We start from the raw sequence: 46,090 nt of genomic DNA, 5'->3' as shown, positions 1-46,090 counted from the left end.
CATTTAGGCAGAAAAAAGGTGCTAGTGAGTTATTTTAGTGAGCAATCTCTGTCTCACTTAAAATCCCTTTACCAACACCAAATATTATACAACCATGATTTTTAGCAAAAAACTAGTCCGTTTTATACATTTTCAAAAGCAATAAAAAAGCCTTGAAACATCGTTTTATCAACGTTTCTAAGGCTTTTTTTATACTTAATTCGTTTAGAATAAAATTAACGTGAGTACCATTCTACGATAAGTGCTTCGTTAATTTCAGCTGGTAATTCAGAACGTTCTGGTAGACGTGAATAAGTACCTTCTAGCTTATCAGCATCGAAAGTTACGTACTCAGGTACAAAAGCGTTAGCTTCAAGTGCATCCGCAATGATTGTAAGCTTTTGTGATTTTTCACGAACTGCGATAACTTGACCTGGTGTTACGCTGTATGAAGGAATGTCAACACGACTTCCATCAACAGTGATATGACCATGGTTTACTAATTGACGTGCTTGACGACGCGTACGAGCAAGACCTAAGCGGTAAACAAGGTTATCTAAACGTGATTCAAGAAGAATCATGAAGTTTTCACCGTGTACCCCTTGCATTTTTGCTGACTTTTCAAATAAAGTCGCGAATTGACGCTCGTTTACACCATACATGAAACGAAGCTTTTGCTTCTCTTGTAATTGTAAACCGTATTCAGATAATTTTTTACGTTGGTTTGGACCATGTTGTCCAGGTGCGTAAGGGCGTTTATCTAACTCCTTACCAGTACCAGTTAATGAAATGCCGAGACGACGAGACTTTTTCCATACAGGACCTGTATAGCGAGCCATAGTGCATTCTCTCCTTTATAATTAGATTTTGCATAAAACAAGATAATGTGTTCCGAAATCGTCTGCCATTTTATTTTCATGTACCATCGCTCCAGCAGCAGAGAGTTACACGATACACCTTGCTCTTCATCGACCAAGGAATAAAATGGACAACCGGTGGTTCACAAAGGCTACCTTTTTTTACACAAAGTCTATTATATGACGAAAGACGTCATCTGTCAATTGAAATCTAAGAAAATGATGCTTCTAAATGTATTTTTCTAGCGTTTGAACGAAGATTTCTAAATAACGTTGATCAATCTCATCAAATCGGTCAAGTGATGGGCTATCAATATCAAGTACACCAATCACTTGATCATCTTTCATCACCGGTACAACAATTTCAGATTTACTATTAGCATCGCAGGCGATGTGGCCTGGGAAGGCGTGGACATCCTCAATGCGTTGGGTCGATTTTAGAGAGACAGCTGTTCCGCAGACGCCGCTCCCTACTTTAATTCTGACACATGCAGGTAACCCTTGAAATGGACCAAGGACAAGTTCGTCTTCTTTCATTAAATAATAACCTACCCAATTGACGTCATCGAGGAATTGATTAAGTAACGCGCTACAATTTGAAAGATTAGCAATGAGATCTGGTTCATCTTCGATGAGTGCTTCTAACTGCTTAATTAATAATTGATAATTTTTTTCTTTTGATGCATGGTATGCTGTCGGTTCAAACATGATAAGCCCCCTTATTTAATCTTTTGTTATTGTGTGATTATATCGTGCTTAACTTGATTTCGCAACGAATTTGTCGATTCATGAAAAACCATCGTGAAAACTGAAATAATTTGATTTTTTTTAGCCAAATATAGGTTGTTCATGGTATGATAAGAATAACCATTGAAAAGGACATTTTAACAATCACACGATGTGTGATGTCATACATAATAGAAAGAAAAAACAACATGCTTGGATTGAAGGAGGATTTATATGGGGGACTTTACTTCCTACATAATTGGAGCGGTTTTAATCGCCATAACTATTATTATTATTGGCCTTATTTTAAGAAAACGTATTTATGATCGTGTCGATCAATTAGAATCATGGAAAATGGATGTGATGCACCGGCAAGTCAGTGCTGAATTGCAACGGGTGAAGGCATTGAATTTATCAGGTGAAACCCAAGATAAATTTGAACATTGGAAAGAGACGTGGGATCATATTTTAACCCGAGAATTACCTGACATTGAAGAGTACTTATTCGATGCCGAAGAAGCAGCTGATCGTTTCCGTATTAAGTATGCCAACAAGAATCTGGCGACGGTGGAATCGATTTTAACGAAAAATGAAGAGACGATTAAAACCATCCTGAAAGAATTAGAAGATTTATTAGATTCAGAGAAGCAAAGTCGTCAAGCGATTGAGACAGTCACGCCTATTCTGAAAGAATGGCGTCACGTCTTATTAGAAAATCAACATTTATATGGCTCAGCTGAAATACGATTTGAAAAAGCACTAGACGAAGAACAGCAAGCGATTGAAGAATTTTATGCGATGTGTGATGACGGTAATTATTTTGAAGCGCGTCAACATGTTGAAAAGATTAAAGTATCACTAGAGACCATTGGTCTTCGTATCGATGAGTTTCCACTGCTGTATAAAAAGATGACCCGTGATTTACCTGAACAAATTCAGGAATTGAAAAATGGTATTAAAGAGATGAAGCGAGAGGGCTATCGCATCAATGACGATGTGTTATTAACTGAACTGAGAGATATGGAGAAACAGTTAAAAACGTATATCAGTCAGATTGAACAAAAGGATGAACCAGCGGTTTATGATTGGTTACAAGCAGCAGAAGACCGGATTCAAGAGATTTATGTCATGCTTGAGAAGGAAGCAAAAGCTAAGCATTACTTAGAAAATCATATGGATCAGTTTACAGAAGACGTACAAGCAGCAAGTGAAGATTTCGTTCTAACCGACGAAGAAGTGAAAACATTGCAGCAAACGTATTTACTGGAAGGGTCTGATTTAGAACTATATGAAAATCTAGAAAAATGGATGCACCAACTTGAGAAAGATCATAACCAACTACTCAATAGCTTAGCTTCTGTTAATCAGACGTATTTAAGTTTAAAAGAACAATTAGAATTAAACCAAGGTGATTTGAAGAAGTTTAAGGAATCACATGTCGAGTTTAGAGATCAAGTCCGCTCTATCCGCAGTGATGAGCTCGAAGCAAAACAAGTAGTAGAAACAAAAAAGCGAGCGTTGTTTGATCTAGAAAAGCGTTTAGAGAAAAGTAATCTGCCTGGTATTCCTGATTATATTAAAAAGCAGTGTACAGATAATCATGTGCTTATCGAGACAATCCAAGGTTTACTGCATGAACAGCCGCTCAACATGGGGCAAGTGACTACAAAAATTAAAGAATTACACTCCAATGTCGATATATTAAATGAGAAGGTTCAACTTATGATTGAACAAGCTTACTTAACAGAGAGAGTAATTCAGTATGCGAATCGTTACCGAAGTCAATATCCGATGCTTCAAGCTAAGTTACTTGAAGCAGAGCAACTTTTCTATCAAGAACATTATGAAGAGGCGTTAGAATTATCGGCTCAAGCGCTTGAAGAAGTTGCACCAGGTGCGGTTCAACGATTAGAAGAACGCATAGAGTTACCTTACTGATTTAGCAGGAGGGACTTGGGATGAAAGTTTTTTCAATCATCAGTATGGTGATTTTTACTTTAACCATTTGGGGAGCGTTTGGTGTGATTTACGTAACTCAGCAAACACCAACATATAACTTTCGCGAGGTTGAAGCGCTTGTTGTACCAGAGTATACTGAATACGCCGCTTCAATGAAACGGTTTGAGATGATAGAACAAGCCGTTACCGATGAATCAACAAATGATGTAACGAATGAAGAGACAACGAATGAGACAGCTGATAATATTTATCAGCAGGCAAGTAGTCCAACCAATGACATCCTTTATTCTTTTGAAAAGGATCAGCCAGTGTCCGTTGATCAACTTCTAATTGCGCTAGGAATAAGTGAATAGCATACGTATATGCCTCAAACAATTACCAACGTTTGAGGCTGTTTTAATGAGAGAGTGAATGCGTAGAATGCGTTAAGCGCTTATTAAGACAGGAGTATGACTTGAATTTAACCAGGGAATATGGTTGAATGTCTAATGGTATGAATATAAAAAGAACTATATAGTGTATAACGACGCTAGAGAAAATACTGGTGTGGTTTATAAGTCTCTAAGGAAGAAAGGAGAGGCTACTCGATAGGTGTTTCGTGAAGCGTCTATCCATATTTTGAGTAGTAACCACTGATGATTTATTTTGATAATAGTGCTACGACCAAACCGCATGAAGAGGTTATTGAAAGTTATCAAACCGTGTCTGAAAATTATTACGGCAATCCATCAAGTCAACATCAACTTGGCTACGATGCCGATAAATTGTTGCGTAAAGCATATGAACAAGCAGCGAATATGCTCGGTGTCAGTAATCAAGAAATTATTTTCACATCAGGTGGAACAGAATCAAATAATTTAGCTATTAAGGGCATTGCCCTTCGTTACCAAAAACATGGCAAACATTTAGTCACAACAACGATTGAACACCCATCCGTCCTTGAGGCATTTAAAGCGCTTGAGACGCTTGGTTTTGAAGTAACTTATGTACCAGTCGATGCATCAGGTATTGTGAAATTAGAAGCGATCAAACGAGCGGTACGTGAAGATACAATTCTTGTATCGGTGATGCATATTAATAATGAACTCGGGACAATTCAACCGGTTCAAGCCATTGGTGAGTTTCTAGCACCGAAAAAATATACTTTCTTTCATGTCGATCACGTCCAAGGGTACGGGAAAGTTGAATTAGATATTACACGCGCCCGTATCGATATGTTGTCACTATCAGGTCATAAAATACACGGACTTAAAGGAACAGGGTTATTATATTTGAAAGAAAATGTTCAATTATTTCCCCTTTTTCATGGTGGTGGTCAACAAGGGAATTTGCGCTCAGGTACAGAGAATATTGCCGGTATTGTGTCATTAGTCAAAGCGATGCGGATGGTGAGTGAACAACAAATGCATCATCCAAACCATCTACATGAATTAAAAGCACATCTTATTTCTCGTTTATCTTCACTTAAACAAGTGGTTATTAATACACCGGAAGATGCTGCGCCGCATATTATTAACTTTTCTGTACCAGGCTATAAACCAGAAGTCATTGTACACGCTTTAGAAGAACGTCGGATTTTCGTCTCAACAAAGTCCGCTTGTGCATCTAAAAGTCCGGACGAGAGTGCTGTTTTAAAAGCGATTAACTTACCAGCTAATCGTACAAAGTCAGCTTTAAGAATTAGCTTTTCTTATCAGAATTCGGAAGGAGAAATCGAACTCTTTTACCGAGCGCTACAAAAAATACTAAGAGATCTTAGTCAAGTTATGGGGTAGAAACTATGCAATATGATCATATATTAATTCGCTACGGCGAGTTATCACTTAAAGGAAAAAATCGTAAAGTCTTTTATAATCGTCTACATGAAAATATTCGTCATCATTTAAAAGCTTATCCAGAAATCAAAATTAAAACAACAAGAGATCGTTTAAGTATCTATTTAAATGGGATAGATCCGGCACCACTCATTCCGATTTTACAACGGATCTTTGGGATTCAAACGATGAGTTTAGCGATTAAAGTGGATAACGAAGAAGAAGCGATTAAGGAAGCAGCACTGTTTGCTTTAACTGAAGCAGCCGATGTTAAAACATTTAAAGTCACAACGAAACGAGCAGACAAGACGTTCCCAATTGATTCGCAGCAAATGAATCAATTGTTGGGTGGGCATCTATTAAGAAATACGGATGGGATTACGGTCGACGTCCATCAACCGGATGTGGAAATACACGTTGATATTAGACCAGAGGCCACTTACGTGACATCAGAAAAGATTCCTGGACGTAAAGGATTGCCAGTGGGTACAGCCGGAAAAACATTGTTGCTACTGTCCGGTGGTTTTGATAGTCCGGTCGCTGGTTACTTAATGATGCAGCGCGGGGTAAGACTTGAAATGGTGCACTTTTTCTCGCCGCCTTATACGAGTGAAGGGGCGAAACAAAAAGTATTAGACTTAACGAAAGAATTAACAACTTATGGTGGGGAGATTAACGTTCATATCGTTCCCTTTACAGCCTTACAACAAAAATTACACCGTGAGATTCCACACGGTTATTCGATGACGGTGATGCGCCGCATGATGTTAAAGATTGCTGAACAAATCGCCGCGAAAAATGAAATTCTTTCTATCACGACAGGTGAAAGTTTAGGACAAGTTGCCAGTCAAACGATGGAAAGCATGCATGCGATTAATGCAATCACCAATTATCCGATTATGCGACCACTCGTTGCGATGGATAAAAGTGAGATCATGTCAATTGCTGAAGAGATTGGCACGTATCCGATTTCTATTCGTCCGTTTGATGACTGTTGTACCGTTTTTGTACCAAATGCACCAAAAACAAAACCGAAAAAAGATAAAGTCGAATACTTTGAAGGCTTACTTGATTTAACGGCAGATATTGAAGCATGTATCAATGATACTGAAGTCGTCACGATTAAACCGTTTGATAACGAAGAACCTGAAGTCGATGATTTATTTTAACATAAAGAATGTTGATAAACATGTTTAAAAAAATTAAAAGTTGGCAATAACTACTATTGTTTTTTCTGTATCGTTTCCCTCGGTCTGACACATATTAACGGTGTAGTAAAGAGGAGGTGAAACGACATGACAGGGAATTCAAATCGAAGCTCAAATCGTCTTGTTGTACCTGGTGTAAATCAAGCCCTTGATCAAATGAAATATGAAATTGCACAAGAGTTTGGTGTCAACCTTGGTCCAGATACAACAGCACGTCAAAACGGTTCTGTTGGTGGCGAAATTACTAAACGTTTAGTAAAAATGGCTGAACAACAAATGAGTAATCAAGCACCAGGTCAATCACAATCTAAATAAGCATTTAAAAAAGAGTAGCGCTAATAAAGCGCTACTCTTTTCTTTTCGCGTAGATTCTGCTATCGTTTAAGTAAAAATCAGACGGAGTGATTACACGTGCGAATACTGATGATAAACGGGACGTTTTATACGATGGTCGATTTTGAGGACACTGTCGAAGCCATTGTAATTGAATCGGGTAACATTTTATATGCAGGTAATAGACAAGAAGCGGAAAGTTACATAGAATCTACCGACAAAATTATTGATTTACAAGGGGCAACAGTATTTCCGGGTTTCGTTGATAACCATGTACATTTGGTCTGGTTAGGTGAAAAGCTCGATCGTCTTGACTTATCGGGGATTCAGTCACGCCAAGCTGTGCTTGAAGCAATCGAAAAGAAGGTTAAAACGCTGCAACCAGGGGAGTGGCTAATTGCTGAAGGGTTTAATGATAATCAGTGGGACGATACGCGCATCATTGACCGGTTAGAACTTGATGCGATTTCAACGAAACACCCGATCGTACTTACCCGGGTTTGTCGCCATGCCCTTGTCGCCAATCAGTTAGCCATCACCCTCGCAGGCATCACGCGTGAGACACCAACACCGATTGGTGGCTACATTGGAAAAGATGATAGTGGACGATTAACCGGTTATTTTAAAGATACGGCTCAAGAGCTCATTAAACGAAGTGAGCCCGAGAAAGATGTCGCTTATTTAAAGCGCATGATCGGTTTAAGTATTGATCATCTCGTCTCCAAAGGATTAGTTGGCGGTGATACCGAAGACCTTAGCTATTTTGGTCCAGAGAGTTATAAGAAAGTCACCGCAGCATTTAAAGCTCACATACAGGAAAATCGAACACCGTTTAAAACACATGCCCTTGTGCATCACGATGTCTTAACCGATTATTTATCAGATCCTTCAAAAAGCCAAGCTCTATCTTATTATACGTTTGGGGCGATGAAAATATTTGTAGACGGGGCGTTTGGTGGTCGTACGGCGTGGTTAAACGCACCCTATAGTGATGATGACACAACTTCGGGCTTGTATATCCATGAAGAAGCAGAATTAGAAGCGTTAATCAAGACGGCTCGAAAGCATCACTTAGCTCTTGCCGCGCATACCATTGGTGACAGGGCTATCGAAACGCTTGTAAAGTTATTAAAACAATACCCATCCACCAGTTCGTTACCGGACCGGGTGATTCACGCCTCACTTGTGAGTGATAAAGCAATAGGGCTTATGCAAGACGTCCCGATTGTGTTAGATGTTCAGCCGCTATTTGTAAGTTCAGATTTCCCGTGGATCATCGACCGCGTGGGAGAAAAACGCGCCCGACAGTTATACCGATTTAATACCTTAACACAATCCGGTATTCCTATATTAGGGAGTTCTGATGGACCGATTGAAGATGTGTCACCGCTCAAAGGCATTGCCGCGTTTGTGAATCGACGGCCGATCTATGACGAGAAAAGTTATACGAAAGAAGAGGCGCTCACCGTCTATCAAGCGATTGAGAGTTATACAAAGAAAAGTGCCATCGCAACGCATACAGAGGCGACAAGAGGACAAATAAAAACAGGTTATGCTGCAGATTTTACCATCCTAGCAGCTAACCCGTTTCATGTAAATACTGATGACCTTGCTGATATTGCGGTTGACATGACTATTATTGATGGGAATATTGTCTACCGTCATCCCGCCTTATAAAAATAAATGTTTTAATCGATGGATATAGGCATCATTTGTTTGAAACAATAACGTGACGTTACGATTCGATAATTCGACATGGATATGCTTTGTCGTATTGACTGGATAGGCTTCATTATCAATCCCGATAATAGGAAAATCGTTCCCGTCTTGAATCACTTCAAGCGTCACTTTCCTGTTTCTTGACAAACAAAGCGGGGCTTGAAATGTTTTATGTTCATTCGTATTGATTGGCGCGATTTTTGTCATCTGAAGCAAATCTAAATCTGGATCAATAACAGCCCCGCCAACAGAATGGTTATACCCGGTACTTCCTGTTGGTGTGGAAATAATAATACCATCACCAACAAAATGTTCAAAAGGTGTTTGATCAATCGACACATTAATGGCAATGGCTTTAATGATACTTGAACGCACGCTCACTTCGTTGATCGCATACAAGTCTTTACTATCATCAATCTGAACTTTAAGTAATTCATGCTCCGTCAACGTTGGGTGATCCGTAATGGTTTGAACGACTTCTTCTAACTGATGAATCCCATATGTTGTATAAAAGTTCGTTTCTTCTGTTTGAGAGATCCCAACGAAGACGACGTCTTCTCGAAACTTACATGTGCGTAAGGTGTGAAGGAAATGACCATCATCGCCTATGGAAAAAATATAGTCAGCTTCTTTCATCTTATCTGTGAGCGTCACATCATAACGCTCAATGATGGGGGCTAGCTTTTGAAGAACACCCTCTTCTTGACAACGGTGACTAAAATAAAGGTAAATAGTTAACATCATTATCTCATCCTCTACTTAAACAAGTTAGTAGAGTATATCCTTAAATGTGAAAAGTTAAACATACAAATAGTATAAGAATAAACAGAACCATCGCGTAAGTGTAAAAATAGTTCTCGGGGGGGTCCTGATTTAGTAGACAAAAATAGAGAGTGCCGTAATAACAATGTATACTACTAAATACACATTTGAAAAGGGGCGTGCTCTCATGAGACAATTGATATTAGATATTATTGAAATGTTAAGGGAAACGACGATTCAATTCAGGACGTGTGAAAATTCTACAAGAGCGATATATTTAAGTCTTTTAAGGACCTCATATGTAAAAGAAGCCATATGCCGACCTATTGGAACAATGGACGCTTCAAGGATTATTGGATGAACTTGATACGATTGAAGTATTTAAAGCGCTTGAACACAACCGAATACTTGGTAAGATGACAACAAAACAGAAAGAGATATACAAAGCTATGGATATCACTTTCCCCTTGTTATAAATTATCGGGGTTCCAGTTTTTTAATACCTATACTACGAGCAATAATTGTCATAGGATTAACCACCTGAAATTCTTTAATGTCTGGAGCGGAGTAGGATCGAATATGTTTGAAAAATATATAAATCTTCACTTTAACGCATAAAACAAACCTATTTTCTACATTTCCCAGATAAAGAATATAATATTCTAGTAATCTACACTACCTGAAAAGTCGAATTCTGCACATTTAATCGTTTGTTAGATACGAAAAAGAAGTCCCGCACGATAGCTCGCACAAGACTTCCACACAATAAAAATTGTTTGTATTAACGATGAACATTCGATGCTAGCCCACAGATCAACATTCATAAAAACTCCAACAAATTGAACACACGGTCGATAAAATGCTGCAAAAGGCGGGAGTTGTCAAGGAGCAAAGACTGGTCTTTGCTGATATTAAACTAATATGTAAAATACGCTTCTATTTGGACCACATTTTAATCAACTGTTGAATTCTCTCCAAGCCTTGTTGCGCTTTAACCGATTGAGCATATTCTTCATTCTTAATTACTATTTCTTGCCACTTCTCACCATTTTCTAAGGCATTATCTTCATAAACCTCGCTTCTAATATTCTCAAGATCTTTAATAATTGCTGAAATAATTTCACTTCCTTCATATGCTTCGTCTTTCAATGAGATCAAATACAGGTCTTCTCCATCATTAGCCTTAAAAGATTCGTGTTTATAATATTTAACTAGGCTGTTAAAAAATATTTCACTATCTTGAATAATTTCTTGTAGATAATTCCCTGCTTGATCATCTACACCATGCAACACACCGTAATATTGATGTAATTCTCGGTATGTAAAGAAGAATTTTTGAAGCTCTCTTTCAACAATACTTGAGCCGTTATGGTATATATTTAACTGCTTTTTTTGAGTAATGACATTAAAAGTTTCTTCTAAAGAATATGTATTATATTCACTCATTGTATTAGAAATAGCAACATCAAATAGAGCAGTTTCTACTTTTTTTAACTCACTACTCTGTTTTAAAAAAATGCTATAGTTAATACAAGTAAACAAAAGAGTATTATAGAAATATTTCGGTGTTTTTTCACAATAAAATTACTCCTTTATATAATCTATTAGACATAGTACAATCATTTTCCTTATGGGAATAATCATAGTATATGTTCAGCTGTTCTTTTTTTCACCATATCACAATGTGAATGCGTTTACAATATCTTGTGGGGTTTTTCATTTGCTTTTTATTCCATTATGCTTTGGTTTTTCGGCTACAATAAGTTGAGGCTTTTTAATGCGTTTGGCATGGATAGTAACTTGGTGGTGAAAGTCCACTACAGGATTGAAGATAGGAACTTTTAGCGAATGGCAAAGGTTTCTTCCGTGAGAAAGGATCTGAAGGAAGCCGGATGCAAACACTTGCACTGACGAACGGAAAATTCATATATATCAAACGTCCGTAGTGATATGAAACGGAAAGTTAAGAAGTCAGCAGACGTTATAGAAGCAACGTAAGTTAAAAAAATTGAAAAACAAGAAGGAAGGTGTATCTCCCACATCGAAGAAAACGCTGTGGTAAAGACCAAAAGGCGATTCACCTCTGAAGGGGTAACCTGGAAGTAAGGAATACGTGGGGTATGCGTTGGTGATACAATAAGGAGGCAGCAGAACAAAGTGGTATCAGTCTCATTCAACGAATAGTGACTATTGAAATAGCGTTATCTTATGTAATATTGATAAGAAAAACTCAGGCTATAAAAGACACTTGAACACTTTGTAATTAGCACCTGAACAAATCCCTGATATAATTGATGCTGTACTAACTTCAGGAATTGAAGCATCGTATGTTTTGATAAATTCTTGATTTACAACGCTGCTACTTGTTAATAATATTTAAGAACAAGGGTTTGATGTCTTATCTAGTTATATCAAGGCCTATCTGCCGATTTTGTAGTGCGAGAGTAGCGTTATTTAATAATCTTATCGAAAACAACTTGACGCAGACATTTTTCGCAAATCATTCGTCAGTAAGTGAAAGATATGATATACTGTGAAACTTGAGAAAGGACGTGTTTTCATGGAAACATTTGAAACATTATTTAATCGATTAGACGATTCAATCAATAAGCTAAAAGACCAAGAGGGGTTAACGTATTTAGATGCACTCGTTCATACGCTGAATTTATCCTTACTTGAAGAAGAAGAAAAGAATGACTTCACAGGTGAGAACCTGGATTTTATTGAGCAGTTGCAACAAATAGGCTTTAAGGAAGCTGATAAAGAAACGATCAGAAAAGTGATTCAATTTGCGGTATTAAAAAGTTTTAAAGGGGCAACGTATGATAAGTACATGGTCACACCTGATATGGTCGGCTTTTATGTCAGTTATTTAGTTGAAAAGCTCATGACTTCAAAAGAAACCATTCGCCTGTTTGATCCGGTCGTTGGAACAGCAAATATGTTAACAGCGGTGATGAATCAATTATCTAAACCGGTCCAGGCATATGGTGCCGAAGTAGACGAGACGATGTTAGATCTGAGTTTACTAAGTGCAGACTTGCAACAACACCGGATTGAGTTCTTCCACCAAGACAGCATTCAACCATTATTATTAGACCCGGTTGATGTGGTGATTGCCGACTTACCGATTGGGTATTATCCTGATGATGAAAGAGCGAAAGACTTCAAAGTTCAAGCAAAAGAAGGTCACACATATGCGCATCACTTATTAATTGAACAAAGCTTAACGTATCTTAAACCGGAAGGTTTTATGATTGCCGTTGTGCCCAATCATCTGTTTAACAGTGAACAAGCACCGAACCTACACAAGATGATTCAAGAGCGCGCGCATGTGGTTGGTTTACTTGAATTACCTGAAGAAAGTTTCAAAGCAAAAGACCAACAGAAAAGTTTATTTATCTTGCAGAAAAAAGCTGAAGAAACAAAGGCGCCAAAAGAAGCGTTGATGGTGAAATTACCGAGCTTTAAAGACCTACAAAAGACCGAAAATATTATTATGAAAATGAATGCGTGGTTTGATCATTATCAAAAATAAGCATTGAATAGTCTGAATACTTTTATGAAACGCTTACAAAAGACTTTGTTGTTGCAATTTATGTCGATTGTTCGTTAAAATAGTGATGGTATGTAAACAGACTAAAAAGGGAATCGAAAGGATTGAATTATCTTGACTAAAGTATTAGCAATCAACGCGGGCAGTTCATCACTCAAGTTTCAATTGATTGAAATGCCAGAAGAAACAGAAATCGCCAAAGGTTTAGTAGAGCGTATTGGTCTTGACCAAGCTGTATTCAAATTAGAATATGGTGACAATGAAGATAAACTAACAACGGAAATTCCTAACCACGGAAAAGCGGTTGAAATTTTACTTGAGCGTCTTCAAGCGTCAGGTGTCATTAAATCACTTGATGAAATTGAAGGCATCGGTCACCGTGTCGTACACGGAGGCGAACGTTTTAGTGATTCAGTATTAGTTGATGATGAGGTTATCGCTGAAATTGAAAAAGTTTCAGAACTTGCGCCACTTCACAATCCAGCTAACTTAACAGGAATTCGTGCATTTAAAGAATTATTACCAAATGTACCGGCGGTTGCTGTATTTGATACAGCTTTCCACCAATCAATGCCACCTGAATCATACTTATACAGTTTACCATATGAGTACTATGAGCAATTTGGTATCCGTAAATATGGTTTCCACGGCACAAGCCATAAGTATGTATCAGAACGTGCGGCTGAACTATTAGGTGAGCCATTAGACAAGCTACGTCTTATTGCCTGCCACATCGGTAACGGTGCGAGTGTTGCTGCGATTCAAAATGGTCAATCCATTGATACAACAATGGGCTTTACACCACTTGAGGGTGTCACAATGGGGACGCGTTCAGGAAGTTTAGACCCAGCCTTAGTGCCATACATCATGGACAAAACAGGTAAAGATGTTAACGAAGTACTTCACGTCTTGAATAAAGAAAGTGGTATGCTTGCTTTATCTGGTTTCTCAAGTGACTTACGTGACATCGAAGACCGCGCCGCTGAAGGCGATGAGCGTGCTGAATTAGCGCTTAAGATCTTTGCTGGTCGTATCCACCAATACATCGGTTCATATGCATCAAAAATGCACGGTGTTGATGCGATTATCTTTACGGCTGGTATCGGTGAAAACAGTAAAGCTGTTCGTGAACGTGTCTTAGAAGGACTAGAATTCATGGGCGTTTACTGGGATCCTGCGCGTAATGATGTGCGTGGTAAAGAAACATTTGTTAACTACCCACACTCACCAGTAAAAGTTATTATCATTCCTACGAATGAAGAAGTGATGATTGCACGCGACGTTCAACGTCTAGCTTTTTAAGATAATATTAAATCAATCATAATATAACAAAAGAGGCGCAACTCATATGAGTTGTGCCTCTTTATTTACATGCCATGGTCATCACTTTACTAACGCATTATTCTTCTTCATCAACCTCGTCATCCGTTCTAACAACAAGAACGTCACATGGTGCGTAACGGACGATATTTTCAGAAACACTACCAATAAGGAAACGTTCAACCGCATTTAAACCTGTTGCCCCACACATGATGAGGTCGGCATTAAATGATTTAGCGACATATTTTGGAATGCGCACTTTAGGAGAACCGTAATCAATATGGGTTTCTACTTTTCTGACACCGGCTTTTTCTGCTTGTTGTTTATAATCATTTAATAATTTTGATGCATAGGATTCGGAACGATTAATCATCGATTGGTCATACGTTTCAGCTGTTGAGATGGTTTTCGTATCGACAACATGGGCAATAATTAAATCACCATCATTACGCTTTGCTACTTGAACAGCTTTTTTAAATGCTTTTAAAGACGCTTGCGATCCATCAACAGCAATCACAATTCGTTTATATTCTTCTGCTGGCATATCTATCACTCCTATACTTTAATATACTCACCTATTCCACCAATTGATTACCTTTAAACATCTTAACTGGTATATTTTTAAATCTCCTATTTCGATAAATTGCATTCATGACTTAAGAACTGTATAATAACACTGTGATTAGAGATAATAGTACAGTTTAGAAAGTAGGTGCAACACCTTGGCAACAAAACACGAACAGATTTTAAATCATATTGAAACTTTGAAGATTGGAAATAAAATTTCGGTTAGACAAATCGCTAAAGATCTAAATGTGAGTGAAGGTACCGCCTATCGGGCCATTAAAGAAGCAGAAAACCGGGGGTTAGTCAGCACAATTGAACGTGTTGGTACCATAAGAATTGAACAAAAGAAAAAAGAAAACTTTGAACATTTAACTTACGCAGAAATTATCGGCATTGTTGATGGTCAAGTGTTAGGTGGGCGCGAAGGTTTACATAAAACGTTGCATAAGTTTGTGATCGGTGCAATGACGACAGATGCGATGTTGCGTTATTTAGAGAAAGATTCATTATTAATTATCGGTAACCGCGCCGAAGCTCATCGACTAGCGCTCGAAGAAGGGGCTGCGGTTCTTATTACGGGTGGTTTTGACACGGATGAGTCGATTAAACGATTAGCTGATGAGTTAGATTTACCGATTATTTCTACAAGCTATGATACCTTTACGGTAGCGGCGATGATTAACCGAGCCATTTATGATCAGTTAATCAAAAAAGAAATTGTCTTAGTCGGTGATATTTATACGCCTTATGAAAAAACGCACTATTTACGTCGTACCGATCCGCTTCAAAAGTGGTATCACTTAAAAGATCAAACGACACATTCGCGTTACCCTGTTGTTGATGATCAGATGCGTGTTGTTGGTATTGTGACCTCAAAAGATATTATTGGAAAAGCGAGCGATATGCCAGTTGAGAAAGTCATGACGAAAAACCCGATTACCGTATTAAAAGAAACGTCGCTGGCTTATGCCGCGCATATGATGGTATGGGAAGGGATTGAGATTGTTCCGGTAGAAGATGGGAATCATCGACTGATCGGGTTGATCTCACGCCAGGACGTGTTAAAAGCACTCCAACACGTGAATCGCCAGCCACAGGTCGGTGAGACGATTGATGACATTATTACGAGCGAACTTTCGGTTGAAAAAGACGGGTCAGAACTCATCTTTTCATCTAAAGTCACGCCGCAAATGACAAATGCATTAGGGACGTTATCGAATGGTGTCTTTGTGTCATTTATTACGGAAGTCTCTAGTCGATTGTTGATCAATATGAAAAAAGGCGATCTCGTCGCTGAGAACATCTCCATTTACTTTATCAAACCAGTTCAAATTGATAATGTGGTGACTGTTCACCCGAAAATTTTAGAAATGGGACGTAAGTCCGTAAAAATTGATATCGAATTGTATCATGAGAAAGATATCGTAGGTAAAGCTATTTTAATAGGTCAATTGATTGACCGGTATTAGGAGGAAAGAAGCATGATTGATCGCATTATTGAAGCAATTGAAGCGGCCCAGACGATTATTCTTCATCGTCACGAACGTCCAGACCCGGATGCATTAGGGTCACAAGTTGGTTTGAAAAAGTTGATTGAAGCAACTTACACAGATAAAACGGTAAAAGTGACGGGATATACCGAACCGTCACTTGCTTTTTTAAGTGAAATGGATGTTGTGACAGATGATGACTATAAAGAGGCACTTGTCATTGTATGTGATACGGCCAATACGCCTAGAATTGATGATGACCGCTATACTTTAGGTCAGACACTGATTAAAATTGACCATCATCCAGAAGTTGATGCATATGGTGACATCTCATGGGTCGATCCATCGATGAGTTCCACATCAGAAATGATCTATTTACTTGCGACAACAGGAAAGAAACAATTAATGCTTACAGATGAAGCAGCAAGACTCATGTATGCGGGTATTATTGGTGACACGGGTCGGTTCTTATATCCAAGTACGACCGAACAAACACTCCATGTCGCAGCTGAACTTGTACGCTTTAATTTTAACCGAACAGACCTATATAATCAGCTCTATGAGACGAAGCCAGCGGTCGCTAAGTTAAAAGGTTACTTATTAGATCACTTGGACTTATCTAAAGAAGGTGTTACTTCAGCGAAGTTAACGGAAGCTATTTTATCAAGATATGATGTCACTTCTGAAGAAACAAGTGCGTTAGTCGGGACATATGGTGATGTGTTAGGCATCCAGGCGTGGGTGATTTTTGTAGAAGAACCAAATCAAATCCGCGTGCGTCTCCGCTCAAAGGGTCCAAAAATTAATACACTAGCTGCCCGCTATAACGGTGGCGGTCATCCGCTGGCTTCAGGTGCGAAAGTGAAGTCGTGGGAAGAAGCAGACCAACTCGTCAATGATTTAAAAGACATCTGTCGAATTTATAAAGAAGGTAAAGAAGAGTAGTTAAGTGACTGCTCTTTTTCTTATTCGAAAGAGTTTTGTATCAATGCACCTCAGCGCAGTAAAATGAACGTGAAAGGCATTTCGGGGTATATTGCTTCTCGTCGAATCAAGACTGTTATGAAAAAATTGTCCTAGCAGACTAAGAAATACTTGCTTAAAACGAAAAAAGGAGTCGTTATAATGACATTCGATATCAAAAAGTTAGAATGGATCCGTGAACCAAAAGCTTATGCCATTACCGAAGATAAAGTAGAAATTACAACCGATTCACATACAGACTTATGGCAAAGAACGTATTATCATTTTAGAAATGATAATGCGCCGGTTCTGCAGATGGAAACAGAGGAAAAATTTTTTTCATTTATAGTGAAGACTGACTTTGATAGTAAACATCGCTTTGATCAATGTGGCGTTGTTGTGTATCTTGATAGTGATAATTGGATCAAAGGGTCTATTGAGTATGAGAATGAGCATTTTCAACATTTAGGAAGTGTTGTCACAAACAATGGTTACTCTGATTGGGCAACGACAGAAATTCCAGCGAACATTAAATCAATGTGGTATCGCTTGAGTCGTAGAGAAGATGATTTTTGCATCGAGTGTTCGATTGATGGTGAAACTTATCAACAGATGAGAATCTGCCATATGTTTAATGCTCAGGATATTATAAAATTCGGCATTTATGCCTGTAGCCCAGAGGATTCTACCTTTAAATCAACATTTACAAATATGGAAATGATCGAGTGTCAGTGGCAGGCACATGCAGGGCAACAACCTGATTAAGTATTCATCAAGAAGTATGACGATCATTCGTTATTTTAGGGGAACGTATTCGAAATTAGAATGGAGTAAAGGCCTCTTTTTGAGAACGTAAAGTTTTACAACGCTTGAGAAATGTCGGTATGACGAAAGTATGTGGCTTATTTTGTTTGTTTTCTGGTTGAATTTACAAAAAAAGTATGTATAATGGAAAGGTAAGGTTATGTGATTATTTGAACGAATGAGTATATTAGAAACGAGGAGGGTTATTATTAGACGTTTTGTTGTAAGCGGTGTCTTGTTGGTTGTTGTGATTGGTTTTGGGATGAGTTTTTGGCTAAGCAATCAAACACCGGATCTGCCGTATAGTAAAAATGGTCAGGTTTATACAGCGGCGGATATAAAAAATCGGTTGAATCGGGAAGTGAATACGAGTGAATCACTTGGCATTACTTTGGAACCGAGTGTGATTACTGATATTCCTGATAATGAAAACAATAGTCAAGCGAAGCGTGATCAGTATGATTATTTGATGTATGAAGTGACAGTGAGAAATACAACGTCAGAACCACTAGAGTTAGGCTACCGTGTCTATTTGGATGAAGCATTGGACGATTATGCAGAGGTACCCCTCTCATTTGGAACGGGAGAGGACTTTTTTATACTTGAACCTGATCAAAGTGCCACTGTTAACCGTGCCGTTTTGATCAAAAACACGGAGACATTATCAAGAAGAGAATTAGAACAATTAAATCAATTGAAAGATATGGTTTACCTACAAATAGCCTATGCATCTAATGAAACAGAATTTGTTCCACTTGAAGTAACAGAACCTCATGAACAAACGCAAACGAATGAGGATAGGTTAAGTTATCAAACGTATCAAATGGTGACTGAACGAGTACAAGATGAACTTAACATTGATGGTTATGTCTTTAAAGGTACATCAGCGGACATTCCTACGGCTACTAGAGTTAATCAACATCTTAGTTTTGGTAAACGGGAATGGCTTACAAGAAGCGGTGACTTTGATGCGCCGATAGAGCCGACACAAGAAAGGTATTTTTATGAAAATGAAGACAGCTCGCGTCTGTTAATCATCACGATAGCTTATACCGATTCATATATAGGGAATGATCTGATTGCTTATAACATCAGCTCAGGGTATGACATCAATGAAGACCTCATTCATTCAGAATCAATCATATTAAGCTACAAAAATTTGGTGATTGACGTGGCCCAAAATTCAGCAACCCCATTAGAAGAAATGGCCGACACAGACCAGGCGGCTTTAGCGGTTACGAAGTATTTAGAGCAGTATTAATTTTCGAAAGGTATTGATAATTTATACGTGAGACGTGGATATATATGAGTAAAGATACTTATAAAGAAGAGGCTTGGTTAATGGCAAATTCACCTATAGCATTCGTATTTTAAATTCTTGATTAACAATATGGATTCTTATAAGGAGATTAAAAATAGAATGGAAAGATTAACTAGTAAATTATTTAATGAAAATCAAATGAGTAGTGCAATCATTTTTTATGGAGTTGTTGTGCTTTACACCCTGATTATTGATGTAAAAATAGATGTAAAAAAGATACTTATAATTCTCTTTTTTACAGTTCTTTTTTGGATATTAAATTCTACAAAAATAACAAAAAAATAAAAATGTTTTTAGGTAAATTATGTTATATCGTAATTTATATGATAATTAGAAAACTGGGGAGGTTTTTTCATGAAGAAATTTTATCTTTTAATAGTTATTTTTGTCGTGACGATTGGCTTTTTAATCTACTCAAACCATCAACAACAACTGCACGTCTACCAAACGGATGTTCAAGCGCATGACATTCAAATGAATAACTTAACGCTTGTCAATGCGGATAACACGCTTTATCTACCAGGTACATATTCTATTGAACGCTTATTTGATGAACCAATCGATAAGGTTTTTATAACGCTGTCGTATAAGGATGAGAGCATCTATGACTGGTTAGTAACATTAGACGTATTAGACGTTGCTGATGATTTTGGTGATACGTTCATTGATCATGTCACGCTTGATCAAGATGACGTGATTAACGTTACGATTATTTATGATAAAGACGGAGAAGAAGTCGCATTTGACCGTGATATTGCCCTTAAAGACATCTTAAAAGAAGAGTAAGTGAAGGTGAGAAAAAGCGAGGATGAATAAAAGAATAGGCGTGCTGAGAAGACGGTTGAGAGAAGATCTTAATCGTTTTTTCGTTTTGTTTAAAAAAAGATAAATTTAATACACTGTGAGGGATGGGTTTTTTAAATGCTGCTTTTCTCACTTGCTTTTTATCTCAGACGAGCGGATGAAAAGGAAAATATGATACACTAGAAAGATAAGCAAAGAAAAGAGAAAGCATCAAACGTTGCTTGAAAATAGCTTTTGCGCTAAAATGAAAAGTAGAACATATGTTTTGTGGAGGTGAAGAAAAAGTGACCCATTTACGCGTCAGAAGTGGCTATAGTTTTATGAAGAGTACCATCAAATTAAATGACTATCTAGCCTTCGCAAAAGAGCATCAATTAGATACGCTCGTATTAACTGACGATAATGTGCTCTACGGTGCCTATCAGTTTTATCAATTGTGTCAGACACATCAGATAAAACCTGTCATTGGCCTATCACTTTCCATACAGATAGATGAACGTGATGAGGAGGTGATGGTCTATAGTAAAAACTATCATGGCTATCAAGCGTTACTTTCATTAAGTTCAGCGGTTGAAACAGGCGAAGAGCCCGTCACACGTCACACGTTACAAGCCTATCAAGGCGATATTAAAGTGATTGTCCCTCTTTCTGTCATTAGACGTATCTATGGTAAATCTCAGTTAGAAGCGGATGAAATAAATAAGTTTTTAAGTGACTGGCCTGTTGATACGCATGTGGGCTTAGCGCTTAGTGATATTGACAATGAAATATTAATAGGGTATGACCGGACTGTCTGGCTGTCAGATGTCACGTATTTACGTCCAGCTGACAAAGAAGCTTATCGCTGTTTACGACAGATGGATAAAAAGAAACAGAATGAAGGGGAAGATGAAGGCCATCACTTTTTAACAGAAGATGAACAGACCTCGCGTATCCCGAAAGCCTTGCTAGAACGAACGAGACGTTTTGTGGCTGATTGTGATGTCGTCATGCCACCAAAGGAACGGTTGTTACCTAAATTTCCACTCCCTGAAAATACATCGCCACATCGCTATTTAACTAAGTTATGTGAAGAAGCGCTTAAGAACAAGTACGGTGACAATACTGAGGCAACAAAGCGGATGCAGTATGAGCTCGCTGTCATAAACAAGATGGGCTACAGTGACTACTTCTTAATCGTCTCTGATTTTATTCGTTATGCCCGAAAAGAACAAATTATGGTAGGTCCAGGACGGGGATCAGCGGCGGGATCGATTGTCAGTTATTTACTTGATATTACGCAAGTGGACCCGCTTCACTATGAGTTATTATTTGAACGGTTTCTTAACCCGGAGCGGGTGACGATGCCAGATATTGATATCGACTTTTCTGATTATGGACGCGATAAAGTCATTGATTACGTCAAACAAAAATACGGTCGTGAACACGTTGCTCAGATTGGCACGTTTGGCACCTTTAAAGTTCGCTCAACGATACGTGAACTGGCGAAAGTATTCGGCTTAGCGGATGAGACGTTACATTATATTTTAAAATTGTTACCTCATGATCCGTCACTTACCATCACCCGGGCAGTGAAAGAGTCACCAGACTTACTGGACTACATTAAGCAATCAGATGAATTAAAATCATTCTTTAAAATCGCCCGAGTGATTGAAGACTTGCCGAGAAACTTATCGACCCACGCCGCTGGTGTGGTTATTTATCATGACCGGTTGACAAAGCATACACCACTAACCCGTGATAATGACGCGCATTTACTTACGCAGTACAACATGACTGATTTAGAGTCAATTGGCTTATTGAAGATTGACTTTCTCGGGTTAAAGAATTTAACGATTATTGAACATATCGTGAAAGATATTAGAAAAAAAGCTGTACCTGACTTTACGATGGATCAGCTAGCGTTAGATGATCAACCGACGTATCGGTTACTACAAAAAGGCCGCACCCTCGGGATCTTTCAATTAGAATCAAAAGGGATGCAAGACACACTTACGAAGTTAAAACCGACGCGGTTTGAAGATATTGTCGCTGTTAATGCCTTGTATCGTCCAGGTCCGATGGCGTTTATTGACACGTATATTAAGCGAAAAGAACAGAAAGAAACAGTGAGCTATTTACACCCTGATTTAGAACCGATTCTTCGGGATACGCATGGTGTCCTTATTTATCAAGAACAAATTATGCGTGTCGCCAATCAATTTGCCGGCTTAAGCTTTGGTGAAGCCGATCTCTTACGCCGGGCGGTCAGCAAAAAGAATCGCTCAGCGATTGAAAAAGCCAAAGCGACGTTTACAGCCGGCTGTCTAAAGAAGGGCTATGATGCCGCTATTATTGACGAAGTTTTTTCATGGATTCTAAACTTCGCTAACTACGGTTTTAACCGCAGTCATGCGGTGAGTTATAGCTTGATTTCTTATCAGCTGGCCTATTTAAAAGCGCACTTCCCGAAAAACTTTTATACCGCTTTACTGAATGATGCTTACGGCTCGAACGATAAAATGGTGCAGTACAGCCATGAAGTAAAGCGCGCCGGGATCAACATGTTGGCACCTAATATTAATCAAAGCTTGCATCTATTTACCTCTGAAAAAGCCGGCATTCGGATGGGGTTAAAAGCGATTAAAGGCTTAAGTTACCCGGTGATTGATGCGATTGTCAAAGAGCGACGCCAAGCACCGTTTCAGAGTCTGTATGACTTTTGTTTACGCGTACCACTCGACTTAGTTAAACGTAAGGACATTGAAACCCTTGTCCTTGCCGGTGCATTTGATATTTTTGAGATTGAACGTGCGGCCTTATTACAATCCATTGATGCGGCGATTGAAAATGGCACCCTATTTGGGGATATCCGTGGAGATATTGACTGGTTAGATGGGTTCTATCAAATGGAAGAGCGCTATCCAGACGCTGAACCGATGCCGTTAATGGAAAAATTAAGCTTTGAAAAAGCACTCGTCGGCATGTATGTCTCCACACACCCACTCGCCCATTACCGCCAACAAATCAGGCAACGCGGGAGCGTAAGTCTAACTTTTTTAACAGAAGTGGCCTTGGTAAAACACGGCTATCAGACAGTGGCATTTGTGGAAGAGGTGCGCGTGATTCGAACGAAACGCGGGGAATCAATGGCTTTTATTCAACTGACGGATGAAGACGCGACATTTGAGATGGTGATTTTCCCCGAACAGTTCCGTACGTATAAACAGGTGTTAGTCGAAGGAGATTTTGTTTGGATTCGTGCGAAAATAGAAGAACGTCAAGGAAAAAAACAAGGCATTGTTGAAGAAGTAAAGCCGTTTGACTTTGATGATGTGAGGACACAACAAACAACAGATATGGCCTACTTCGTACAAGTCGTCGATATGAACGAGCAACAGGTGCTAAAGACATTAAAACCACTCGTGACAAAATATCCAGGTGATACACCCGTTATGTTGTATCAAAAAGAGACACGTCAATTGTTTAAATTAAAGCCAGAGTATTACTTAGAGAATGACTATGCGGTAAAAAAACAGTTACAACGATTGTTTGGAGATGACAATGTCAAACAAAAGTCAGTCAGTAGTTAGTGAATATCCTTTGAGTTCGTGGTCTAATGTGCCATGATCTCAAAGGTTTTTTGTCGTATATCGTAAGAAAGTTTGATATTTTCGGAATTCATTGGGTTGTTATTTACACTAGGTACTAATTTAGTGTAAGATAGTTTCTAGAGTGGTCAGACCAGTAGATATGTACAATTAAATAAAAAGGGTGGACATGACAGATGACGTTAAAAGAAGAAGCTTTACAGATGCATGAAGATAACCAAGGTAAATTAACGGTTCAGTCAAAGGTGATAATCAAAGATAAACATGATTTAAGTTTAGCTTATTCACCGGGTGTTGCCGAGCCGTGTCTGGAGATCGAGCGTGACGAGAATGCAGCCTATAAGTATACAATGAAATCAAATATGGTTGGCGTTGTCACGAATGGGACAGCGGTCCTTGGCCTAGGTGCGATTGGCGCACAAGCGTCGTTACCGGTCATGGAAGGGAAAGCCGTCCTATTTAAGAATTTTGCCGATGTCGATGCTTTTCCGATCTGTTTAGATACGACAGATCCGGATGAAGTTATTCGCACCGTAGAGTTGCTGGCCCCAACATTCGGTGGCATTAATTTAGAAGATATTAAAGCGCCCGAATGCTTTTATATTGAACAAACACTAAAAGAACGATTAAATGTCCCTGTTTTCCACGACGATCAACACGGGACCGCTATTGTGACATTAGCTGGCTTAGTGAATGCGTTACGTCTGGTTGATAAGTCTTTTGACGAGATTAAAGTGGTCATTAACGGTGCTGGTGCTGCGGGTATTGCGATTGTGAAGTTACTCCATTACTTTGGAGTCAAAGATATGATTCTCTGTGATTCAAAAGGTGCTATCTACGAAGGGCGAGAAGTTGGGATGAACGCTGAAAAAGAAGCGATATTAGCTTATACAAATAAGTCGAATGAAACGGGTGACTTGCGCTCGGTCATGAAGGATGCCGATGTATTTATTGGCGTCTCACTTAAAGATTTAGTCGATGAAGCGATGGTGGAATCGATGAAGCGTGACCCGATTATCTTTGCGATGGCGAACCCAGACCCAGAAATCACACCAGAACGGGCGAAACAGGCTGGTGCCCGTGTTATTGGAACAGGGCGCAGTGATTATCCAAATCAGGTAAATAACGTCCTTGCTTTTCCTGGTATTTTTAAAGGCGCCCTCAGTGTGAGGGCAACAGACATCAATGAAGAAATGAAAGTGGCGGCTGTTCATGCGATTGCTGAGATTATTTCAGAATCTGACTTACATGAAGATTACGTGATTCCTGACCCATTTAATAAACAAGTGGCTGAAGCGGTTGCTCAAGCTGTGAGTGAAGCCGCTATAAAAAGTGGAGTCAGTCAAGGTGAGCATCTTGACCAAGACTAATGTCAATACGAAAGCGTATCAAAATGTCCTTGAAAAAATCAAAGATTATATTCAGATTGATCAATTAAAACCAGGCGACAAGCTGTCGTCTGAACGTGAAATGGCCGAAGAGTTAAATTTAAGTCGGTCAACGATTCGTGAAGGCCTAAGAGCGATTGAATTACTCGGACTGATTGAAACGAGACGAGGGGAGGGGACGTTTTTACGTCCTTACCAATCGTATCAAACCTTATCATTACTTGCCGGCTTTATTTTTCAAGACCGAGAAACAAAAGACAATGTGGATGATACCCTTGTCATGATTGAAGATGTTATTATTGAACTTGGCCGCACACGAGGAGAAGACTATATTCAAAGTAAGTGGTCGGGCCACGGTTACGGTTATTGGAAAAAACGCGGCTATAAAGCAACGTTTGAAGTAATTCTATCTGTGATTGATAATCAATTGTTAGAAAAAATTTGGTATTTACTTTACGCCTTTTATTTATCCATTGAGGATAAACAACATATACGAACAGTGAAAGATTTATTCCAGTCGTTTCATGTTCAAACGACGATTGAAACATAAGGGGGGAACGATTGATGCAGTTTAAAAGTATTTTTTATAAAAAGAAAAAGTATGCGTCAATTCCAACAGAAAAAGCCAAACAAGAAATACCGGAAGGCCTGGTAGAAAAGTGCGGATCATGCGGAAAGATCTACTATGAAAAAGAATGGTCACAACAGTTAAAGGTGTGTCCCAACTGTGGTACTCACCACCGTCTAACAGCTTATGAGCGGATTCATGCTTTACTCGATGAAGAGAGCTTTACCGAATGGGATCCATCGATGGAAACGACCAATCCATTAAACTTCCCAGAGTATGAAGAAAAATTAAGAAAAGATCAAGCAAAGACCGGCTTAAAAGATGCGGTTGTGACAGGTAAAGGGACCATTAATGGTTATGAAACAGCGATCGTTGTCATGGACCCGTTCTTTAGAATGGCGAGTATGGGTGCGGTTGTTGGTGAGAAGATTGCGCGTGCGTTAGAAAATGCGCGGGTAGCACAGTTACCGATGATTATCTTTACCGCCTCAGGTGGGGCAAGAATGCAAGAAGGTATGATCAGTTTAATGCAGATGGCAAAAACGTCGATGGCGGTCGACCGGTTTCATCGTAGTGGCGGCTGTCTGATCAATGTGTTTACGCACCCAACGACCGGCGGTGTCACCGCAAGTTTTGCCTCAATTGGTGATTATCATTTTGCCGAACCAAAAGCCTTGATTGGTTTTGCGGGAAGACGCATCATTGAACAGACGATTCGCGAGAAATTACCGGATGATTTTCAAACAGCCGAATTCCAGCTAGAACATGGACAAGTGGACAAAGTCGTCCATCGTCATGAATTAAAAGCACTGTTAACGACCGTCCTTGATTTACATCAACCGAAAGGACGTGCATAGTCATGAAGCAAGTACTAGCTTTTGAGAAACCAATCATTGAATTGAAAGAGAAAATTAATGAATTAAAAAAAATGGCAGAAGACAATCATTTGACATTGGATGATGAAATCAACACGATGGAGCAACGTCTCAAGCGACTTGAACACGATATATATGAACATCTATCCATCTGGGACCGAATTCAGATTGCGAGACATCCAGAGAGACCGACCTCGCTTGATTATATTCAACGATTATTTACTGATTTTATTGAGTTACATGGCGATAGACTATACCGCGATGATCCAGCCATTATCACGGGTATCGCTAAATACAAGGATATGCCGGTGACAGTTGTTGCCCAGCAACGCGGTAAAAATACAAAAGAAAATCTTTATCGTAACTTTGCCAGTCCGCATCCAGAAGGGTATAGAAAAGCGATTCGTCAGATGAAATTAGCAGAGAAGTTTCATCGACCGATTGTTTGCTTTATTGATACGAAGGGGGCACACCCTGGAAAGGGTGCCGAAGAGCGTGGGCAAGGGGAAGCCATCGCGCGTAATTTAATGGAGATGGCGCATTTAACTGTGCCCATTATCGCTATTGTCATCGGTGAAGGAGGAAGTGGTGGCGCTTTAGGAATTGGTCTTGCTGATCATGTGCATATGTTAGAAAACGCCACTTATTCCGTGATCTCTCCAGAAGGTGCCGCAAGTATTCTTTGGAAAGATGCGACTAAGGCAGAAGAAGCCGCCAAGTCTTTAAAAATCACAGCCAAAGATTTAAAAGCTCTCGGAATTATTGATGAGATTATACCAGAAGTAAAAGGTGGAGCGCATCGTGATTTTGAGATGCAAGTCGCCTATCTTGATACGTATATAGAAAAATCATTCAATTATTTAGTGAAATGTGACCGGTCAACCTTACCTGAATTAAGGTGGGAGAAATATAAAAAAATCGGGGAAATAACCGAATAATTCACAAGACTATCAGGCAAAACGCATGAAAAAAATTAAAAACTTCGTAAAAATATTAAATAATCTTGAAAAACACCCCTAAATCTCTTGATTTAGGGGTGAGATTTTGACCGCTTTCATGTATAATCATAGATGGAATTACATTCATGCATCATATATGTTATAATGAGTGAGTTTTAAAAGAGAAAGAAGCTAATTGAGGTGAAAGTATGAAAAGAATTGGAGTTTTAACTAGTGGGGGCGATGCTCCAGGTATGAACGCGGCCATTCGCGCTGTTGTTCGTAAAGCGATTTACCATGACATGGAGGTTTTTGGTATCTACAATGGGTACCAAGGTCTAATGGAAGGTAAAATCGAACAGTTAGACGTAGGTTCAGTCGGTGATATCATTCAACGTGGTGGTACGATGCTTTACTCTGCACGCTCTGAAGAATTTAAAACAGATGAAGGGCAGAATAAAGGGATTGAACAATTAAAGAAATTTGGTATTGAAGGTCTTATCGTTATCGGTGGAGACGGATCATTCCAGGGTGCAGCGAAACTTACAGCCAAAGGTTTCCCGTGTATCGGTATTCCTGGTACCATTGATAATGATATCGCAGGAACGGATTATACCATCGGTTTTGATACGGCGCTTAATACGATTATTGAAGCGGTCGATAAGATCAGAGATACCGCAACATCACATGAGCGTACGTATGTGATCGAAGTTATGGGTCGTGACGCAGGGGATTTAGCGTTATGGGCAGGTCTAGCCAACGGTGCCGAATCAGTGCTTATCCCTGAGAAAGATGAACCATTTGAAAATGTGGTTGATCGCTTAAAACGCGGCTCAGAGCGTGGTAAGAAACACAGTATCATTATCCTTGCTGAAGGTGTTGGTAGTGGTTTTGATTATGGTAAGAAGATTGAAGCAGCGACAAGCTTTGAAACACGTGTGACTGTGTTAGGGCACATCCAACGTGGTGGACGCCCAACAGGTGCTGACCGTGTGCTTGCCAGTCGTTTAGCTGGTAAAGCGGTTGATTTACTACTAGAAGGTCAAGGTGGCCGTATGGTAGGTATTCAAAACAACCAACTTGTTCATCATGATATTATCGAAGCATTAAAACAAACACATAACTTGGACATGTCACTTTACCAATTAATGAGCGAAATATCTATCTAATTTTTTAATAGATAAATGTGTTGTTACAATTTCAAGGAGGAATTTATCAAATGAGAAGAACTAAAATTGTATGTACAATTGGACCGGCTTCAGAATCAACTGAGAAATTAGAGCAGTTAATCGAAGCAGGAATGAACGTTGCCCGTTTAAATTTTTCGCACGGTGACTTTGAAGAGCATGGTGCCCGTATTAAAAATATCCGTGAGGCAGCAGCAAAATTAGGTAAAACAGTCGCGATTCTCTTAGATACAAAAGGACCAGAAATTCGTACAGGTACGATGACAGACGGTCAAGTGGATATCGTTAAAAATCAACATATCAACATCACAATGGATGAATCTTTCTTAGGAACAACAGATAAATTTGCGGTGACTTACCCTGAATTAATCAATGATGTTCACGTCGGTTCAAAAATCTTGCTTGATGATGGTTTAATTGAACTTGAGGTTGTTGAGATTCTAAAAGATCAAAACGAACTGAAAACAAAAGCATTAAACTCAGGTTTACTTAAAAACAAAAAAGGTGTGAACGTACCTAACGTAAGTGTTAACTTACCAGGGATGACTGACAAAGACGCTAAAGATATTCTTTTCGGTATTGAACAAGGCGTTGACTTTGTTGCGGCTTCATTTATCCGTCGTGCATCTGACGTGTTAATGATTCGTGAGCACTTAGATAACAATGGTGGAAAAGACATCCACATTATTCCTAAAATTGAAAACCAAGAAGGTGTCGATAACTTAGATGCTATCCTTCAAGTCGCTGACGGTTTAATGGTTGCTCGTGGTGACTTAGGTGTTGAAATCCCACCTGAAGATGTACCGGTTGTTCAAAAAGACATGATTCAAAAATGTAACAATGCTGGTAAGCCAGTTATTACAGCAACACAAATGTTAGACTCAATGCAACGTAACCCACGTCCAACACGTGCAGAAGCATCTGACGTTGCGAACGCCATCTTTGATGGTACGGACGCGATCATGTTATCTGGTGAAACGGCTGCCGGGGATTACCCAGTAGAAGCTGTTCAAACGATGCACCGTATCGCGCTTAAAACAGAATCAGTTCTTGATCATAAAGCTATTTTAGATCGTCGTTCTAAAACAAGTGAAATGACTATGACAGATGCGATTAGTCAATCAGTCAACCATACAGCGATGAACCTTGATGTTGATGCGATTCTTACACCAACAAACAGTGGCCAAACAGCGCGTATGATTTCTAAATACCGTCCAAAAGCGCCAATCGTTGCGGTAACATTTGACGAAAAAGTAAGCCGCCGTTTAGCTCTATCATGGGGTGTAAGTGCGATTACAGGTGAATTCGCTTATACAACGGATGAAGTCCTTGACCTTGCGATTGAACGCGGTCTTGAAACGGACAAATTCCACCGTGGCGACCGTGTGATTATCACTGCTGGTGTGCCTGTTGGTGAACGTGGTACAACAAACATGATGAAAGTTCATATCATTGGTGATGTCTTAACAAGTGGCCAAGGAATTGGCAAAGGATCAACGATCGGCCGTGCTGTTTTTGCGAAAAACGCAGAAGAAGCCAATGAAAAAGCAAAAGTAGGCGATGTGTTAATCACTCTAGGGACTGATAAAGACATGATGCCAGCACTTGAAAAAGTAAGTGGTGTGATTACAGTTGAAGGTGGTTTAACTTCACACGCAGCTGTTGTTGGTCTTGACCTAGCGATTCCTGTCATCGTTGGCGTCAGCAATGCGATGGATGTAATCGAAGAAGGTAAAGAAATTACGATTGATGCTAAAAAAGGTGATATTTACGCAGGGCGCGCAAGCATCCTTTAATTCGCCAAACCAACGATAGATTTGTTATAATAAGAAGAGACTTCGGTCTCTTCTTTTTGTCTGTAATTTTATCTTTCATTCCGCATGAGCTCAGGATGAAACAAAGGCAGTGAAAAATAGCAGCAATCAAGTAAATAAGAGTAAGCGACGTACGTTCAATAGATAAGTGAGGGGATACTATGTGGAAATGGGTTATACTGACGATTATGATTATGCCAGCGCTTGAGCTAGCGGTTATTTTGTGGGCAGGTTCATTGATTGGTGGGTGGTCTGTGTTTGGTTTTATTTTGTTCACAGGTTTCATTGGTGCGGTTCTAGCGAAACAGCAAGGGGCAGAAACCTTGCAAAAAGCAAATGAACGTATGCAACAAAGAGAAATGCCGGGTGAACAAATCTTTGATGGGATTTGTATACTCATTGGTGGATTGTTATTATTGACGCCTGGTTTCATTACTGATGCGATTGGTTTTACTTTACTCTTACCGTTTACTAGAGGACCATTAAAAAGATTATTGAAGCGCCAAATTGAACAGATGATGAGGAATGGTCAAATCATCACCTATCGCCGTTTTTAAAAGTGTATCCAGAGAATAACTCTCTGGATACACTGTATAAAAAATGAATATTTAGCCGGTGAAGATTCTGATATTTCGCTATATTTGCTTAAATTAATACCAGATGACTATATTTTTTATGCGATGTATGTTAAGATTATTCGGTGAATGTATCTGATTATGTTATTGATTGATACTAATTAAGAACAAATGGTGAACAGGGAGCGGTTTGAAAAAGCTATGTTTAATCAATCCACATTATTTTTAATCATCTTACTCTTGCTTGGTTACTTTGGCAAAAACCAAGCAATTATTATTTCCGTGTATGTCCTTTTAGGGATACAGTTATTTAAGTTAGACACAAAACTATTTCCAATCATTCAAGAACGTGGCATGAGTATCGGTGTCACGATTATTACCTTATCGGTATTGATTCCGATTGCGACAGGCGAAATTGGTTTTTCTGATTTGATTGAAAGTGTTAAAAATTATTACGGTTGGATTGCGCTAGGAGCAGGATTGTTCGTATCGATTGTTGCCCGTGGGGGACTTGATTTACTTGCGAATGATCCACATTTAACGACAGCTTTAGTGATGGGGACAATCTTGGCGGTTGTTTTCTTACAAGGGGTAGCTGTTGGACCGCTTATTGGTGCTGGTATCGCTTATATGATTATGAACATCGTTGATCACGTTATAAAATTATTCTGAATACAACAGGGGAGGAAGAGGGATGTCAACATCAAAAGGTTTAGAAGGTATTATTGTGGCAGAAACAGATATTACGTCAATCGAAGAAGGAAATTTAAGCTATGTAGGCTACAGTATTGATGACCTGGCAGAACAGGCATCATTTGAAGAAGTCGTTTATTTACTATGGCATAAACACTTACCCAATGACGAAGAGTTACATAATTTTAAAACCCAGTTGTTTAATGAGATGACACTCAGTCCGTCGTTTATTGAACAGTTAAAACATATGCATGTGGAAAACGCCCACCCGATGGATGTTCTACGAACAGCCGTTTCAATGCTGAGTCTATATGATTCTGAGCATGACCATGAAGATCGGGAGGCTAATTTTGACCGAGCTGTTCTTTTACAAGCGAAAATGGCGATGATTATTACAACGTTTCATCGGCTAAGAAATAAGGATTCGCTCGTTCAACCGAAACAAGACTTAAGCTACGCTGAGAACTTCTTGTACATGTTACACGGGAAAGATGTGGACCCACTTGAAAGCAAAGCGTTTAATAAAGCGCTTGTCCTCCATGCTGACCATGAACTCAATGCCTCAACTTTCACAGCACGTGTGTGCGTTGCGACCTTATCTGATTTGTATTCAGGTTTAACGGCCGCTATTAGTGCGTTAAAAGGACCGTTACACGGCGGTGCAAATGAACAAGTCATCAAGATGCTGATGGAGATTGAAACAGCTGAAAATGCGATTCCTTATGTAAAAGAAAAAATCGCGAATAAAGAAAAAATTATGGGTATGGGACACCGGGTGTATAAAGAGGGTGACCCACGGGCCAAACACCTAAAAGACATGTCAAAAGAAATTACCAAACAAAATGGCATGCCGCATTGGTATGAGATGTCAGAAAAAATTGAAAGCTATGTCAAAGAAACAAAAGGTTTACCGGCTAATGTGGACTTTTATTCGGCGTCGATGTATCACGCTTTAGGTGTTCCACATGACTTATTTACGCCGATTTTTGCGATGAGTCGAACATCTGGATGGATTGCCCATATGCTTGAACAATATGCTAATAATCGACTCATACGCCCAAGGGCAGAGTATGTTGGTCCGATGAATCAAACATTTAAACCCGTGAATAAACGTTAATTAACGTTTACCTATATACAAAACTCAAGGAGGAAATCTAAATGACACAAGGTGAAAAAATTACCGTAGAACAAGGGAAGGTCATTACACCCAACCATGCTATTATTCCATTTATTGAAGGAGACGGAACCGGTCCTGATATTTGGAATGCAGCCAGTCGTGTACTTGAGGCAGCTGTAAATAAAGCTTATCATGGCGAAAAATCAATCGTCTGGAAAGAAGTACTTGCGGGAGAAAAAGCCTTTAACGAAACAGGTGAGTGGTTACCAGAAGCAACACTCGATGCTATTCGTGAATATAAAATTGCGATTAAAGGTCCACTTACAACGCCGATTGGTGGCGGGATTCGTTCGTTAAACGTTGCTTTACGTCAAAAACTAGATTTATTCACATGCTTACGTCCAGTCCGTTACTTTGATGGCGTACCATCACCAGTTAAACGTCCAGAAGACACGGATATGGTCATCTTCCGTGAAAATACGGAAGATATTTATGCGGGTATTGAGTGGGCGAAAGGTTCTGATGAGGTGAAGAAAGTCATTGATTTCTTACAAAATGAAATGGGTGTGACAAATATTCGCTTCCCAGAAACATCTGGTATTGGTGTGAAACCAGTATCTGAAGAAGGAACAAAACGTCTTGTGCGTGCAGCGATTGATTATGCGATTAAAGAAGGTCGTAAGAGCGTGACCCTCGTGCATAAAGGAAATATCATGAAGTTCACAGAAGGGGCCTTTAAAAACTGGGGTTATGAATTAGCTGATACAGAATTCAAAGACCAAGTCTTCACGTGGGCAACGTATGATAACATCGTTGAAGCAGAAGGAAAAGAGGCAGCTGACAAAGCGCAAGCAGAAGCTGAGGCAGCAGGTAAAATTATCGTCAAAGACGCGATTGCCGATATTTTCTTACAACAGATTCTCACACGTCCAAAAGAATTTGATGTTGTGGCGACGATGAACTTAAATGGGGATTACATTTCAGATGCTCTTGCGGCTCAAGTGGGTGGTATTGGTATTGCGCCAGGGGCGAATATTAATTACGAAACTGGCCATGCAATTTTTGAAGCGACACACGGAACAGCACCTAAATATGCTGGTTTAGATAAAGTAAATCCATCGTCTGTTATTCTCTCTGGTGTCCTGATGCTAGAACACTTAGGTTGGAATGAAGCAGCTGACTTAATCACGAAAGCAATGGATCACACGATTGGTTCTAAAGTCGTGACGTATGATTTTGCGCGTCTGATGGACGGGGCAACTGAAGTGAAAACAAGTGAATTTGCGGATGCGTTAATTTCTAACATGAATAAATAATAACGTCGCTAAGCGGATAACGATAACACATCGTTATCCGTTTTTCTATGTTCTAAAGAATAATCGATTACTTTTATGACTTCAATAGGTTGTTGACACTGTGTTGGTAAACGCCGATGAAATCTAGGTTATAAAATAACCTTTTTTTGTTATTTATGTGTTAATGAGTTATAATATAAGTGATAAGATAAAAAAGCAACCATATATCTAGGAGGCCATAGAATGAAGAAAAAATGGATAGGGATTATGGCGATGATCGTATTCATTGGCATCACATCGTTTGCGGTATTAAGTAACGGTTCAGAAGGTAACGCAAAAGTTACATTAAGTTATCAGGGTGTACCTTTAACGATTGGTGTTTTGTCAGATAATAGCTTACCTGACTTTGATCTTGAAGAAGCGGACGTGACGTTTGAAACAGTGACGTTTAGTGACCTCACTGGTAGCAATGTTGATGCGTATCTTTTCACAAAGGAACACTTTGATGTGTTATCTGAAGATAAGTATAGTCAAATACTTAGCGAGAATGGTGTTCCTAACTTTTTTGTTGATCCAAAAAAAGAAGTGATGCCATTCTATCTAGAAAATCTCTTATATAGCGACGTCCCAGAAGCCGATAATCAAGCTTACATTGAAGGTTTTGCCGTCTTAGAAGATGAAACGAAGTCATGGGCTATATCAGAATCATACGAAGATGTGACAGATGAACTAAAAACTACGGCGTATCAATCGATGTTACACGTGTTAAAAACACATAAAGAACAAGAATTCTTAAAACAATAACTTCAACCGAAGTCGCAGTACATTACTGTGGCTTTTATTTTTTTACTCTTACGTTTTTTCTTCACCTGTTCGCGTGGATCTTATCTTCATCACGAAAAGTAATCTTTACAAAAACTTTACTTTGTAAAGGAAATTTTACGTATAGTTTTAATAGTCTGACTTTCAATTATCGAATAAAACGGCTATGATAAATATGAACGAAACATGAAGGGGGTATAAAGGTTGGGTAAAAAAATCTTAATTGTCGATGATGAAGAATCGATTGTCACCTTATTACAATACCATATAGAGAAAGCGGGCTTTAGTACCGATGTCGCTTATTCAGGTACAGAGGCACTAGCTAAGGCGATTAAACATGACTATGCATTAATTGTTCTTGATTTAATGTTACCAGGAATGGAAGGGACCGATGTCACCAAAGCATTGCGTCAAGAAAAAGTAGATAGCCCCATCTTGATGCTGACGGCGAAAGATGATGAGTTTGATAAAATCTTAGGCTTGGAACTTGGAGCGGACGATTATTTAACCAAACCGTTTAGCCCAAAAGAAGTGGTGGCGCGGATTAAAGCCATTTTGCGTCGGACTAATAAGCCGAAAGAAGAAGAGGCGCTGCACTTAGCTATTGGTGATTTAACGATTTACCCAGAGCAATACGAAGCGACCCTTAGCGGTGAAGCTTTAACTTTCACTAGAAAAGAGTTCGAACTACTGTTTTATTTAGCTAAACACAAAGGGAAAGTGCTCTCACGTGATCAATTACTGACCGCAGTATGGAACTACGATTTTGCGGGTGATACCCGGATTGTTGATGTTCATGTTAGTCATTTACGAGAAAAAATCGAACCTGATACGAAACAACCGATTTATATCAAAACAATCCGCGGGCTTGGTTATAAGATGGAGGAGCCGAAGATATGACACCTAATCGGCGGCTGTTTTTTATTCAAGTCCTGTCGGTTAGTCTGTTGTTTTTCACGCTTGTGTTTACGATCGTCCCGCTTGTCTCAGGTAGTTCGCAATACATTGTCTTCTTTTTATTAACAGGTGCTTATTTTGCGATTATCTTATTATTTTATCAAGTGTACAAAAATTATGTACGCCCCGTAAAACATCTCATCGATACGATTGAGTCACTCGTGAGTGGTAATTATAAAGTCAGAGTGCACGAAGATTTTCATGCGGATACAGGACGACTTCAAGGGGCTATTAATGAACTCGCCCGTCATTTACAAGATTTGAATCGTCAAGAAAAAATGCATGCCCGTCAACTAAATAGTGTCATTGAAAATATGGCCAGCGGGGTGATGCTGATTGACCAACAAGGGTATGTGCATTTAGTCAATAAACGCTTTGTTGATTTGTTTGGTTTAACAAGGGACCGCTATACCGAGTCATTATACTACGAGGTCCTCACCCAAAATCAAATCCACGAAACGGTTCAAGAAGTCTTTTTATATGAACAACCCATTAAAAATGAAATGACCCTCACTAAAGATTTAACGACGTACCATTTAGAAGTGATTGGCGCGCCTTACTTTAACCAGAAACACGACTTGCGCGGGGCTGTCCTTGTTTTTCATGATGTGACAGAATTTAAACGCTTAGAACAAATGCGAAAAGACTTCGTAGCCAATGTTTCGCATGAACTAAGAACACCCATCACGTCGATTAAAGGTTTTGCTGAAACGATGCTAGAAGATGAATTAGACCCACAACTCGAACAACGTTTTCTCTCGATTATTCATAAAGAGAGCCACCGATTACAATTGCTCATACAGGACCTACTTGATTTATCTAAATTAGAAAAAGCCGATTTTCATTTGAACTACCAGACGATTAGTGTGGATGCTTTAATTAAAGAATCCGTTGAAATGGCAAAGGTACAAGCAAAAGAAAAAAGCATCACCTTGATGATAGAAGGTGACCATGGGCTCATGTTATCAGCAGACTATGACCGATTAAAGCAGGTCGTACTAAACCTCATTTACAACGCTATTAACTATACACCCAGCGATGGAAAGGTAACGGTTTCTGCTTTTGAATCGTCGGGTTATATTAAAATTCAAGTGATAGATAACGGTATTGGCATTGAGCCAGAAGTGTTACCGCGTATTTTTGAACGTTTTTATCGCGTCGATAAAGCAAGAAGTCGAAATACCGGGGGGACGGGATTAGGTTTATCGATCACGAAGCATATTGTTGAAGCTCACCATGGTCAGATTTTTGTTGATAGTGTGGTTGATGAAGGCTCTACATTTACGATTATGTTACCGAAAGAACAGGCATAAGTGTCTGTTCTTTTTGCTGTCTATAAAGAGAGTATTATTTTTGAAAATGATCAAAACATGATAAGATAAGAGTAGTTTCAATCAATGATTGCCAATGAAAGTTAATCGTCACCGCCAGTATAGGGCATAATAAATAGAATTAGACATATTGAAGATGAGGAGTTGACATGAATGTCAGATAAAAAATTAGTCTTGATTGATGGGAACAGTGTCTTGTACCGGGCATTTTTCGCTTTGCCATTACTTTCAAATAAGCAAGGGGTGCATACTAATGCCGTCTTTGGTTTTACGAAGATGTTGTTAACCATTTTGGAGCGAGAAGCGCCTACGCATGCCTTAGTTGCCTTTGATGCGGGTAAAACGACCTTCCGTCACGAAACGTATAAAGAATATAAAGGGGGTAGACAAAAAACACCCCCTGAATTATCCGAACAATTCAATATGACCCGTGAGTTGCTTGATGCCTTTAAGCTTACGCATTATGAGTTAGAGAATTATGAAGCAGATGATATTATCGGCACATTATCAAAACAAGCAGAAGATAAAGGCTTCGATGTAGCTGTGATCACGGGTGATAAAGATATGTTACAACTCGTATCAGAGAAAACCTCCGTGCACTTAACGAAAAAAGGGATCAGTGAGACAGAGAGCTATACACCAAACTATCTTTACGAAAAATTAGAAATAACACCAGCGCAGATTGTCGATATGAAAGCATTGATGGGAGACGCTTCAGATAATATACCAGGCGTTCCTGGTGTTGGTGAAAAAACAGCCATTAAATTATTAAAGCAATTTGAGACCTTAACAAAAGTATATGACGCACTTGATGATGTCAGTGGTAAGAAATTAAAAGAAAAGTTAGCCACACATAAAGAAGATGCGTTTATGTCTTATGAACTGGCGACGATTAATTGTGAGTCGCCGATAGAGGTTAAACTAGAAAACACGACGTATACTGGTTATGATATGAAACAACTGCGCGATTTATTTAAACAACTCGAGTTTAAATCGCTGATGTCAATGATTGATTCCGATCAAATCGAAGAAACAGAAACATTAAAAGATATGACAGTCGAAGTCGTTGATGATTTTAGTACACTTAACCTAACGGGAGAAGAGAGCTTAGTAGTTGATTATCTAACAGAACAATATCATACGGATGATATACTCGGTATAGGTATGAGTAATCAAGACCACCATTATTTTTTAAGTAAGGACGTTGTTGAACAAGATACCGCTTTTCATGCGTATCTTAAAGATGCGTCGATGAAAAAATATACGTTCGATGCAAAAAAAGTATTAGTCACGTTTAAACGTTTAGGTATTGACGTTAAAGGCATTGTCTTTGATTTGTTGTTAGGGTCTTATTTAGTAAATCCATCTGAAAATAATCATGATATTCCGTCGATTGCGGCGCGTTATGATTCGATTGGGGTAAGGGAAGACGATGATGTTTACGGTAAAGGGAAAAAACTCGCCGTTCCTAACGAAGACGCGCTACGCGATCACATTGTTAGGAAAGCCCACGTCGTTTATGCGCTTAAATCAACGATTGAAGAAGGCCTCGTGACAAATGAACAAATGGATTTATTAGAAACGCTTGAACTGCCATTAAGTCACATATTAGCCGATATGGAACAGCTCGGAGTGATGGTTGACAGGGAGAAGTTACAAACGATGCAGAAAGACTTGGCTGAACGGATTCAGACCCTTGAACAAAACATTTATGAAACAGCGGGTGAATCATTTAACTTAAATTCACCCAAACAGCTCGGTGTCGTTTTATTTGAAAAACTAGAACTACCTGTGGTCAAGAAGACAAAAACAGGCTATTCAACCGCAGCGGATGTGTTGGAACAGCTAAAAACAAAACATCCAATCATTGAAGATATATTACTGTATCGTCAGCTTCAGAAGCTGCAATCAACTTATTTAGAAGGATTGCTTAAAGTTATTCATGAGGACGGCAAAGTGCATACGCGCTTTAACCAAGCTTTAACCCAAACAGGCCGTCTATCATCGACAGACCCTAACTTGCAAAATATTCCGATCAGATTAGAAGAAGGTAGAAAAATTCGTCAAGCCTTCGTTCCAAGTGAGAAGGATTGGGAAATATTCGCGTGTGATTACTCGCAAATTGAGTTACGCGTCCTTGCGCATATTGCGGGGGATGAGAAATTAATTCAAGCCTTTAAAGATGACCGCGACATTCATACCCAAACGGCGATGGACGTCTTTCATGTCGAAGAAGACGCGGTGGATAGTTTAATGCGCCGCCAAGCAAAAGCGGTCAATTTTGGTATTGTCTACGGTATTAGTGATTACGGCCTATCACAAAACTTAGGCATTACCCGTAAAGAAGCCCAAGCTTTTATTGATCGTTATTTTGAAAGTTATCCTGGTGTGAAAGAATATATGGATGAGATTGTAAAAGAAGCCAAACAACAAGGTTATGTGACGACGCTTATGCATCGTCGTCGCTATTTACCGGATATTACGAGTCGTAACTTTAACCAGCGCAGTTTTGCTGAACGTACCGCTATGAATACACCGATTCAAGGAAGTGCTGCTGATATAATTAAGAAGGCCATGATTGACTTGGCCGCACGTTTAAAATCAGAAGATTTACGTGCAAATGTATTGCTGCAAGTACATGATGAGCTAATTTTAGAAGCACCAAAAGAAGAAATAGCGCGATTGAAAAAAATTGTACCAGAGGTCATGGAACAGACAGTCGAATTATTAGTGCCACTCAAAGTCGATTATGCGCATGGACCAACATGGTATGATGCAAAATAAGAACGGAGAATGATCAATGCCAGAGTTACCAGAAGTTGAAACGGTAAGGCGAACGTTAAAGACGTTAATCACGGATAAAACGATTGAATCCGTTGATGTTCGCTTCGCTAAAATGATTAAAAAACCAGATGATGTTCACGCATTTGAAATGATGCTAAAAGGGCAAACAATTCGTGATATTAAACGTCGTGGGAAATTCTTATTATTTATCTTAGATGATGTTGAAATGGTGTCTCACTTACGAATGGAAGGAAAGTTTGCCACGCGTCCCGATAACGATCCGGAGAATAAACATACCCATGTGATTTTCACCTTTACTGATGGGACGAGCTTACACTATAACGATGTACGTAAATTTGGTACGATGCATGTCTTCCGTAAAGGTGAAGCACTTGAACAGTTACCGATGAAACAAGTAGGGGTCGACTTATATTTAGACCAAGTCGAGGTCGATACTTTGTATCCTAAAATCACCAAGTCAACCCGCGCGATTAAAAATATTTTACTTGATCAACAATTACTTGCCGGTTTAGGTAATATTTATGTAGATGAAACACTGTTTCGCTCAAGCATTCATCCGATGACAAAGGGGCAGGCGTTAAGTCGTGAAGATGTTGAGCTAATCTTAATAGAAGCGCAAGCAGTCATAAATGAAGCGGTTGAACAAGGCGGGACAACCATTAGAAGTTATACGAGTGCCGATGGCAATATGGGTATGTTTCAACAAACGCTGAATGTCTATGGACAAACAGAAAAGCCTTGTCCGGTTTGTGACACGCCGATTGAAAAAACAAAGGTATCCGGACGTGGGACGCATTACTGCCCGATATGCCAAGTAATCAAACAGCCGGAGGAGTGAACATATGTCTTGTGTAATAGGTCTAACAGGCAGTATTGCGACCGGAAAAAGTACCGTCGTCGATTGGTTTAAAATAAAACAAGTCCCTGTGATTGATGCCGATCAGATTGCGCGTGAGATTGTTGAACCTGGACGTCCCATGCTTAGCCGTCTGAAAGAGACATTTGGTGAGATGATTATACAAAAAGATGGCTCGCTTGACCGCGCCTTGCTTTCGCAGCTGATTTTTAATGATGAGACATTGAGGCAAACACTCGATAACTTAATGCACCCAGCTATTATTGAAGAAATCATCACGCGACGTGATCACTATATTGAGCAAGGTGAGCCCATCATTATCTTAGATATTCCGTTACTGTTTGAAGGTGACTTAACAGATTTAGTCGACCGTGTGCTTGTCGTTTATACAACTCAAGCCAAGCAACTCCAGCGATTAATGAAAAGAAATGATCTCTCAGAACAAGAGGCAAAAAAACGAATAAAAGCCCAGGGGTCAATTGAGAAGAAAAAACAATTAGCAACCGATGTCATTGACAACAATCGTTCAGTGGAAGAGACTTATCTACAATGTGACGCGTTGTACGATAACTATATGTCGTGTGGGGAAAATCAGTGAACGAATAACAGGTGGGAAGCTAAGTGTCAGTAAGTAGCAGCCTGTGCGAAAAATTAATAAATAATTTTCAAAAAAACAGTTGCGTAATGACACGTTTCGATATATACTTTTCCTGCGCGTGCATTTTGATATGATGTACAACAATATGAAAATGTGCAGTTGATTGCTTAAAGGGTTAGGACCTCTTTGGACTAACTTTCCCCCGTGGCAATTAGGCTTACATTTTACAAAAAAGAAATAGGGGGAGTGTTTATAATGGACACAATGGGAAGACACGTTATTGCTGAAATGTGGGATTGTAATATTGATATTTTAAATGATATGGGAAAGATTGAACAAATCTTTGTTGATGCGGCACTTAAATCAGGTGCGGAGATTCGCGAAGTGGCGTTTCATAAATTTGCCCCGCAAGGTGTCAGTGGTGTGGTCATTATATCTGAATCACATTTAACGATCCACAGTTTCCCAGAACACGGATATGCAAGTATCGATGTCTATACGTGTGGGGATATTATTGACCCGAACGTCGCTTGTGATTATATCGCTGAAAGCTTAGAATCAAAACGTTTAGAACGTGTAGAAGTACCAAGAGGTCTTGGACCAATCCGCGTACCGAAATCAGAAGCACTTTAATAGCCACTCCTCTTAGTATGTGATTACTGAGAGGAGTTTTTGCATCTTGACAAACTTTTCTGTTGTTTTGTGTAAAGAACATGGAAATACAAACATTGTTATCGTTTTCTCATGCTAAACATGTTAAAATAAAAGACATATGTATAAGAAGATAAGAAAAAGTAAATGATGAGGTGTAAATATGGGATTTAAAGAAACGTTTAATAAGTATTTTAACAACCATTCCGAAACAGCTGAAAAACATTGGGATAAAAAGTTAGAAAGCAAGTATTTTAAAACAACGAAAGACCGTGGCTTTGACGCGGTTATGGCGTATTTTAAAAAGAATCCAAATTGTGAAGTTAAAGCATCTTCACAAGAACGTGGAGAAATTACGGTCAATTATAAAGGGAAACGTCGTGCCTTTGTTGTGGCGACCATTATTATGGTAAAGCCATTCCGTACATCGGTAGATTTTTCAGTGACGACTGAAGGTGGCCTGTTTGATTTAGGTTTTAGCCATAATTTGATTACGAAACTTTATGATGATTTGAAACAAGAAATGGAACTCGTTGACTGATTAAACTATAATCAAGAAAAATAAGAGATCTTTAGAAGGAGGTTGTTAAACGATGCGGTGTCCTAACTGCCATGACAAACATACACGGGTATTAGATTCACGACCAATTGAAGATAATCAAGCGATTAGACGTCGACGCGAATGCGAAGCTTGTGCGCATCGATTTACGACCTTTGAACGAATTGAAGAGATGCCTTTAATCGTTGTTAAAAAAGAAGGTGTCCGTGAAACTTTTAGTCGTGAAAAATTGGTGCGGGGACTTATGAAAGCCTGTGAGAAACGCCCGGTAGCTTTGGAACAATTGGAAGACTTAGCACTTAATGTTGAACGCTCGTTAAGAAGTCGTGGACAATCAGAAGTAGACAGTAATGATATTGGTGAACTCGTGATGGAAGGACTCAGTCAGATCGATGAAGTTGCTTATGTGCGGTTTGCCTCTGTGTATCGACAATTTAAAGATATTAATGTTTTTTTGGATGAGCTTAAAGAATTAATTCATGAAGATAAAAAAGGTGTGGCCAACCCAGCGTCTGATGACAAATAAGGTTTGGCGATACATCATTTAACATTAAATGAGCCGCTCGGCTCATTTTTCATTTAAACAAAGAAAGGAAGAGCGCGATGCATCATTCAATTGGAAAAGTGTTGCCCGCTGATGGCTACCGGACGACAAAAATGTTTGACTTATCGGATGAACAGTATCAAGCGTTGTATCAGTTGTATCAGCCTATCATTGGTATTGAAGCACTCAGTTTATATATGACGCTCTATCATCAAATTGCTTTCCACGATCGACATTCGCATCACTATCTGATGCAATTATTAAATCAATCGCTGACAACTATTTACGACGCACGTACGAAAATTGAAGCGATTGGCTTACTGGAAACCTATCGTTATGAAGATGATCAACAAACGCTCTATGATTTTCATTTGAAATCACCAATGACCCCCGTTGGGTTTATGAGTGATGATGTTTTGAGTCAAATGTTGTATCATCAAATTGGTAAGCAAAAATTTCAGTCATTAAAATCAAAAATACTCGAACGAACAGCCTTTACGCCCTCAGGTGAACCTATTACACATACCTTTTCTGATGTGTTTTTACATCAACCTGTTGATATCGAAATGGATCAAACGGAAGAGACGGCTAAAATTAAACATCAACCGAAAAGACAAGACTGGATTACTGATACCGTCATTGATTTTGATTGGTTGAGTCAAAATTTACAGTCGCGTATGCTGAATGATGACGTGATTTTATCCAGAGATAATCAACGCTTTATTAATCAGATGGCAGTGCTTTATAATTTATCTAACTCTGAAGTGGATAAGTTATTACAGTGGTCGATTGATTCTGAGCATCGTCTTGATAAAGAAGCCTTTAAAGAAGCGTGTTTAGATGCGATTGATGTCCAACCATCGAAACAACAAGTTATTACCCAACGCGAGCGATTGAAAAAAAGTGAAGTAGATGATTCGCCAACGACTGCGCCTCAATCAAAAAAAGCACGGTTTATTGAACAAATGGAGACACTCAGTCCTAAAGAATTAATTGAAGACTTATCAGGTGAAGCTGCTGCATCCACGCAAGACATCAAAATGATCGCGGATATTATGGAAAAACAAGCACTCTCACCAGGAGTGATGAATGTTTTGATTCACTACGTTATGTTAAAATCAGATATGAAGTTATCACGTGCCTATATGGAAAAGATTGCGAGCCATTGGGCGAGAAAACAAATTAAAACAGTCACCCAAGCGATGGCGCTCGCAAAAGAAGAACATACGAAGTATCAATCAAAAGATTTTAAAAAGAGTTATCCGAGGAAAAGATCCGGCCGTGAGGCTGTCGTGCCGGAATGGTTTAAAAAACAAAAGACTGAACCTAATAAGACGAATCAACAACCATCAGGCACTGACCAACCAGCATCAGATGATGGTCAAGAAATTGATGCGCTGTTAAAATCATTTCAAGCAAAGAAAAAGAAGCAGTAAATCATGATTTAAAAAATCTGTAGGTAAATGAAATTGAGGTGGTGACACGATGGAACCGATTAATGTTTCGTTGAAAAAGTGGATGAAAAAGAATCAATCCTTCCAAGAAACATATCAAAAAATGAAACGCGAAATCTTACAAGATCCCGAGATAAAAGCTGTCATTGAAGCAAACGAGGCCATTGATGACAAGGCGATTGACCGGCAATTAATGACATTATATGAATACTATTCACAAAATAGAGATTGTGACAATTGTTCGGATCATGGCTGTGTTAATAATGTTTTACCAGGGTATAAACCGATTCTAAATGTAGAAGGTGACACGTTCCACCTCACCTATGAAAAGTGTAAATATACGCGGATTGAAGAAGAACAAAAGCGTCGGCAAGCTAAAATTAAAAGTTTGTATATGCCAAAAGACATTTTAGCTGCGCGGATTGAATCGATTGATAGCCAAAATGCTGACCGTCACGAGGCAATCAAATCCTTACTTAAGTACGTGCATCAAATCGATGAGGGGCTACCCGAACGCGGGTTTTACTTCCATGGTCCTTTTGGTGTAGGTAAAACATATTTTTTAGGCGCTCTTGCGAATGAATTTGCTGATCGTGGGATTGAAACGATGTTAATTTATATGCCTGAGTTCGTCAGAGAGATAAAGTCATCGTTTAAAGACGATTCAACGTCTGAAAAAATCGAAACGTTTAAACAGGTGCCAGTACTAATGATTGATGATATTGGGGCAGAATCACTTTCTAGTTGGTTTAGAGATGAAGTGCTCGGCTCCATTCTTCAGTACCGGATGATGGAACGACTACCTGTTTTCTTTAGTTCAAACTATAATTTAACGCAATTGGAGTCACATTTAGCACAAACATCACGTGGTGACATTGAAGAGTTAAAAGCCGGTCGGATTATTGAACGAATTAAACAAGTGAGTACGCCTATTTTAATCCATGCGAATAATCGACGGGAAAGTTAAATGTTTTTCACCTGAATCAATTTCATAATTGCTCTTTTTAAAAAATCAAACACGACCAGAATTTCAATATTTGTCTTAAAAATTTTTTATGCTATTTGATATTGCTTTAGGAATGAGCCTAAACGATCTGATGCTAGTTTTGATGCATTATAAATAAGCGTTACTAAATCAAAGTGAGCTTTTGCACGTTTTCCTGTACGGTAACGAACATTATTAAGCTGGAAAAACTCCTTAAGATAGCCATTTACTCTTTCGACAGAACTGCGACGTTTAGCAATAGTTTTCCATGCCTGTGAACCACGAGCAGGAGCTGAATATTTCCGA

43 protein-coding genes are annotated in these 46,090 nt (G+C 39.1%); 37 read left to right on the top strand and 6 right to left on the bottom strand.

What is annotated here, in order from left to right; genetic code table 11:
- Positions 1–215: 215 nt before the first annotated feature.
- Positions 216–818, bottom strand: a complete 603-nt coding sequence (gene rpsD, locus BM390_RS12180; RefSeq protein WP_062321015.1) for a 30S ribosomal protein S4 — start codon at positions 816–818, stop codon at positions 216–218.
- A gap of 246 nt (positions 819–1,064) precedes the next feature.
- A complete protein-coding gene (gene msrC, locus BM390_RS12175) occupies positions 1,065–1,544 on the bottom strand; it encodes a free L-methionine (R)-S-oxide reductase MsrC (protein WP_089855115.1) in 480 nt (159 codons plus the stop codon).
- Between the two features lie 252 nt (positions 1,545–1,796).
- On the opposite strand from msrC, the gene BM390_RS12170 reads away from it, so the two are divergent.
- The 6 genes from BM390_RS12170 (at position 1,797) to BM390_RS12145 (ending at position 8,553) form a co-directional block, all read left to right on the top strand.
- On the top strand, positions 1,797–3,500 hold the full coding sequence (locus BM390_RS12170) for a septation ring formation regulator EzrA (RefSeq protein ID WP_089855112.1): 1,704 nt from the start codon (positions 1,797–1,799) through the stop codon (positions 3,498–3,500).
- A gap of 20 nt (positions 3,501–3,520) precedes the next feature.
- Positions 3,521–3,874 (top strand): hypothetical protein, encoded by a 354-nt coding sequence (locus tag BM390_RS12165; protein ID WP_062321012.1) that lies wholly within the window; start codon positions 3,521–3,523, stop codon positions 3,872–3,874.
- A 282-nt stretch (positions 3,875–4,156) separates the two neighbouring features.
- Positions 4,157–5,296, top strand: a complete 1,140-nt coding sequence (locus BM390_RS12160; RefSeq protein ID WP_062321010.1) for a cysteine desulfurase family protein — start codon at positions 4,157–4,159, stop codon at positions 5,294–5,296.
- Positions 5,297–5,301: 5 nt separating this feature from the next.
- Complete coding sequence (thiI, locus tag BM390_RS12155; RefSeq protein ID WP_089855109.1) at positions 5,302–6,504, top strand: tRNA uracil 4-sulfurtransferase ThiI; 1,203 nt, start codon at positions 5,302–5,304, stop codon at positions 6,502–6,504.
- Positions 6,505–6,630: 126 nt separating this feature from the next.
- The gene (locus BM390_RS12150; RefSeq protein WP_062321009.1) at positions 6,631–6,858 is read left to right on the top strand and encodes an alpha/beta-type small acid-soluble spore protein; all 228 of its coding nucleotides are present in this window, start codon (positions 6,631–6,633) and stop codon (positions 6,856–6,858) included.
- A gap of 96 nt (positions 6,859–6,954) precedes the next feature.
- Positions 6,955–8,553 (top strand): amidohydrolase, encoded by a 1,599-nt coding sequence (locus tag BM390_RS12145; protein WP_082394452.1) that lies wholly within the window; start codon positions 6,955–6,957, stop codon positions 8,551–8,553.
- Here BM390_RS12145 and BM390_RS12140 read toward each other — a convergent pair.
- Positions 8,548–9,336 (bottom strand): NAD kinase, encoded by a 789-nt coding sequence (locus BM390_RS12140; RefSeq protein ID WP_062321007.1) that lies wholly within the window; start codon positions 9,334–9,336, stop codon positions 8,548–8,550. The two genes, BM390_RS12145 and BM390_RS12140, sit on opposite strands and share 6 nt — an antisense overlap.
- 347 nt (positions 9,337–9,683) lie before the next feature.
- Here BM390_RS12140 and BM390_RS12135 point away from each other — a divergent pair, with 347 nt between their 5' ends.
- The gene (locus BM390_RS12135) at positions 9,684–9,833 is read left to right on the top strand and encodes a hypothetical protein (protein ID WP_177220724.1); all 150 of its coding nucleotides are present in this window, start codon (positions 9,684–9,686) and stop codon (positions 9,831–9,833) included.
- A gap of 460 nt (positions 9,834–10,293) precedes the next feature.
- Here the strand turns inward: BM390_RS12135 and BM390_RS12130 are convergent, their stop codons facing one another.
- On the bottom strand, positions 10,294–10,899 hold the full coding sequence (locus BM390_RS12130) for a hypothetical protein (RefSeq protein WP_143103181.1): 606 nt from the start codon (positions 10,897–10,899) through the stop codon (positions 10,294–10,296).
- 1,018 nt (positions 10,900–11,917) lie between these two features.
- Here BM390_RS12130 and BM390_RS12125 point away from each other — a divergent pair.
- A complete protein-coding gene (locus BM390_RS12125; RefSeq protein ID WP_062321000.1) occupies positions 11,918–12,895 on the top strand; it encodes a class I SAM-dependent methyltransferase in 978 nt (325 codons plus the stop codon).
- 132 nt (positions 12,896–13,027) lie between these two features.
- Entirely contained in the window at positions 13,028–14,215 is a 1,188-nt protein-coding gene (locus tag BM390_RS12120) for an acetate kinase (RefSeq protein WP_062320998.1), read from the top strand.
- Between the two features lie 97 nt (positions 14,216–14,312).
- On the opposite strand, the gene BM390_RS12115 is transcribed toward BM390_RS12120, so the two are convergent.
- Positions 14,313–14,777, bottom strand: a complete 465-nt coding sequence (locus BM390_RS12115; protein WP_062320996.1) for a universal stress protein — start codon at positions 14,775–14,777, stop codon at positions 14,313–14,315.
- A gap of 178 nt (positions 14,778–14,955) precedes the next feature.
- On the opposite strand from BM390_RS12115, the gene BM390_RS12110 reads away from it, so the two are divergent.
- The 28 genes from BM390_RS12110 (at position 14,956) to dnaI (ending at position 45,766) form a co-directional block, all read left to right on the top strand.
- The gene (locus BM390_RS12110) at positions 14,956–16,269 is read left to right on the top strand and encodes a DRTGG domain-containing protein (protein WP_062320994.1); all 1,314 of its coding nucleotides are present in this window, start codon (positions 14,956–14,958) and stop codon (positions 16,267–16,269) included.
- Between the two features lie 12 nt (positions 16,270–16,281).
- Entirely contained in the window at positions 16,282–17,235 is a 954-nt protein-coding gene (locus BM390_RS12105; RefSeq protein WP_089855102.1) for a DHH family phosphoesterase, read from the top strand.
- A gap of 180 nt (positions 17,236–17,415) precedes the next feature.
- Entirely contained in the window at positions 17,416–18,018 is a 603-nt protein-coding gene (locus BM390_RS12100) for a DUF1349 domain-containing protein (protein ID WP_062320992.1), read from the top strand.
- Positions 18,019–18,235: 217 nt separating this feature from the next.
- Complete coding sequence (locus BM390_RS12095) at positions 18,236–19,318, top strand: hypothetical protein (RefSeq protein ID WP_143103180.1); 1,083 nt, start codon at positions 18,236–18,238, stop codon at positions 19,316–19,318.
- A gap of 159 nt (positions 19,319–19,477) precedes the next feature.
- Entirely contained in the window at positions 19,478–19,663 is a 186-nt protein-coding gene (locus BM390_RS12090) for a hypothetical protein (RefSeq protein WP_062320988.1), read from the top strand.
- A gap of 69 nt (positions 19,664–19,732) precedes the next feature.
- A complete protein-coding gene (locus BM390_RS12085; RefSeq protein WP_062320986.1) occupies positions 19,733–20,164 on the top strand; it encodes a hypothetical protein in 432 nt (143 codons plus the stop codon).
- 302 nt (positions 20,165–20,466) lie between these two features.
- Positions 20,467–23,754: a DNA polymerase III subunit alpha gene (locus BM390_RS12080; RefSeq protein WP_177220723.1), complete on the top strand. Its 3,288-nt coding sequence runs from the start codon at positions 20,467–20,469 to the stop codon at positions 23,752–23,754.
- Between the two features lie 194 nt (positions 23,755–23,948).
- Complete coding sequence (locus BM390_RS12075) at positions 23,949–25,142, top strand: NAD(P)-dependent malic enzyme (RefSeq protein WP_089855095.1); 1,194 nt, start codon at positions 23,949–23,951, stop codon at positions 25,140–25,142.
- Positions 25,129–25,710, top strand: coding sequence for a FadR/GntR family transcriptional regulator (locus tag BM390_RS12070; RefSeq protein ID WP_089855118.1), 582 nt, complete (start codon positions 25,129–25,131; stop codon positions 25,708–25,710). Before BM390_RS12075 ends, BM390_RS12070 begins: the two co-directional genes overlap by 14 nt.
- Before the next feature lie 14 nt (positions 25,711–25,724).
- A complete protein-coding gene (gene accD / locus BM390_RS12065) occupies positions 25,725–26,585 on the top strand; it encodes an acetyl-CoA carboxylase, carboxyltransferase subunit beta (RefSeq protein WP_089855092.1) in 861 nt (286 codons plus the stop codon).
- A gap of 2 nt (positions 26,586–26,587) precedes the next feature.
- Positions 26,588–27,541 carry an acetyl-CoA carboxylase carboxyltransferase subunit alpha gene (locus BM390_RS12060; protein WP_089855089.1) on the top strand — a complete coding sequence of 318 codons (954 nt, stop codon included), beginning with the start codon at positions 26,588–26,590 and terminating at the stop codon, positions 27,539–27,541.
- Between the two features lie 209 nt (positions 27,542–27,750).
- A complete protein-coding gene (gene pfkA, locus BM390_RS12055; RefSeq protein ID WP_062320972.1) occupies positions 27,751–28,710 on the top strand; it encodes a 6-phosphofructokinase in 960 nt (319 codons plus the stop codon).
- Positions 28,711–28,760: 50 nt separating this feature from the next.
- Positions 28,761–30,524 carry a pyruvate kinase gene (gene pyk / locus BM390_RS12050; protein WP_062320970.1) on the top strand — a complete coding sequence of 588 codons (1,764 nt, stop codon included), beginning with the start codon at positions 28,761–28,763 and terminating at the stop codon, positions 30,522–30,524.
- 179 nt (positions 30,525–30,703) lie between these two features.
- A complete protein-coding gene (locus tag BM390_RS12045) occupies positions 30,704–31,099 on the top strand; it encodes an FxsA family protein (RefSeq protein ID WP_062320967.1) in 396 nt (131 codons plus the stop codon).
- A 219-nt stretch (positions 31,100–31,318) separates the two neighbouring features.
- A complete protein-coding gene (locus BM390_RS12040; protein ID WP_062320965.1) occupies positions 31,319–31,789 on the top strand; it encodes a DUF441 domain-containing protein in 471 nt (156 codons plus the stop codon).
- Positions 31,790–31,811: 22 nt separating this feature from the next.
- A complete protein-coding gene (citZ, locus tag BM390_RS12035) occupies positions 31,812–32,927 on the top strand; it encodes a citrate synthase (protein ID WP_062320963.1) in 1,116 nt (371 codons plus the stop codon).
- A 41-nt stretch (positions 32,928–32,968) separates the two neighbouring features.
- On the top strand, positions 32,969–34,243 hold the full coding sequence (gene icd / locus BM390_RS12030; RefSeq protein WP_062320961.1) for an NADP-dependent isocitrate dehydrogenase: 1,275 nt from the start codon (positions 32,969–32,971) through the stop codon (positions 34,241–34,243).
- A 222-nt stretch (positions 34,244–34,465) separates the two neighbouring features.
- A complete protein-coding gene (locus tag BM390_RS12025; protein ID WP_089855086.1) occupies positions 34,466–35,026 on the top strand; it encodes a hypothetical protein in 561 nt (186 codons plus the stop codon).
- A 222-nt stretch (positions 35,027–35,248) separates the two neighbouring features.
- Positions 35,249–35,944, top strand: a complete 696-nt coding sequence (locus BM390_RS12020; RefSeq protein WP_089855083.1) for a response regulator transcription factor — start codon at positions 35,249–35,251, stop codon at positions 35,942–35,944.
- Positions 35,941–37,314 (top strand): two-component system histidine kinase PnpS, encoded by a 1,374-nt coding sequence (gene pnpS, locus BM390_RS12015; protein ID WP_089855080.1) that lies wholly within the window; start codon positions 35,941–35,943, stop codon positions 37,312–37,314. The genes BM390_RS12020 and pnpS overlap by 4 nt, the downstream gene beginning before the upstream one ends.
- Before the next feature lie 171 nt (positions 37,315–37,485).
- Positions 37,486–40,116 (top strand): DNA polymerase I, encoded by a 2,631-nt coding sequence (gene polA, locus BM390_RS12010; protein WP_062320954.1) that lies wholly within the window; start codon positions 37,486–37,488, stop codon positions 40,114–40,116.
- 16 nt (positions 40,117–40,132) lie between these two features.
- Positions 40,133–40,975, top strand: a complete 843-nt coding sequence (gene mutM, locus BM390_RS12005) for a DNA-formamidopyrimidine glycosylase (RefSeq protein WP_062320952.1) — start codon at positions 40,133–40,135, stop codon at positions 40,973–40,975.
- 4 nt (positions 40,976–40,979) lie between these two features.
- On the top strand, positions 40,980–41,591 hold the full coding sequence (gene coaE / locus BM390_RS12000; RefSeq protein WP_062320949.1) for a dephospho-CoA kinase: 612 nt from the start codon (positions 40,980–40,982) through the stop codon (positions 41,589–41,591).
- Between the two features lie 255 nt (positions 41,592–41,846).
- Positions 41,847–42,224: an adenosylmethionine decarboxylase gene (gene speD, locus BM390_RS11995; protein WP_062320947.1), complete on the top strand. Its 378-nt coding sequence runs from the start codon at positions 41,847–41,849 to the stop codon at positions 42,222–42,224.
- A 181-nt stretch (positions 42,225–42,405) separates the two neighbouring features.
- On the top strand, positions 42,406–42,783 hold the full coding sequence (locus BM390_RS11990; protein WP_062320946.1) for a hypothetical protein: 378 nt from the start codon (positions 42,406–42,408) through the stop codon (positions 42,781–42,783).
- Between the two features lie 52 nt (positions 42,784–42,835).
- Positions 42,836–43,327 (top strand): transcriptional regulator NrdR, encoded by a 492-nt coding sequence (nrdR, locus tag BM390_RS11985; protein WP_062320943.1) that lies wholly within the window; start codon positions 42,836–42,838, stop codon positions 43,325–43,327.
- 77 nt (positions 43,328–43,404) lie between these two features.
- Positions 43,405–44,781, top strand: coding sequence for a replication initiation and membrane attachment family protein (locus BM390_RS11980; RefSeq protein ID WP_089855074.1), 1,377 nt, complete (start codon positions 43,405–43,407; stop codon positions 44,779–44,781).
- A gap of 49 nt (positions 44,782–44,830) precedes the next feature.
- Complete coding sequence (gene dnaI, locus BM390_RS11975) at positions 44,831–45,766, top strand: primosomal protein DnaI (RefSeq protein WP_062320937.1); 936 nt, start codon at positions 44,831–44,833, stop codon at positions 45,764–45,766.
- An 86-nt stretch (positions 45,767–45,852) separates the two neighbouring features.
- Here the strand turns inward: dnaI and BM390_RS11970 are convergent.
- The coding region (locus BM390_RS11970) for a transposase (RefSeq protein ID WP_143103161.1) at positions 45,853–46,090 on the bottom strand (238 nt) is incomplete at its 5' end.

The sequence above is a fragment of the Halolactibacillus miurensis genome, assembly GCF_900116255.1.
GTDB classification, from domain to species: Bacteria; Bacillota; Bacilli; order Bacillales; family Amphibacillaceae; genus Halolactibacillus; species Halolactibacillus miurensis.
Note: the sequence above shows the minus strand (reverse complement) of the source record. Positions and strands in the feature narration are given on the sequence as shown.

Coding starts and splice junctions, on each gene's coding strand:
- rpsD (WP_062321015.1), bottom strand. CDS start 818: ATGGCTCGCTATACAGGTCCTGTATGGAAAAAGTCTCGTCGTCTCGGC.
- msrC (WP_089855115.1), bottom strand. CDS start 1,544: ATGTTTGAACCGACAGCATACCATGCATCAAAAGAAAAAAATTATCAA.
- BM390_RS12170 (WP_089855112.1), top strand. CDS start 1,797: ATGGGGGACTTTACTTCCTACATAATTGGAGCGGTTTTAATCGCCATA.
- BM390_RS12165 (WP_062321012.1), top strand. CDS start 3,521: ATGAAAGTTTTTTCAATCATCAGTATGGTGATTTTTACTTTAACCATT.
- BM390_RS12160 (WP_062321010.1), top strand. CDS start 4,157: ATGATTTATTTTGATAATAGTGCTACGACCAAACCGCATGAAGAGGTT.
- thiI (WP_089855109.1), top strand. CDS start 5,302: ATGCAATATGATCATATATTAATTCGCTACGGCGAGTTATCACTTAAA.
- BM390_RS12150 (WP_062321009.1), top strand. CDS start 6,631: ATGACAGGGAATTCAAATCGAAGCTCAAATCGTCTTGTTGTACCTGGT.
- BM390_RS12140 (WP_062321007.1), bottom strand. CDS start 9,336: ATGTTAACTATTTACCTTTATTTTAGTCACCGTTGTCAAGAAGAGGGT.
- BM390_RS12125 (WP_062321000.1), top strand. CDS start 11,918: ATGGAAACATTTGAAACATTATTTAATCGATTAGACGATTCAATCAAT.
- BM390_RS12115 (WP_062320996.1), bottom strand. CDS start 14,777: ATGCCAGCAGAAGAATATAAACGAATTGTGATTGCTGTTGATGGATCG.
- BM390_RS12105 (WP_089855102.1), top strand. CDS start 16,282: ATGATTGATCGCATTATTGAAGCAATTGAAGCGGCCCAGACGATTATT.
- BM390_RS12100 (WP_062320992.1), top strand. CDS start 17,416: ATGACATTCGATATCAAAAAGTTAGAATGGATCCGTGAACCAAAAGCT.
- BM390_RS12095 (WP_143103180.1), top strand. CDS start 18,236: ATGAGTATATTAGAAACGAGGAGGGTTATTATTAGACGTTTTGTTGTA.
- BM390_RS12090 (WP_062320988.1), top strand. CDS start 19,478: ATGGAAAGATTAACTAGTAAATTATTTAATGAAAATCAAATGAGTAGT.
- BM390_RS12085 (WP_062320986.1), top strand. CDS start 19,733: ATGAAGAAATTTTATCTTTTAATAGTTATTTTTGTCGTGACGATTGGC.
- BM390_RS12075 (WP_089855095.1), top strand. CDS start 23,949: ATGACGTTAAAAGAAGAAGCTTTACAGATGCATGAAGATAACCAAGGT.
- accD (WP_089855092.1), top strand. CDS start 25,725: ATGCAGTTTAAAAGTATTTTTTATAAAAAGAAAAAGTATGCGTCAATT.
- BM390_RS12060 (WP_089855089.1), top strand. CDS start 26,588: ATGAAGCAAGTACTAGCTTTTGAGAAACCAATCATTGAATTGAAAGAG.
- pfkA (WP_062320972.1), top strand. CDS start 27,751: ATGAAAAGAATTGGAGTTTTAACTAGTGGGGGCGATGCTCCAGGTATG.
- pyk (WP_062320970.1), top strand. CDS start 28,761: ATGAGAAGAACTAAAATTGTATGTACAATTGGACCGGCTTCAGAATCA.
- BM390_RS12045 (WP_062320967.1), top strand. CDS start 30,704: ATGTGGAAATGGGTTATACTGACGATTATGATTATGCCAGCGCTTGAG.
- BM390_RS12040 (WP_062320965.1), top strand. CDS start 31,319: ATGTTTAATCAATCCACATTATTTTTAATCATCTTACTCTTGCTTGGT.
- citZ (WP_062320963.1), top strand. CDS start 31,812: ATGTCAACATCAAAAGGTTTAGAAGGTATTATTGTGGCAGAAACAGAT.
- icd (WP_062320961.1), top strand. CDS start 32,969: ATGACACAAGGTGAAAAAATTACCGTAGAACAAGGGAAGGTCATTACA.
- BM390_RS12025 (WP_089855086.1), top strand. CDS start 34,466: ATGAAGAAAAAATGGATAGGGATTATGGCGATGATCGTATTCATTGGC.
- pnpS (WP_089855080.1), top strand. CDS start 35,941: ATGACACCTAATCGGCGGCTGTTTTTTATTCAAGTCCTGTCGGTTAGT.
- polA (WP_062320954.1), top strand. CDS start 37,486: ATGTCAGATAAAAAATTAGTCTTGATTGATGGGAACAGTGTCTTGTAC.
- mutM (WP_062320952.1), top strand. CDS start 40,133: ATGCCAGAGTTACCAGAAGTTGAAACGGTAAGGCGAACGTTAAAGACG.
- coaE (WP_062320949.1), top strand. CDS start 40,980: ATGTCTTGTGTAATAGGTCTAACAGGCAGTATTGCGACCGGAAAAAGT.
- speD (WP_062320947.1), top strand. CDS start 41,847: ATGGACACAATGGGAAGACACGTTATTGCTGAAATGTGGGATTGTAAT.
- BM390_RS11990 (WP_062320946.1), top strand. CDS start 42,406: ATGGGATTTAAAGAAACGTTTAATAAGTATTTTAACAACCATTCCGAA.
- nrdR (WP_062320943.1), top strand. CDS start 42,836: ATGCGGTGTCCTAACTGCCATGACAAACATACACGGGTATTAGATTCA.
- BM390_RS11980 (WP_089855074.1), top strand. CDS start 43,405: ATGCATCATTCAATTGGAAAAGTGTTGCCCGCTGATGGCTACCGGACG.
- dnaI (WP_062320937.1), top strand. CDS start 44,831: ATGGAACCGATTAATGTTTCGTTGAAAAAGTGGATGAAAAAGAATCAA.